The organism is Litoreibacter sp. (genome assembly GCF_039974535.1).
GTDB lineage: Bacteria > Pseudomonadota > Alphaproteobacteria > Rhodobacterales > Rhodobacteraceae > Litoreibacter.
Window position 1 is genome coordinate 1 of sequence record NZ_JBDWIU010000006.1, and the last position, 57,671, is coordinate 57,671.

Annotated in this window: 48 protein-coding genes (1 of these 48 running past the window's edge); 23 read left to right on the forward strand and 25 right to left on the reverse strand. The window is 56.4% G+C overall.

Going from position 1 to position 57,671, the window contains the following annotated elements; translation table 11 throughout:
- The 8 genes from ABJN86_RS03850 to ABJN86_RS03885 all read right to left on the reverse strand — a co-directional run.
- A partial coding sequence (locus ABJN86_RS03850; protein ID WP_348432022.1) for a 3-oxoacid CoA-transferase subunit B occupies positions 1-510 on the reverse strand: 510 nt, incomplete at its 3' end.
- A gap of 1 nt (position 511) precedes the next feature.
- The gene (locus tag ABJN86_RS03855) at positions 512-1,225 is read right to left on the reverse strand and encodes a CoA transferase subunit A (RefSeq protein ID WP_348367887.1); all 714 of its coding nucleotides are present in this window, start codon (positions 1,223-1,225) and stop codon (positions 512-514) included.
- Between the two features lie 213 nt (positions 1,226-1,438).
- Positions 1,439-2,395: an ADP-ribosylglycohydrolase family protein gene (locus ABJN86_RS03860; protein WP_348367886.1), complete on the reverse strand. Its 957-nt coding sequence runs from the start codon at positions 2,393-2,395 to the stop codon at positions 1,439-1,441.
- A gap of 32 nt (positions 2,396-2,427) precedes the next feature.
- On the reverse strand, positions 2,428-3,000 hold the full coding sequence (locus ABJN86_RS03865) for a TetR/AcrR family transcriptional regulator (RefSeq protein WP_348367885.1): 573 nt from the start codon (positions 2,998-3,000) through the stop codon (positions 2,428-2,430).
- Positions 3,001-3,014: 14 nt separating this feature from the next.
- On the reverse strand, positions 3,015-4,061 hold the full coding sequence (locus ABJN86_RS03870; RefSeq protein WP_348367884.1) for an NAD(P)/FAD-dependent oxidoreductase: 1,047 nt from the start codon (positions 4,059-4,061) through the stop codon (positions 3,015-3,017).
- A gap of 3 nt (positions 4,062-4,064) precedes the next feature.
- Positions 4,065-4,742, reverse strand: a complete 678-nt coding sequence (locus ABJN86_RS03875; RefSeq protein ID WP_348367883.1) for an SDR family NAD(P)-dependent oxidoreductase — start codon at positions 4,740-4,742, stop codon at positions 4,065-4,067.
- Between the two features lie 4 nt (positions 4,743-4,746).
- Positions 4,747-5,415 (reverse strand): cupin domain-containing protein, encoded by a 669-nt coding sequence (locus tag ABJN86_RS03880; RefSeq protein WP_348367882.1) that lies wholly within the window; start codon positions 5,413-5,415, stop codon positions 4,747-4,749.
- 93 nt (positions 5,416-5,508) lie between these two features.
- Positions 5,509-6,444 carry a pyridoxamine 5'-phosphate oxidase family protein gene (locus ABJN86_RS03885; protein ID WP_348367881.1) on the reverse strand — a complete coding sequence of 312 codons (936 nt, stop codon included), beginning with the start codon at positions 6,442-6,444 and terminating at the stop codon, positions 5,509-5,511.
- 153 nt (positions 6,445-6,597) lie between these two features.
- Between ABJN86_RS03885 and ABJN86_RS03890 the strand changes: the two genes are divergently transcribed.
- From ABJN86_RS03890 to ABJN86_RS03900, 3 genes are all read left to right on the forward strand, one after another.
- A complete protein-coding gene (locus ABJN86_RS03890; RefSeq protein WP_348367880.1) occupies positions 6,598-7,248 on the forward strand; it encodes a glutathione S-transferase in 651 nt (216 codons plus the stop codon).
- Positions 7,245-7,883 (forward strand): MSMEG_1061 family FMN-dependent PPOX-type flavoprotein, encoded by a 639-nt coding sequence (locus tag ABJN86_RS03895; protein WP_348367879.1) that lies wholly within the window; start codon positions 7,245-7,247, stop codon positions 7,881-7,883. Before ABJN86_RS03890 ends, ABJN86_RS03895 begins: the two co-directional genes overlap by 4 nt.
- 95 nt (positions 7,884-7,978) lie before the next feature.
- A complete protein-coding gene (locus ABJN86_RS03900) occupies positions 7,979-8,341 on the forward strand; it encodes a VOC family protein (protein ID WP_348367878.1) in 363 nt (120 codons plus the stop codon).
- Between the two features lie 15 nt (positions 8,342-8,356).
- On the opposite strand, the gene ABJN86_RS03905 is transcribed toward ABJN86_RS03900, so the two are convergent.
- The 5 genes from ABJN86_RS03905 to ABJN86_RS03925 all read right to left on the reverse strand — a co-directional run bounded on the left by ABJN86_RS03905 (position 8,357) and on the right by ABJN86_RS03925 (position 13,128).
- A complete protein-coding gene (locus ABJN86_RS03905) occupies positions 8,357-9,052 on the reverse strand; it encodes a hypothetical protein (RefSeq protein WP_348377805.1) in 696 nt (231 codons plus the stop codon).
- A gap of 152 nt (positions 9,053-9,204) precedes the next feature.
- The gene (locus ABJN86_RS03910; RefSeq protein ID WP_348367876.1) at positions 9,205-10,245 is read right to left on the reverse strand and encodes a nitronate monooxygenase; all 1,041 of its coding nucleotides are present in this window, start codon (positions 10,243-10,245) and stop codon (positions 9,205-9,207) included.
- Between the two features lie 10 nt (positions 10,246-10,255).
- The gene (locus tag ABJN86_RS03915) at positions 10,256-10,948 is read right to left on the reverse strand and encodes a glutathione S-transferase N-terminal domain-containing protein (protein ID WP_348367875.1); all 693 of its coding nucleotides are present in this window, start codon (positions 10,946-10,948) and stop codon (positions 10,256-10,258) included.
- Entirely contained in the window at positions 10,945-12,099 is a 1,155-nt protein-coding gene (locus ABJN86_RS03920) for a CoA transferase (protein ID WP_348367874.1), read from the reverse strand. The genes ABJN86_RS03915 and ABJN86_RS03920 overlap by 4 nt, the downstream gene beginning before the upstream one ends.
- Positions 12,100-12,192: 93 nt before the next feature.
- Positions 12,193-13,128, reverse strand: a complete 936-nt coding sequence (locus tag ABJN86_RS03925; RefSeq protein WP_348367873.1) for an MBL fold metallo-hydrolase — start codon at positions 13,126-13,128, stop codon at positions 12,193-12,195.
- Positions 13,129-13,229: 101 nt separating this feature from the next.
- On the opposite strand from ABJN86_RS03925, the gene ABJN86_RS03930 reads away from it, so the two are divergent.
- The 14 genes from ABJN86_RS03930 (at position 13,230) to ABJN86_RS03995 (ending at position 29,211) form a co-directional block, all read left to right on the forward strand.
- Positions 13,230-13,805, forward strand: coding sequence for a TetR/AcrR family transcriptional regulator (locus ABJN86_RS03930; RefSeq protein WP_348367872.1), 576 nt, complete (start codon positions 13,230-13,232; stop codon positions 13,803-13,805).
- 140 nt (positions 13,806-13,945) lie between these two features.
- Positions 13,946-15,106: an acetate/propionate family kinase gene (locus ABJN86_RS03935; RefSeq protein WP_348367871.1), complete on the forward strand. Its 1,161-nt coding sequence runs from the start codon at positions 13,946-13,948 to the stop codon at positions 15,104-15,106.
- 133 nt (positions 15,107-15,239) lie between these two features.
- Positions 15,240-15,833, forward strand: coding sequence for a hypothetical protein (locus ABJN86_RS03940; protein ID WP_348367870.1), 594 nt, complete (start codon positions 15,240-15,242; stop codon positions 15,831-15,833).
- Positions 15,834-15,927: 94 nt separating this feature from the next.
- Positions 15,928-17,256, forward strand: coding sequence for a type VI secretion system-associated FHA domain protein TagH (gene tagH, locus ABJN86_RS03945; protein ID WP_348367869.1), 1,329 nt, complete (start codon positions 15,928-15,930; stop codon positions 17,254-17,256).
- A 140-nt stretch (positions 17,257-17,396) separates the two neighbouring features.
- Positions 17,397-17,918, forward strand: coding sequence for an OmpA family protein (locus tag ABJN86_RS03950; RefSeq protein WP_348367868.1), 522 nt, complete (start codon positions 17,397-17,399; stop codon positions 17,916-17,918).
- Positions 17,919-18,005: 87 nt separating this feature from the next.
- Positions 18,006-19,355, forward strand: coding sequence for a type VI secretion system ImpA family N-terminal domain-containing protein (locus tag ABJN86_RS03955; protein WP_348367867.1), 1,350 nt, complete (start codon positions 18,006-18,008; stop codon positions 19,353-19,355).
- Between the two features lie 133 nt (positions 19,356-19,488).
- A complete protein-coding gene (gene tssB / locus ABJN86_RS03960; protein WP_348367866.1) occupies positions 19,489-20,010 on the forward strand; it encodes a type VI secretion system contractile sheath small subunit in 522 nt (173 codons plus the stop codon).
- Between the two features lie 63 nt (positions 20,011-20,073).
- Complete coding sequence (gene tssC, locus ABJN86_RS03965) at positions 20,074-21,564, forward strand: type VI secretion system contractile sheath large subunit (RefSeq protein WP_348367865.1); 1,491 nt, start codon at positions 20,074-20,076, stop codon at positions 21,562-21,564.
- A gap of 53 nt (positions 21,565-21,617) precedes the next feature.
- Positions 21,618-22,127: a type VI secretion system tube protein Hcp gene (locus ABJN86_RS03970; RefSeq protein WP_348367864.1), complete on the forward strand. Its 510-nt coding sequence runs from the start codon at positions 21,618-21,620 to the stop codon at positions 22,125-22,127.
- Between the two features lie 227 nt (positions 22,128-22,354).
- Entirely contained in the window at positions 22,355-22,870 is a 516-nt protein-coding gene (gene tssE / locus ABJN86_RS03975; protein WP_348367863.1) for a type VI secretion system baseplate subunit TssE, read from the forward strand.
- Positions 22,867-24,801 carry a type VI secretion system baseplate subunit TssF gene (gene tssF / locus ABJN86_RS03980; RefSeq protein ID WP_348367862.1) on the forward strand — a complete coding sequence of 645 codons (1,935 nt, stop codon included), beginning with the start codon at positions 22,867-22,869 and terminating at the stop codon, positions 24,799-24,801. Before tssE ends, tssF begins: the two co-directional genes overlap by 4 nt.
- Positions 24,798-25,898 (forward strand): type VI secretion system baseplate subunit TssG, encoded by a 1,101-nt coding sequence (gene tssG, locus ABJN86_RS03985; protein WP_348367861.1) that lies wholly within the window; start codon positions 24,798-24,800, stop codon positions 25,896-25,898. The genes tssF and tssG overlap by 4 nt, the downstream gene beginning before the upstream one ends.
- Positions 25,899-25,927: 29 nt before the next feature.
- On the forward strand, positions 25,928-28,654 hold the full coding sequence (tssH, locus tag ABJN86_RS03990; RefSeq protein ID WP_348367860.1) for a type VI secretion system ATPase TssH: 2,727 nt from the start codon (positions 25,928-25,930) through the stop codon (positions 28,652-28,654).
- Between the two features lie 86 nt (positions 28,655-28,740).
- Positions 28,741-29,211: a hypothetical protein gene (locus ABJN86_RS03995; RefSeq protein WP_348367859.1), complete on the forward strand. Its 471-nt coding sequence runs from the start codon at positions 28,741-28,743 to the stop codon at positions 29,209-29,211.
- 1 nt (position 29,212) lies between these two features.
- On the opposite strand, the gene ABJN86_RS04000 is transcribed toward ABJN86_RS03995, so the two are convergent.
- The 3 genes from ABJN86_RS04000 to ABJN86_RS04010 form a co-directional block, all read right to left on the reverse strand.
- Positions 29,213-31,582, reverse strand: a complete 2,370-nt coding sequence (locus tag ABJN86_RS04000; RefSeq protein WP_348367858.1) for a peptidoglycan DD-metalloendopeptidase family protein — start codon at positions 31,580-31,582, stop codon at positions 29,213-29,215.
- A 20-nt stretch (positions 31,583-31,602) separates the two neighbouring features.
- Positions 31,603-33,591, reverse strand: coding sequence for a caspase family protein (locus tag ABJN86_RS04005; protein WP_348367857.1), 1,989 nt, complete (start codon positions 33,589-33,591; stop codon positions 31,603-31,605).
- A 103-nt stretch (positions 33,592-33,694) separates the two neighbouring features.
- On the reverse strand, positions 33,695-34,141 hold the full coding sequence (locus tag ABJN86_RS04010; protein WP_348367856.1) for a DUF1036 domain-containing protein: 447 nt from the start codon (positions 34,139-34,141) through the stop codon (positions 33,695-33,697).
- Positions 34,142-34,283: 142 nt separating this feature from the next.
- On the opposite strand from ABJN86_RS04010, the gene ABJN86_RS04015 reads away from it, so the two are divergent.
- The 6 genes from ABJN86_RS04015 (at position 34,284) to ABJN86_RS04040 (ending at position 38,598) form a co-directional block, all read left to right on the forward strand.
- On the forward strand, positions 34,284-34,994 hold the full coding sequence (locus ABJN86_RS04015) for a hypothetical protein (RefSeq protein ID WP_348367855.1): 711 nt from the start codon (positions 34,284-34,286) through the stop codon (positions 34,992-34,994).
- Positions 34,995-35,134: 140 nt separating this feature from the next.
- Entirely contained in the window at positions 35,135-35,575 is a 441-nt protein-coding gene (locus tag ABJN86_RS04020; RefSeq protein ID WP_348367854.1) for a hypothetical protein, read from the forward strand.
- Positions 35,576-35,639: 64 nt separating this feature from the next.
- A complete protein-coding gene (locus ABJN86_RS04025) occupies positions 35,640-36,284 on the forward strand; it encodes a MotA/TolQ/ExbB proton channel family protein (protein ID WP_348367853.1) in 645 nt (214 codons plus the stop codon).
- 9 nt (positions 36,285-36,293) lie between these two features.
- The gene (locus ABJN86_RS04030) at positions 36,294-36,740 is read left to right on the forward strand and encodes a biopolymer transporter ExbD (RefSeq protein ID WP_348367852.1); all 447 of its coding nucleotides are present in this window, start codon (positions 36,294-36,296) and stop codon (positions 36,738-36,740) included.
- Positions 36,737-37,162, forward strand: a complete 426-nt coding sequence (locus tag ABJN86_RS04035; protein ID WP_348367851.1) for a biopolymer transporter ExbD — start codon at positions 36,737-36,739, stop codon at positions 37,160-37,162. The genes ABJN86_RS04030 and ABJN86_RS04035 overlap by 4 nt, the downstream gene beginning before the upstream one ends.
- Positions 37,159-38,598: a hypothetical protein gene (locus ABJN86_RS04040; RefSeq protein WP_348367850.1), complete on the forward strand. Its 1,440-nt coding sequence runs from the start codon at positions 37,159-37,161 to the stop codon at positions 38,596-38,598. Before ABJN86_RS04035 ends, ABJN86_RS04040 begins: the two co-directional genes overlap by 4 nt.
- Here the strand turns inward: ABJN86_RS04040 and ABJN86_RS04045 are convergent.
- From ABJN86_RS04045 to ABJN86_RS04085, 9 genes are all read right to left on the reverse strand, one after another.
- Positions 38,595-40,949: a protein kinase gene (locus tag ABJN86_RS04045; RefSeq protein ID WP_348367849.1), complete on the reverse strand. Its 2,355-nt coding sequence runs from the start codon at positions 40,947-40,949 to the stop codon at positions 38,595-38,597. The two genes, ABJN86_RS04040 and ABJN86_RS04045, sit on opposite strands and share 4 nt — an antisense overlap.
- Positions 40,950-40,955: 6 nt before the next feature.
- A complete protein-coding gene (locus ABJN86_RS04050; RefSeq protein WP_348367848.1) occupies positions 40,956-41,738 on the reverse strand; it encodes a protein phosphatase 2C domain-containing protein in 783 nt (260 codons plus the stop codon).
- 103 nt (positions 41,739-41,841) lie between these two features.
- Complete coding sequence (tagF, locus tag ABJN86_RS04055; RefSeq protein ID WP_348367847.1) at positions 41,842-42,804, reverse strand: type VI secretion system-associated protein TagF; 963 nt, start codon at positions 42,802-42,804, stop codon at positions 41,842-41,844.
- 8 nt (positions 42,805-42,812) lie between these two features.
- The gene (gene tssM, locus ABJN86_RS04060; RefSeq protein WP_348377807.1) at positions 42,813-46,526 is read right to left on the reverse strand and encodes a type VI secretion system membrane subunit TssM; all 3,714 of its coding nucleotides are present in this window, start codon (positions 46,524-46,526) and stop codon (positions 42,813-42,815) included.
- Complete coding sequence (tssL, locus tag ABJN86_RS04065; RefSeq protein ID WP_348367906.1) at positions 46,526-48,172, reverse strand: type VI secretion system protein TssL, long form; 1,647 nt, start codon at positions 48,170-48,172, stop codon at positions 46,526-46,528. The genes tssM and tssL overlap by 1 nt, the downstream gene beginning before the upstream one ends.
- The gene (tssK, locus tag ABJN86_RS04070; RefSeq protein WP_348367905.1) at positions 48,172-49,506 is read right to left on the reverse strand and encodes a type VI secretion system baseplate subunit TssK; all 1,335 of its coding nucleotides are present in this window, start codon (positions 49,504-49,506) and stop codon (positions 48,172-48,174) included. Before tssK ends, tssL begins: the two co-directional genes overlap by 1 nt.
- A 219-nt stretch (positions 49,507-49,725) precedes the next feature.
- Positions 49,726-50,358 (reverse strand): hypothetical protein, encoded by a 633-nt coding sequence (locus ABJN86_RS04075; RefSeq protein WP_348367904.1) that lies wholly within the window; start codon positions 50,356-50,358, stop codon positions 49,726-49,728.
- Positions 50,355-51,443 carry a DUF4123 domain-containing protein gene (locus ABJN86_RS04080; protein WP_348367903.1) on the reverse strand — a complete coding sequence of 363 codons (1,089 nt, stop codon included), beginning with the start codon at positions 51,441-51,443 and terminating at the stop codon, positions 50,355-50,357. The genes ABJN86_RS04075 and ABJN86_RS04080 overlap by 4 nt, the downstream gene beginning before the upstream one ends.
- 4 nt (positions 51,444-51,447) lie before the next feature.
- Positions 51,448-57,671 carry the 3' portion of an S-layer family protein gene (locus ABJN86_RS04085; protein WP_348367902.1) on the reverse strand. Its footprint extends 3,256 nt past the window's final position, so 6,224 of the gene's 9,480 nt are visible here — the last part of the coding sequence; the start codon falls outside the window, past its right edge; it ends in the stop codon at positions 51,448-51,450.

Here is a 57,671-nt window from a genome sequence, read left to right on the forward strand (position 1 = left end):
GATGCGGTCCACAACTTTCTGGCCCGTCAATGGCAGCGTGCAGGCCTTCAAAAGTTTGCTGTCACCGTGTTTGTTGGTGTGGTCCATGACCACAACAACACGGCCCACACCTGCGACCAGATCCATCGCGCCGCCCATGCCTTTAACCAGCTTGCCGGGGATCATCCAGTTGGCGAGGTCGCCGTTCTCGGCCACTTCCATAGCACCCAAAATTGCCATAGCGATCTTGCCACCGCGGATCATCCCAAAGCTTTGCGAGCTGTCGAAATATGCGGTTTGAGGCAGCTCGGTGATCGTCTGCTTGCCTGCGTTGATCAGGTCGGCGTCGATGTCTTCCTCAAGCGGGAAGGGGCCCATGCCGAGCATGCCGTTCTCGGACTGAAGCGTCACTTCCACACCCTTTGGGATGTAGTTTGAGACCAGCGTCGGGATGCCGATGCCGAGGTTTACATAGGTGCCGTCTTGCAGCTCTTGCGCGGCGCGTTCCGCCATTTGATTGCGATCCCACATGTTATGCGCTCCTCGTCGTGCGTTGCTCAATTCGCTTCTCGTGCTCGCCTTGGATGATGCGGTGCACATAGATGCCAGGCAGGTGGATGGTGTCGGGATCGAGCGAGCCGGTTGGCACGATTTCCTCAACCTCTACGACGCAAGTCTTGCCACACATCGCGGCAGGCGGGTTGAAGTTACGCGCGGTTTTGCGGAACACGAGGTTGCCAGTTTCATCGGCCTTCCACGCCTTCACGATGGCGAGGTCGGCGAAGATGCCTTGCTCCATGATGTAGGTTTCGTCCTGACCGTTGGGGCCAGTGGGGAAGTCTTTATGCTCTTTGCCTTCCGCGATCACGGTGCCCACGCCAGTTTTGGTATAGAAGCCCGGAATGCCGCAACCGCCGGAGCGCATGCGTTCCGCCAGCGTGCCTTGCGGATTGAATTCCAACTCCAACTCACCGGACAGGTACTGACGCATGAATTCAGCGTTCTCGCCCACATAGGAAGAGATCATTTTCTTCACCTGCTTGGTTTGCAGCAAGATGCCGATGCCAAAGTCGTCCACGCCCGCGTTGTTGGACGCGAAGGTCAAATCCTTGGTGCCCGCCTCTTTGATGGCCTGAAGGAGCAGTTCGGGAATGCCGCAAAGGCCAAAGCCACCAGCAGCAATGAACATGCCTTCATGCAGCAACCCATCAAGGGCTTCGGCTGCGGAGGGATATACTTTTTTCATTGAAGGTTCCTCTGAAACGGGCCGCGGTGCGGCTGTTGGAACCAGTTGTTGCGTGGTTTGAGATCGGTTGCAACTAGGATTGCGCCAAGAAAGGACGGGTATAAGAAAAATTTATTTCATGAGCCACGTCGCGGTTTGGCCCATAAGGATTGGATCTATTGTGTGAATTGTCCCGCGCAACCGACAAGGCTGAGGCGCGGGACCTGCTCGGTCTCATGCCTGAGCCGATGCCAGCGTTTGGCAGTCATTCCAGACCTGCTCGCCATCCTTGAGCTTCAATACCCATGACAAAGGCACGCCGGTTGGAGTGGCCACGCCGTGCACCCGCGCCATGATCGCACCAATCATGATAGAGCGGCCTGCGGTGTCGCCAGCGGCTAAGATATTGCGCTCAATCGCCTCTTGGTAAGACTTACTGCGTGCAAGGATGTGGAAGATCACCGGGCCAGCGGCAGACAGGTAACAGGCGCGGCCCATTAGGCCATTGATGCCCGCGAAGACGACTGAATCGTCCTCCGCCGTGTTCAGCGCATTTAGCAGCTCCGCTTTTGCCGTCTCGTCTGCGGCGTTCGCGGCGGCGTGCAATGCGTCATTCAGGTCCTCGCCGTTCATGATGCGTGTGCAGAGATCGGCAAAGACATTGGTGAAGGTGGTGGCTTCTGCGTTGATGTTGGTGACCTCCAATGAGGCCTTGATCATGTCCGCGAGATTGTCTTGGCCCTGATACCCAACAAGGATCGCGGGAAGGCGCGAAAGGGCAGGGGTTTGGTTGTCGTCGATCCCTGAAGGGTTTTGCTCTGCCGCTATGTTCGCCAATGCGCCCTGAGTTGGGCGGTCCATGAAGCCGTTGTAAGCGCCGCCCGCCCCGAAGAACTTAGCAAAGGCCGCTTGATATGCCGCCACATCAAAAGTGCCGCCATTGTCGTTCATGGAACGGATCGCGAGGTGCAACACTTCGCCTATTTGGGTGAACATCCCGTCTTGGCGATCTTTGTGGGCAAAGGTTTTCACCCCCTCGAAATTCCGTGCCTCAATCGGCGTGAAAGCGCATTGCCCGTTCTGGCGCGCGGTGACTTCAGCGACCCTATCCACGTCGTAAATCCAGTGCAGGCCAAGGCATGAGGCGTCCGCTACAAGGGCCCCGAGAAGAAGATCAGCGTTTTGGGTCATATCAGGTCTTTCATCTTGGTTGAGGCTAAGGATCAGGCCGAAATGCGAAGGTGCAACAGCGTTAATGCAGTGTCGAAAAGCTCAGGGCTTTCTTCCGAGCGTGCGGCCAGTTGAGCGCCTTCTAGCAAGGACATGGTCGAAATTGCCTCTAATTTAGGGTCTGTGACACCTGAAATAGAGCCGTCTTTGCGCCCGTTCTCGAATGCGCCGGTCATCCATTTGACCACCATGGCGCGGAACAGGCTGATCTGATCGACCACATCTTGCGGCAAGCTATCGCGACAAGCTGAGAAGGAGACGCAGAGGCACAGGCGCTTTCCGTCATCGCTGCCCATGCGGTATTGGTCGATCAAATGCGTTAGCTGAGCGCCGCCGGATGCGTTATTGGCCGTGATCTCGGAGCAGACGGTGTTGAAGGTCTCGTAGTAGCGCTGCATCAAGGCCACCGAAAGCTTTGCCTTGGAAGGAAAGTGATGATGGATGCTGGCCTTGCGAATGCCTACATCCTCGGCAAGGTCGGCGTAGCTGAACCCGTCAAAGCCAAGCGTACGCGCGGCGTGTTCAGCGGAGTTCAACAGAGCGGTCTTTGTGTCGGTTACGGGCATTGCGGTCACCTATTCTAGATTTCCAAAATCGTTAACGTGTTTTCTGCGGCTTCCAAGGCACCTTCGAGATAGCCGCCAAACTGGGGCGCTACCTCTGTGCCAGAGAAATGTAGTCTATTGTCCCATAACCCAGCTAAAACCTGCGGCAACCCATATGTTGGGTGCGCATACAGCGGGGCTTTGTCCGCTTCGGTCGCCGTGTAGGGATCAATGGCCCAGTCTTTAACATACAACTGGGTAGGGTTGGTAGCCTGCGGGCCAAACAAACGCGTCAGCTGCGCGGTTAGATGTTGGCGCAGCGCCTGCTCATCAGCGCGGGCGTCTGGTGGGACGCCGATGAAGCCGAACAAAGCGTAAGGTCCGCCATGCGCCGGCGAGGCGTCGTGGATTTCGACCATAGGGCCGAAGCGGCTTTGGGCATCGCCGGACAATCCATCATCGCGCCAGAAAGGGGTGTCATAGACAGCAACCGCTTTGGCTTGTCCCGCCATCCAAGTGGAGATGTTTTGCATGGCGCCCAACGCGTCATCGGTCAGTGCTGGCTCATAGGTGATGTTTGCTGCCACCCGTGGGGGGAGGGACAAAACGACCTGCTCAGCACTGATGGTGTCGCCGTTGCTGAGTGTGGCGGTAACACCTGCATCCGTTTGGGCCAACTTGGTGACAACCGCGTTCAAGCGCTTGCGATTCGAGGGTAGCTTATCGGCCAAGGCTTTGGTTAACGCGCCTAACCCCCCTTTGAGCCGCCACGATCCCTCCATGGAGGAGATACCCCGCCCTCGTTGGACCTGACCGTGCTCGTTTTCATAGGCCAAGTCACCGTCCGAGAATTGGTCGAATTTCTCCAGCTCAAGTTTATCGACCCATCGAGCGATGCGAGGTTGCGCGGGCCAAAACCACGCGGGCCCCATGTCGAAATCGCCACCATCGAAGTGCTCCGTCATGATGCGCCCGCCAAAGCGCGAACGAGCCTCGAGCAAGACGTAATCGTGGCCTTGCTCCTCTAGCTCATGCGCAAGGGCGAGACCGGACAGACCACCACCGATGATCAGCGTCTGCATTCGCTAGAACCCTTCGGAGGCGGGGCGGAGGTCCAGCTCATGAGTCCACGTGGATTGCGGCTGATGTGCAAGCTGCCAATAGGCCTCGGCGATGTCTTCGGGCTTCATCATTTTCGCCGGATCAAGGCTGTGCAAATCGCGCGAACGGTCAGTGTCGATGATACCGTCCAAAATGGCGTGGCAAACATGAACGCCTTGGGGCTGGTATTCCCGCGCCAAGGATTGGGTTAGGCCCCGTAGCGCGAATTTGGCGCTTGCGAAGGCCGCGAATTTGGCCCCGCCACGCAAGGACGCTGTCGCACCAGAGACGATAAACGACCCGCCGTTTGCTTTTGCCATTTGAGGCAGAGTGGCTTGCCCAAGCAAGAACGCGGTTTGCACCATTGAGGTCCATGTACGAGAGAAGTCGTCCAAGGATGTGTCCGCAAAAGGTGCGATGACCAACTCGGCAGTGTTGTGCACCACGATTTGCGGTACCCCGTGTGTGCCGATGATGTCCGCGATTTTGGCGGGGACTGCGGCCTCATCCGCGAGATCGAGGGTGTGGAATTCGCCCACAGGGTTAAGGGGCGCGGTGCGGCCCAGACCCACGGGGGTGAAGCCGCCCTGCTCAAACCGTGCCAAGAGGGACTGACCAAGGCCAGCCCCCGCGCCTGCTACAAGTGCCAAAGGTTTCGTCATATTTTTACACCGCCGGTGGTTTTGCGTGGATCAAGTGACCGGCTTTGATCCAGAGTTTCGCGCCACCCTCGCCTGCGGTGACATCCAATTTTTGACCCTCGGGCAAGCGCAGCCAAGCCCCTTTGCCAAGGGTCTCGCCGCCTTCAGTAACGGACCCAGCGATGACCAGCACCTCTATTCCGCCTGCGTCAGTCTTGGAGAGTTTCGCACCAGCATCGACGTGGCTGTATGTGACCACTTCATAAGCGTCTTTGTGCAATTGTGTCGTGGCAACGCCGTTGACGGGGGAGGCCAGCTCGTCCGCCATGGTTTTGCGGAATTGGGTGCGGTCGTCCAAGTCGAACTGCCACAGCTTCACGAAGATCGTGCAACCATCGTCCGACCCTGGTGTATGCGCCGTGGTGGGGGGATTGCGCACATATGTGCCTTCTGGGAAGTCGCCGTGCTCGTCTTGAAATACGCCATCCAACACGATGAACTCTTCACCACCGGTATGCGTGTGGGCCGAAAATTTGCTGTTAGGAGCGTAACGCACGATGGAGGTCGCGCGAGCAACCTCGCCACCGATGCGGTCCAACATGCGGCGATCGACGCCGGGCATGGGCGAGCTGATCCACTCCAGCTGTTCTGAATGGACCACCACACGTTCTTTGAAGTCTGCGTTCAATTCCACGATCTTATCCTTTTGGAGGCGCATAGTAGGCACCCATCAGTTGTTGTTTTAATCCCTACCAATGGGTAGGGAAGCGGGTCAAGGGCTTCGAGTTTACGGTGTGATGTCGGGGTTGCGATCAGAGAACTCTCCGAACGTATAGCGGTAGGGCAAGGCTCCCTCTGCACGCACCACGGTTTGGACATTGATACGCAAGCCACGGCCCATCAATGGCAGCTCACCAGTGTTGATATCTTCGACCAACTCCGCCGTCCCTTTGATGTTCAACAACGTGCCGGTTTCGAAGTCTACAAACTGAAGGCCTACGCGGTTGTCGGTTAAAATGTTGCCGTAGGTGTTGTAAAAGCTGTTCCCCTTATAGTCGGGAAATTGGAGTGTGGTGTCGTCCAGCACACTGACAAAACCGGGCATGCCGCCGCGATGATTGATGTCGACGCCAGCCCGTGGATCATCGCCCAGTTGAGCAGCGCGCGAGGCAATCAGGAGCGTATCGGCTTTTGTGATCTGCTCAATGTCTTTGGGGCTTAGGCCCGTAGACGACTTGGGAGCTTTTGGAATGGTTTTGCCAGCGGGCGTCTTGTGCCTGATTTGGATATACTTCGGGCAGTTTCCGTAGCTTTGGTCCACATGGAATGACAGCTTGCCGTCCTCAGTAGCATTAACGGTAGCGTTCAGGCGGTTGCGGCGTTGCGTCTCGAATTCAATCCCCACGACGCTTGTTTTCGCGCCAACAGTCAGGTTTAGCGCCTCTGGCTCACCAGCCAAAGGATGTGACGAAATTTCCAATGTTTTGTCATCAGGGGAGGCCATAAAGCCCGCAGAGCCTGCTCGCATGATCGCCCAAGGGTGGCCGTCGGCATCAACTGCCCCAATGTGGACGCTGTGCAGCATTGCAAAGAATTCCCGATGTTGGTCAGGCATATGATCACGGACCATGCGTAGGCCAAGTTGATGCTGCCGTTCTTCGATGTCGAGTTTCTCGTGCAGGCTGCGTTCGCCCTCGTGAAAGACGCCGTTCGGTTGAAACATATTGTTTGACCTTTTTGGATATGAATAACTTGACTGCCTTCTAATAGGTAGGCAAGAAGAAATTAGTCAACCGCCATGCGAGTTAAAGTCTGCATCCTCGCGTTTTCTTGAAGTGGTTCGCCGGCTTGAAATGAAGATAGGAAGATACCCGACATGAAATTTTATGACAGCATTGGCCTACCAAACCCTGACCGCGTTCGTATTGCTTTGGCGGAGAAGGGCGTTTTGGACCGTGTCGAGGTCATCCAAGTGAACCTGTGGGACGGGGAGCATCGTACGGAGGCGTTCAAAGCCATAAACCCCAGCGTGACGGTGCCATTGATAGAGCTTGATAACGGCGTGGCTATATCCGAGACGACCGCAATCACCGAATACATTGATCATGCGTTTGAAGGTATCTCCCTCACCGGTAGCGGGCCGGAAGAACGCGCTGTTGTGCATATGATGCAACGACGCGGGGAGCAAAAGATCGTGGATGCGATTGGTGCCTACTTCCATCACGCGACCCCAGGGTTTGGCCCAGAGATCGAGCTAAACCAGAACAAAGCTTGGGGGCAGGCGCATCATCAAAAGACACTGGATGGCATGGCTTACTTCGATGCCGTTCTGCGTGAGCACCCGTATATTGCGGGCGCAAAGTATTCCATGGCGGACATCACCGTATTTACTGGTCTTAACTTTTCCGAGACGTATCCTAAGGTTATGATACCTGCAGAACTGACTGCACTGGTAGAATGGCGGGCGCGTATTGCCGAGCGCGATTCATGTGCATTTGTACCAGAGACATTGAAAGGACGCACATGAGCAACCCGATCCGAGAGGAATACCTGATCAAAGACATCCCCGAGTTTCGGGAGCGTTACGGGGATACCACCAGCACGATCTATGACAAGTCAGCCCCGTTCTTGAGCGAGCCTATGCAGAAGTTTGTGCGCTTGTCGCCGTTTTGTGTCGTGTCGTCGCAGGATGCTGACGGGAGGTCTGATATCACGCCGCGTGGCGACCCTGCGGGCTTTGTGGATATCATCACGCCTAAGGTGTTGCTGATCCCCGATCGGCCCGGGAACCAGCGGTTTGACACGTTTCGCAACATCTTAACGCACCCGCCTGTGTCGGTGCTTTTTATGATACCCGGCGTGTTTGACACGTTGAGGGTTAATGGGCGGGGAATGGCGACGCGCGATCCGGATTTGTTGGAGCGCTGTGCCATCAAGGGCCGCGTGCCGCCGGTGGGTTTGTTGATCGAAATAGATGAGGCATACGGGCATTGCTCCAAAGCTGTCCGCCGAGCGGGGATTTGGGATGCGGACACGCAAATTGACCGCAAAGAGGCCCCAAGCTTGATGGAACTTATGTCCGCCCACCAAGAATATGACCAAGAGATACTTGAGGACATGGGCGATCGGATCGAGCGTGATATTCGAAAGAACATGTACTAGCGCGATAACATTCGAGTGAGGCGGGTGGTTGACCTTGCGTTGTGGATAGCGCCCTTCTAGTAGGTAGGTGTATAACTTAACACAGAGGAAACATCATGATTGGCTATTCAACCATCGGCGTTAAAGACATCGAAAAAGCGAAGAAATTCTACACGGAATTGTTTGACGCGACTGTTCAGGTAGACATCGGGCGCTTGGCGATGATCGGCAAGTCAACGGATGCTCCGATGATTGCTGTTTGCGAGCCGTTCGACGGCAATGCACCAAGCTGCGGCAATGGTGCGATGGTTGCGTTTTCCGCGTCTTCTAAAGACGAGGTAAAGGCGCTGTACAACAAAGCGATTTCGCTTGGTGCGACCTCCGAGGGTGAGCCTGGCCAGCGTATCGATGATGTATTCTACGGTGCATATGCCCGTGACCCTGATGGGAACAAAATGGCGTTCTACATCTTTGGCTAATCAAGTGGTTGCTGACTAACTAGTAAGCGAGGCCCGTCTTGAGGAATCAGGGCGGGCCTTAGCTTTCTCGGAAACCATTTCTAAGCATCGTTTGGCCGCGACAATTGGGGAGCTACGGACCGGCACACCTAGATCCGCAAGCTTTGCTTCAGCCACACGCATTGACGCCTGAGCCAATACGATACTTTCTATGCCCGGCTCCGTTGCTATCTTTGCGCGAATAGCGTCAGCGATCGAAGACGCATATGCCTCCATATCTCCGGCCTCAAAGAACGCCCATGCGTCACTGCAAATCACGACGACTGGGGTGATAATTCGACCTGCGTCCTCAGCGCAATCGTTGAGGAGGTTCAAGGTCGCCTCGCGGGTGCTATCCAAGCAAAGCGCGACCAAGACTTTATCGCCGTCCTCGCATGCTTGCTCCATCAACGGGCGATCAATTCTGACAATGCCACCAGACGTCTTGGCCACGTCATCAGCGAGCGGCCCCAAGGTGGAGCATGTGCAAAGTACAACATCGGCGGCGTTGAGGTCTGAAAGACGTTCTTCCACGTCGGCGCGAACTGCTTCGATACCCTCTCGTCGCGCTCTTTCGAGCAAGCTGGCATCAACATGATGGTCCAGCTGCGCGCTGTTGCCTAGGTCGTTAAAGATCTGCTCAAATGTTGCGACATGAACATCTGCGGTATGAAGGAAAGCAATGCGCATCATTTATCTCCTCAATAGCCTGAGAACTGACTTTCGTTGCAAAGCGGAAAGAATGCAACACAGGCTAGAAGCGGCGCATATCATGCCGGAAGGGTTGCGCCGGTTTTACCGACTAAGGGTGATATAGACTTGGTCAAAGACATCGTGCAGCCGTATCAATCGGCCTCAAACGCTTGCGCAAGTTCTTTAACTATATCGCTGGCGGGTTTTGCGGTTCCGGTTTTCCAATTTTCTCCGGCCCAAAGGGAGACGAAGTCATCTGATCCCACAGTTGCTGCTCTAAGAGGGGCCAGCGCAGAAAGAGCGAAGGGGAAGGTTTGAACATTGGGGCTCATGGGGCCAAGGTCATTGATCAACTTGTTGAAGAAACCCCGCGCGGGTCGGCCCGTGAAGACATTGGTGAGTGTGGTCTCACGGTCGATGTCACCCTCAAGGAAGCTGCGGTGAAGTGGGGTGATCTTGGACTCTGGTGATTTCAAGAACCGTGTCCCGATTTGCACGCCCGAAGCTCCCGCAGTCATTGCGGCCTTAATGCCTGCTTGATCCGCTATGCCGCCCGCCGCGACAACGGGCACGTCTATAGCTGCTGATATCTGTGAAACGAGCTGCAACATTGGGAGACGGTTTGTGGTGTCCGTGGGCAAGAAAACACCTTGGTGTCCGCCTGCTTCTTGGCCTTGGGCAATCACGGCATCGCATCCGTTCTGCTGTAGAAAAATCGCCTCATCGACAGTTGTGGCAGTGGCAATGATCTTCGCACCAGTGGCACGTATGCGATCCATGAACACATGGGAGGGCAGCCCGAAATGGAAGCTGGCGACAGCGGGTTTAACGGAGCAAACAACATCGACCATGTCGGCATCTAGCGGGCGAGGGTACGTATTTGTCGGGTACTCAGGTGGCAGCGACAACTCATCATAGTATCCACTGAGCTCTTTTAACCAAAGTGCCTCGCGCTTGGGGTCGCGGTCGGTGGCTTTGTGGCAAAAGAAGTTCAGGCTTAAAGGCCCTGTCGTTGCATTTTTAAATTGTGTTGCGGAGCGGAGCGCGTCTTCCGGCGTAAGGGCGGCGCAGGGGATGGAGCCGATCCCACCGGCTTGTGCTACAGCGATTGCCAGCGCCTCATCCTGCGCGCCTGCCATGGGGGATTGGATCAAGGGAAACTGTGCGGCGATGTCTTGGAAAAACGTGTGCATATTAGCGGCCCTATGATTTCAGCGCGTCAGCCCCTTGGTTGAACAAAAGGCTGTTGTTTGCAGCCGTAGCTTTACCTGAGAATTGTTGATCCTTGAATAGATTGATCGCGGAGATCACGGCGGGGCGGGTTTTGATCCTGCCACGCCAGTCTTGAACATTGGGGAACTGAGCCAGATCGATACCCAGTTTTTTGGAGATAAATGCCCAAGGGAAAGCCATCATATCTGCGATGGAATAGTCGCTGAGGATGTAATCCTGAGTGGCGAGGCGTGTGTTCAGCACCGCGAGGTTTCGTTCGGTCTCGTTCTTGTAGCGGGTCAAGGAATAGGGCTGATCGCCATCGGCGTAATTCACAAAATGGCTGAGCTGACCCGCCATGGGGCCTTGGTTGCCAGCTTGCCAAAAGAGCCATTCATTGAGCGCCTTTCGCCCGAGCGGATCAGTGGGCGCAAAAGCCTGAAATTTATCCGCAAGGTATAGTAAAATTGCCCCGCTTTCAAACACGCTCAGGGGTCCATTTGCGGTGTCATGATCAACAATTGCGGGGATTTTTCCGTTGGGGTTGATGGCAAGGAATTCAGGTTTCAATTGGTCCCCATTGGGCAAATCTACGAGGTGGGTTTTGAAGGGTACGTCCAGCTCGAACAGCATGATTGCCACTTTCCACCCGTTTGGTGTGGGGGAGAAGTAGAAGTCGATCATGCGCCGCTCACTGGAAGGCCAAATTCCGCCAAGACCTCTTGAGTGTGTTCGCCAAGTGTTGGGGCGGGGCGCCTGATTGCGGCGGGGGTCTTTGAAAAGTTGGAGGGATGGCGCGCTTGTCGCAACATGCCTGCAACGGGGTGAAGTGTTTCCACGACAATTCCGTTTGCCGCGACCTGCGGGTGTTGGCGCATTTGGGTGCGTGACAGCACGGGTGCGTTGGGTACATTTTCCGCGTCGAGCAGTTTTATTAAGTCTGCCGCTGCAAAGCCCCTGACGGCGTCTTGAATGGCCTCAAGGCGGGCATCGCGATTGATCTCGCGCAGCTCCGGCGTGGCGAAACGTGGGTCTTCAAGAAGGTCGGGGCGAATGATCGCTTTTGTGAAGCCTTGCCATTGCTTGTCTTGCATTACGGCGATGCTGACGAAGCCGTCTTCGACTTCATAGATCAAGTCGATGTAGGATTGGGCTTCTTCACGCTCCATCTCGTCACCTACGAAGGTGTGGCCGTTCATGTCCGAGCTCCAGAGGAAGGCGATGATTACATCGAGCATCGAGATTTGGATGTGCTGCCCTTCGCCCGAGCGTTCTCGCGAAAAGAGGGCGGCGGTGATTGCTTGGCTGGTTTGGATGCCGGTCAGCTTGTCGGGCAGAATGGTGCGCACGAGGCGCGGGCGGTCCTCGTCTGATCCGGCTTGTACAGTTGTCAGCGCAGAAATCGCCTGAATTAGCGGATCGTACACGGGGTTTTGGGCGAGGGGGCCTGTGTGGCCAAAGCCTGCGATTGAAACATAAATAAGCTTGGGGTTTAGCGCCGACAGGGCGTTATATCCCAAGCCCAAACGTTCAGCGACGCCGGGTCGGAAGTTCTGGATAAAGACATCTGATTGCGCGGCCATAGTCTGCACGGCATTCAGGCCGTCATCGGTTTTTAGGTCGAGCGTAACAGATCGCTTATTGCGGTTGTTGTTCAGGAAAGAGGCGGACATGTCCGCGCGGCGCGTTGCAACATGGCGCGAAAAGTCGCCACCGCTTGGCTGCTCTACCTTAATGACATCTGCGCCTTGATCGCCAAGTGTCATCGTAGCCAAGGGGCCGGAAATTACCGTGGTTAGATCGATGACGCGAACACCAGTTAGGGGGCCAGTCATGTGTTTCTCCGGTGTGAGTTCGGGCGCTATCGTTTGTGACGTTAAGCTAGGTGTCACCGCGGGCACAAGACAATTGCCCGCGGTGGGTGTGCATTAGGTTTTTGGGAACAGGAACAGGTTCTGGATGTCGACCAAACCAGCTGCAAGGTAGGACGGGTAGCGGTCCAAAATTGCGGCTTTCAGCTCGTCACCTGTCGTGGCCTTAGCGTAGGCGGCTTGGGTGTGGTCGAGGTAAAGCAGCGCATCGTCGATCGCTTGGCGCGAACCGGCGGTTGGGCCGTGACCTGGCAGGACAAGATCAAAGGACGTGTCCTTTTGCATCTCTACAAGGCCCTTTTTCCAGCCGTCAAAGTTGCCGTGACCACAGAACAGGTGGCAATTGTTGTAAAGCATATCTTGCGCGATGAGGACTTTTTGATCGGGCAAGTAGATCGTCATCATGTTGTCGGATTCCGCGTCAGTGACGTGGCGGAATTCGAAAGTGACCCCGTCGATCACTTCGGTTGCACCATGCTCAATCACCTTGTTTGGAACGACCTTGGTTGGGGGCACGTGCTCGCCCAGCGACTCGATGCTGATTTCGATGAAGAACTCGCCCAGTTGGTCGATTTCGGCTTGGGTTTCAGCGAAGGAGTAGATCGGGACGTCGCGGAATTGGTAGGCACCAAACCAGTGGTCTGGGTGCAGGTGCGAGATGATCATACGGTCAACTGGCTTGCCGGTCTTTTCGGCGTAGTCGCGGATTTCTTGGCCGTAGATGACGGAGCGTTGACCGTCGACGAATACAAGGCGCTCTGGTGTCTCGATAACATGCGTTGTTACGCATCCAGTGAGGTCAGGGCTTTGGTAGCTGTGAATTTTCACGTCCCCAAAGTCGGCAACGGTTACGACGCCGTGCTCTAGCGGGGTCGTGCCTTGACCCAACGGCCCACCGCCAAGAACATTTGCGCTTACAATGCTAGGGGCGGCCAAAGCAGTTGCTGCACTACCTACAAGCAATGAGCGGCGATTCATGATGAGTTTTGACATGTGGTTCCTCTTATCTATCAAGTACTAGGTAGGGAAGGATTAGAGACTTGATTCCCGTCCGTCAATGGCCTATCTAGTACTTGGTAGATGAAGAGATTGTGATGCTTAAGACAAACCCCACCGGTAAAGCCGTAGACATTTTGAACGCGGCGAGAATGTTAATGATGGACCGCGGTTTTAACGGCTTCAGCTTTCGCGATGTCGCCGCCGAGGTGGGTATTAAGAGCGCAAGCATTCACTATCACTTCGCGACCAAAGCAGATTTGGCGGAGGCGACCGCCAGAACTTACCGTCAGGATTTTGAAGAAGCCGTGGCCCATATCGAGGCGACTTCGGCCCCAGAGCGTATGCGGGCTTATGGAGCGTTGTTCGTGACCACTTTGCGCGATCAAGACCGGTTGTGTTTGGGGGGCGTTCTGGCTGCGGACGTGGCATCACTTCCGGAACAAGTTCGCGCCGAGGTCAGGCAGTTCTTTGCTGAGCAAACCGACTGGGTTGAGAGCACCGTTCGCGAAGGACAGAAGAGTGGCGAGCTTCGGCAAGATCTAGACGCTGCAACTTACGCGAAAATGTTCGTCTCCAGCCTTGAAGGGGCGATGATGGTTTCGCGGGGATTGCAGCAACCGCAGGATCTAGAAAATGCGCTTGATGTGTTGGTCCAGTTGTCCCTAGCTTAAAGGGCGCTACACCCCTCGTAATTATGATTATGTTAATATTTGACCGTTGAGCCCTTGGGAATTTTTCCAGCGGCCATTGCGTTGCCTTTGCTGGACTGAAAGACTGTTCATGCATGAATTTACGCAAGGAATCCCCGACCATGGCCGACGTACAACTTGTGATGAATGCCGGCTCCTCCAGCCTGAAATTTTCAGCCTACGCTTCGCACGAAAACGACCCCATTCTTAAGGGCAAAGTTACGGGTATCGGGCGTGCTCCAGAATTCAGCGCGACCGGTGCACAGGCTGATGCCCTTGGAGAACTGACGCCAGAAACCCCGCACGGCGAAATCGTGCAACGAGTGCTTGGCTGGCTGACTGCCCATCCCGAGTTTGGCGATATTCGTGCAGTGGGACATCGGGTGGTTCATGGAGGACGTGACTTCTCTAAACCGGTTCTGATAACCGACAAGGTGCTGCAGCAATTGACGGAATTGGAGCCGCTTGCCCCCTCGCACCAACCTCATAATCTCGGCGCGATCCGCGCGGTTCAGGGCTGGAAGGCTGATTTGCCTCAAGTTGCGTGTTTTGACACCGGATTTCACGCCAGCCAGCCGAAGTTGAACAAAATGTTTGGCCTCCCGCGCGCGCTCACGGATCAAGGCGTGATCCGCTACGGATTTCACGGGCTATCTTACGAATACATCGCCCGCGTTTTACCGCGTCATTTTGGGGAAGTGGCTGATGGCCGTGTGGTGGTGGCGCATCTTGGAAATGGAGCCAGCATGTGCGCGATGAACGGTAGGCGCAGCGTGGCAACAACGATGGGGTTTTCCGCCCTTGACGGGCTGGTTATGGGGCGCCGCTGCGGGAGCATTGATCCGGGCGTGTTGATCTACTTGCAACAAGGGCTTGGGATGACGCCGCAGCAGGTGGAGAAGCTTCTATACAAAGAATCTGGCTTACAAGGGGTCTCGGGTGTGTCGAACGCTATGCAGGTTTTGCAAGAGAGCGGAACGCCGGAAGCCATGGAAGCAATTGAGCTGTTTTGCCTGCGTGCCGCGCAAGAGCTATCGCGAACGTTGCCATGTATCGGCGGATTAGACGCATTGGTTTTCACCGCAGGCATTGGGGAAAACTCCCCGAGGGTGAGGTCAGGCATCTGCGCGCATTTGAAGTGGCTTGGGCTTGAGATTGACGAAAATGCCAATGAAACTGGGGCGGATTTGATCCACGCCAAAGCAAGCGCGGTGCAAGTGGGTGTTATCGCTACGGATGAGGAAGGCGTAATCGTTGGCCACATGCGCGATCTGGTCGGGTAGCAATTCAGTCAGCAGGTGATTGACGGATTGTCGCAATTGGCTTTCAATAGGGCATCGCCATTTTTTTATTATTGAAGCGACGTCGAATGCATTTAAAGAACTACCTTCTATGTCTGCTTGCGAGGCGGGCGTAATGACAGAATCGACCCAAGAGACGAAGCAAGGGCTGCTGGATGGAGACCGTACGGTTCCGCCATCCTCTAACTTGCGAACGGTTCTGGCGCAGGACCTGTACGCTATGATGCCGGAGTTGAAGGAAGATATTCAGCTAAAGCCTCGGCCGGATGAAAGCGTGTCGTTCCTGCTGGCGCGCCTGCGATCTTCCACCACACCGGAAGAAGCGGTGACAATGGTTGCCTACGCCTTTCAGCCACGTATTTCCGTGTGGTGGGCGCATGAGTGCATGTCGAGTATGCGCGAGCATCTGACGCCGATCGACCATCAGATATTAGAGCTCATTGGTGGCTGGGCACATGATCCGTCTGATACAAACCGCCGCGAGATTTACGACATCGCCCTCGCTGCCCCATCCAAAACGCCGGGTGTTTGGCTGGGTTTGGCCACCGGTGTCTCCGGCGGCGGGCGGAGAGATGAGCCCATCGACTTGAGCACCGCGCGCGCGGTGAACGCTGGTGTGCTGTCTTGTTTGGCGCGAGGCGGATTACAGCAACGCTCAATCAACCTTGCGCGGTTCATAACTCTGGCGCAAACTCTGGTCGGGGATTAGAACCCCTTCGTGTACATCTAAGAGGCCGCGACTCTGTTCAACTAGAGTTTTGCGCGCCAGCCCACTCCAATACTTGTTCAAGGCCGTTGCCCCAATGAAGCTGACCCTGAAAATTGAAAATCACGACTTCTTGGAAGATGGGGGTCCGTTAGAGATCTCGGTCGAGGGGCGCGGTGCGTTAGTTGGCCGTGACGGGGCGATGGATTGGACCTTGCCCGACCCTGCCCGCTATATCTCCAGTCAGCATTTTGAGATTACATTTCAAAATGGCGCCTACTGGCTGAACGACACCTCGACCAATGGCACCTATTTGCAAGGCCATTCACACCGAGTCGAAAGCCCTTATCAACTCGCGCACATGGATCGGCTGCAAGTTGGCCACTATATTGTTGCGGTGATTTTGGAGGGGGCCGCTGCCGGATGGGCAGCGGGCGAGCCTGCTGCGGCTCCGGCTGCTGCGGGGGGTGACCCTTGGAATTTGGGCGGTGGCGGAGCCGTGGAGCCCGTTGATGTAACCCCTGCGGATGAAAATGCATGGCGTGGTGATTTTGGTGACAACTTCATTGTGAACCCGACGCCGCCACCGACACCAACCCCACCACCTGCGGCTGTGGCAGCGCCGGATGCGGGGGCATCGCCTTTTGCATCCGCGGCGCCGGTAGCCCCACAACCTCCTACTCCTGCGGCATCGTCACCTGCGGGTGCTCCGGCCTCCGAAGGGTTTGCGCCTGCCGCGTCTCCCGCACCGCCAGCGCAAGTACAGCAAGCCCCTACCCCGCCAGCAGCACCGACCCCTGCAACACCGGCCGCAATGGCCAGTGGTCCCAACGGCGACGCCATCTTGCGGGCTTTTTGCGAAGGCGCGGGTTTGCCGATGCAAAACCTGCCAGCCAAAGACCCCGTAGAGATGGCCCGTGAATTGGGACAATCCCTACGGGTGACCACGGAGGAGCTAAAGGCATTGCTAGGCGCACGTGCTGCGACAAAACAATTCGTCAAAAGCGGGTCGCGTACGATGATGGGGCAGACGGATAACAACCCGCTAAAGTTTATGCCCGATGCGATGCAGGCCATGGATGTCATGTTCATCAATCCACGCCCCGGCTACTTGGGCGGCACATCAACGCTGGTTGAGGCCTTTGGCGACATTAAGCGGCACCAAACGGCGGTGTATTCGGCAATTCAGCCCGCACTGGCACGGCTGCTTGAGGATCTCTCGCCGGAAGCTATTGAGAAGCGTTCGGGGGGCGGTGCCAGCAAGCTTTCTGTCGTCGGTAGCGGGAAGCGTGGTCGCAATTGGGACGTGTTCGTCGAGCGATGGGACGCCAAGACGCACCCATATGAAAACGGTATGCTCGATGTGTTCTTGGCCTATTTCGCCGAAGCCTATGATGCGTCGATCAAAGCGGGTAGCGGGCAATAGGTGGCTAGTGCCCAATTGTCTAAAAACTGTTCATAATCGTGAAATCGTAACTCGGAAACAGTGAGTTGCGCGGAGTTTCATTGACCCACGGGAAAGCGGCACGTATGCTTTCGGAAAGTATTTTATTGAAGGGTGTTATTATGAAACGTCTCCTGACAACCGCCGCTGTATTAGTGGCAATGTCTATGCCAGCTGCCGCTGACACAGAGTATACAACCGAGCAATTGGTTGATTTTTTCGTTGATTCCATCGACATGGGCGCTACGCGCGGCATTTGCATTGGTACCGCTCAAGAATGCGATACCGCTGCGACGCCATCTGTTCCGCAAGGTTTGGACATGAGAATCAACTTCGAGTTGGATTCGGCAAACCTGACAGCAGAAGCCCAAGAGAGCCTCGCGGTTTTCGCATTGATGATGAAGGACGAACGTCTGGAAATCGCCCGCTTTGTTGTTGAGGGTCACACCGATGCTCGCGGCACTGAGGGGTATAATGTTGATCTGTCCGAAGCCCGCGCCGCTGCGGTTTCCGAGTTCCTGACAGGCGAAGGCATCTCCGACGAGCGCCTGTCTGCCGTAGGCCTTGGCATGACCAAGCCTCGCGTTGCTGATGAGTTTGACCCAGAAAACCGCCGCGTAGAGCTGCGTATTGATCTTCGTTAATCCGGAACTCGGTTAACTATGATTTGACACAAACGGCCACTCGCCTTGTAGATGGGGCGAGTGGCCGTTTGCATTTCAGGACTTCGCATGAACTACGATAAGATAACTGACCCAATTTCACCTGATGCTCCATGCGGGGCTGATCTGTTGCTGGAAGATGATCCGGATTTTCTGGAGTATTTCTTCGAGGCGCCAGAACGGATGCCTGCCAAGTACTATGATTTGGTGCGCGAAGAGTTATTCGATTCCAAGTCCATTGATTTCAAAGGCGAAGAAAAACAAATTGATGCTTTGCTGAAGCGCACCCGTGATTTGCGCTTGTTGGGTATTCAGGCAAGATTTCAAATTCTAGCGGGCCGTTTGCATGGGTTCTGTGACGCATTCACCGCGATTGCGGATTTGTTGGAGGCACATCCAACAGATACCCACCCGCAAGTGAACGGCGACAATAACGAGCGCCGGAACGCCTTGGAAGAACTGAACACATTGGCGACGGTGACCATGCCGCTGCAATATGCGACCTTGGTTGAGGACCGTCGTAGCGGTGCCGTCAATCAACGGATGTATCTTCTAGCCACCGGTGAGGTGGAGCCGCGCGACGAGGAAGAAGCGGGCGACGTTGGCACTTTGCTGGGTGCGTTGAGCAATGAAGCGAACCAAAAAGACGTCGATAAAACTCACGGAAAGCTGGAGGCCGCAAAGGCCGCAGTCGGCCGAATTATCGCGGTTACCAAGGCGCAAGAAGACAGCCCCTTTACCCCTGACATTGAAAAACTGGATACCCGTTTAGGCGAATTACTTGGCCTGATAGTACAAGCGCGACCCGATTTAGGGGGCTCCAGCGCGGAGGGCGAAGCCGCCGATGATGCGGATCAAGCCGACACAGGATTAGAAGGCGATGCGGGTGAAGTAACCGTAGGCTCGGCTCCCGTACAGGCATCTACACTTGCAGGACCGGTGGTTATCCCGACGCATACCGCGGCTCGTTTGGCTCTAGAGGTCGTGGAGCAATACTTTGCAACCAAAGAACCTTCCGCCGCGGCCTTACTATTGGTGACGCAAGCCCGTCTGTTGATCGGGAAGCCTCTGGTGGAGGCCTTGGACACGCTGCTTCCGGATCATGCGGGCCAAGCAAAAATCGATTTCGGCGCGGAAACGGGCTTTGTGATCTCCATGGATCGCTTGCGGACATTGTCGGGCGAAATGCGCGCATCGGCTGGTCCGGATGCGAACGAGGCTGACGGTCAAGTGCCTGATGTTGTTAGCACACGCCCGGATGCCGCCTCTGTCATCAAAGCGGTGGAAGATTTCTACCGCAGAAGCGAGCCGGTGAGCCCGATTCCAATACTTTTGTTGAAAGCGCGGGGCTTTTTAGATAAAGATTTCCATGCAATAGTAAAAGAATTGATGCCCGGGTCTGAGGGTAACAGCGAATAGTGCCGACCTTGGGGTGTCCAAGGCGGGTTTATTGAGAATTGAATGTGAAGATAGAGTGAAAAATCATCTAAATGCGTTGACAGCAAATGATGATTAAGGCTTTCTTGCCACGTAGATTTTAGGGAGAGGGAATATGGCCTCAGATTCAGCGACCGGTTTTATTAAACGTAACCGACCACCACGGGTGAACATTTCTTACGCCGATCCCTATGAGTCCGACAAGATGGTGGAGCTGCCATTCGTCATGGGCGTTATGTCCGACCTCAGCGGTAACGCTTCCGAGGTTGAGAAGGCTCCAGTGGCTGAGCGGGAATTCACACGCGTTGATCAAGACAGCCTTGATGACTACATGGATTCGGTATCACCGGGTATCGCGATGCAAGTCGATAACGCGCTGGACCCAGAATCAGGCACGAAGATGAGCGTGAACCTCAACTTCAAGAAAATGGAAGACCTGAGCCCGGGTGAAGTTGCCCGTCAGGTTCCTGCCCTAGCGAAGTTGCTGGAAGCCCGTACCCAATTGGCAAACCTGCAACGCTACATGAACGGCAAGTCCGCTGCGCAAGATCAGATCAAAGCACTGCTGGAAGATCCGGAGCTGATGGCAGCTTTGGCTGAACGCACGCCACAAGCTGGCGACGACGCAGAAGATTAATTCAGGCACTACCTGCGCGCCGAGTATGCTGCGCGGAATAAAGAATAAGTAAGGGGAACGACAATGGCGACAGAAGCCCAACAGGATGGCGCCCAAGCTGGTGGTGCTCTTAGTGAGCTCGACGAGTTTTCGGATGTTCTGAAGCAGAACTTCAAGCCACGCTCTGACGTTGCTGCCAAGGAGGTTGAGAACGCAGTGACCACATTGGTCGCGACAGCTATGCAAGATCAAGACCTTGTATCTGATGACGTTATCGACACGATCGACCAAATGATTGCCGCCATTGACGAGAAGCTCAGCGCTCAGGTCAACGCGATTATTCACCACGAAGAATACCAGAAGATCGAAGCGTCTTGGCGCGGCTTGGCCTACACGGTTAACAATTCCGAGACTGACGCATCCCTGAAGATCAACGTGATGAATGTCTCCAAGGCCGAGCTGGAGCGCGAGCTGCGTTCCTTCCCAGGTGCCAAATGGGACCAATCCCCGATCTTCAAGCAGATCTACGAGCAAGAATTCGGCCAACTTGGTGGGCAACCTTACGGCTGCCTTGTGGGTGATTTCTACTTTGACCAATCGCCAGCAGATGTTCGCTTGCTGCGTGACATGGGCAAGATTGCCGCCTCTTCCATGGCGCCATTCATGTCGTCTGTTGCCCCAACCTTGATGGGCATGGACAGCTGGAACGAGTTGAACAACCCACGCGACCTGTCCACCGTGTTCGATACACCGGACTATGCCGCTTGGAACTCGCTGCGTGACAGTGAGAACTCCCGCTACATCGGTTTGACCATGCCGCGCGTCTTGTCGCGTGAGCCTTATGGCCAGAACTCCCTGCCAGTTGATGAATTCAACTTTGAGGAAGAAACCGACGGTCACGAGGGGACGCAATACGCTTGGATGAACGCAGCTCATGCTATGGCTGCAAACATCAACCGCGCCCATAAAGAGCACGGCTGGACAGTTCAAATCCGCGGCGTTCAGTCCGGCGGCGAAGTGATCAACCTGCCATCGCACACATTCGACACAGGCGACGGGTCCACAGACCTGAAATGCCCAACAGAGATTGCGATCAGCGACCGCCGCGAAGGCGAGCTGACCAAAGCTGGCCTGATCGGGCTGGTTCACCGCAAGAACACTGACAAAGCGGCCTTTATTGGCGCGCAGTCGATCTACAAACCGAAGGTTTACAAAGACGAAGAGGCAACTGCGTCTGACAACATGTCAGCCCGCCTGCCCTACATCTTCGCCGTGTCCCGCTTCAGCCACTACCTGAAGTGCATGGTGCGTGACCAAATCGGCATGTCCCGTTCCCGCGATCAAATCGAGCGCGAGTTGCAAAGCTGGATCATGAAATACGTACACCTGAACCCTGACGAGGCGAGCGAGGCTGAAAAGGCCCTTAAGCCGCTTGCAGGGGCGACGGTCAAAGTCATTGAGGACGAAGAAAACCCTGGCTACTACATGGGTAAATTCTTCCTTAAACCGCACTTCCAGATGGAAGGAATGGATATCGGGATGAGCCTCGTATCCAAACTACCCGGTGGGAAATAAACAATTTCATTAGCGAAATTTCTTACCGTTTTATTTAACCAAGGAGAAGACACATGGCTGTCGATATTTTTCTGAAACTGTCGAGCATCAAAGGCGAGTCCCAAGACGCGTCCCACAAACAAGAGATTGACGTATTGAACTGGGGTCTGGGAATGACCCAATCCGGCACCACCCACATGGGCGGCGGCGGCGGCGGCGGTAAAGTCGACGTTCAAGACATCAACATCATCAAATACGTTGACCAGTCGTCCAACGACCTGATCAAAAAATGTACAAACGGCAAGCACATCGACGCTGGCCTGCTGACAGTCCGTAAATCCGGTGGCGACGCTCCGGTTGAGTACTTCAAGCTGCACATGGAAATGATCATCGTATCTTCCTACACAACTGGTGGTTCCAAAGATGGCTTGGACCGCATCGAAGAGTCCCTGACTTTGAACTTCCGTCGCTTCAACATCGAGTACACGATGCAAGACGACAAAGGTGCAGATGCTGGTACAACCAACGCTGGTTGGGATATCGCAGAAAACAAAGAATGGAACGGCACAGTTTCCCCAGCTTAAGCTGGCGACGCCTTTCGTTCTTAGAAATTGGGGGTGCGCCGGCAACTCGGCGCCCCCTACCCCCGACTACCTTCCGGACCGCAACCGGAGACATGCTGTCTCGCATCCGCCGCGTTTCCCTCCGAGCGATGGTCTGACCCACACATCGCCAGAGTATACCCCGTCCGATGAAGACCTCACCACCCAGATCAGGCCGCAAGACAGGCCAACAAAATCAGGTTTCCCTGATGCACGTCTTCCGTGAAGCCGCGAACAAAAAGGACGCGACCAAAGATGGGGCGACCTACAAAGAGGGTGAGCGTGAGATCAATCAACGCACGGTGCAGCGGCGCCATGGGGCCGACCAAGGGTCGCTCCGCGCTCATTTGAATGAAGACCTATCCAATTTGATGCAAACCATCCGCCTTGATGCGGCCATGGACCTCGGCAATCATAAGTACGTTGGAAAGTCGGTGTTAAACTTCGGTATGGACGACATGGCCAACATGTCCTCAAACTCTGAAAACCGCGGGCATCTTGAACGTCGATTGCGACAGTCGCTGATTGACCACGAGCCACGTCTGATCCCAGAAAGCATCGAAGTTTCAATACGCGAACAAGACAAGGACCTGAGCCAAAAGATAGCTTTTGATGTCTCAGCGGACCTTGCCGCGAACCCTGTCGACGTGCCGCTAGATTTCGTTGCCGAAATTGACGTTGGCGGTGGTAAGGTTGACCTCTCAAAATTGAAGGTTAACCGATGAAAAAGGATTTCCTAGACGCCTATGAGCGCGAGTTGGCTTTGCTTTATGAGCGCAGCCAAGACTTCGCGACTGACTATCCAGGCATCGCCGAGCGCTTGGGCGGCTTGGTTCAGGATAACATGGATCCGGCAGTGGCAGGCCTGTTGGAAGGCAGCGCCTTCATGGCGGCCCGCGTTCAGTTGAAAATGAAACAAGAGTTCCGGACCTTTACCAACGAACTGTTGGAACAACTGCTGCCCGATATGCTGGCCCCGACGCCCGCCACAATGCTTGTCCAAGCGGAACCGCCATACGACAATCAAGAGCTCTTGGAAGGGATTTCCTTTAAGCCCGGCTCCTACTTGGACGCGCGATATGTCGACCGTGAAAAACGGATATCCGCCCGCTTCCGGCTGTCTGCTCCCTTGGAATTGTGGCCGCTAAAAATATCTGACGCGGCTTACTTGGACGGCCCCGCTCCTTTGCAAGCGCTCGGTTTTGACGTGGCACCCGGCACCGCTGGGGGTCTAAAGCTCAGCTTTATGCGACCGTCGATGGAGAACGCCGATAAAGCAGAAGGACCAATGTCGGAGTTGGAAGTCGACCGGCTACCCATACATCTAATTGGCGACATGAGTGAAACCGTCGCTCTATATGAGCAGCTGTTTTGCAACGTAAACCGTGTCACATTGCGCTACCTTGATGACAACGGCGACCCTGCATTTATCCGGCTTGAGCCAAACGTCATTGAACAAGTCGGCTTCGACGACGACGAGGCGCTGTTCCCTGAGGACATCCGTGTTTTCCGTGGCTATTCCACTCTGCGCGAGGCGTTTTTGTTCCCGCAAAAGTTCCTCGGCTTCCGCTTGGCGGGGATCAACAAAGCGCTCAAACGTATCCCAGCTAGCGAATTTGACCTCATCATTGAGCTGAACGCGGTTAAACCATCGCTGCCCTCGCGCGTAGGAAAGCAACATTTCGCGTTATTCGCCGTGCCCGCCATCAACTTGTTTGAGGAAAATTCATCGCAGGTGAAGGTCGACCCTCTGCGCCACGAATACATCGTCACACCTGACAGCAGCCCGTCGTCGCATTACGAAGTTCACCGGATCACCGAAGCCTTCGCCTACTATTCCGGCGTGCAAACCAAAGTCCCCGTTCATCCGCTTTACGGTGTGCCAGCTGAGCAGATCAATCCGCGCGAGGCGTTGTACTACACCTATAGCCGCAAAGACCGTCGCCTGACCCAAAACGAGCGCCGCTTTGGCGTGCAACACAACTACAAAGGAACTGAGACCTTCATCTCGATCTATGAGCCTGAAGGTTTGGACGATGATCAACGCGTCCGTCGTTTGCAGGTAAAAACGCTCTGCTCCAACAGGCATCTGCCAGAGTATTTACCCCTGAACCAAAAGGGCACGGACTTTAACCTAAACGATGATCTGACGGTTAATTTGAGCTGCATTGCTGGCCCCACCGCGCCGCGAGAGGCCGTCGCCGACCTAGAAAGTGATGCGCCACATAGAACACAATCGGGCGACGTGTATTGGCGGTTGATCAGTCATCTATCCTTGAACCAATTTGGCCTATCGGATCGCGGTAGCCGCGATCAGGCGGCAGGCCTGCGCGAAATGTTGTCGCTATTTGCAGACCTGACCAACAAGGTCACCGAAAAGCAGCTGCAAGCCATCAAAGGCATTGAAACCCGCCCTGTCGTGCGCTCGGTTAAACGCGATGGGGGCTATCACGCCGCGCGCGGCATCGAGGTGCGCATCACCTTTGACGAGCGCGGATTTGAAGGCTCGGGCATTATGTTCTTGGGGGCTGTCCTTGATCGTTTCTTGGCTGACTACTCGGCAATTAACAGCTTCACGCAGACGGTCATCGTCTCTCAACAGCGTGGCGAAGTGAAGGCTTGGCCACCACGTTCCGGCTCCGGCCCGTTGCTATGACAAAGATCCCAAAGAAGAAGAAACCAGCGTTGATTGGTCCGCCTGCACCACCGGCGTACTCGGCAAAGGACCTTCACGGGATATCTCGGCGTGCGGCCCTTAAAGCCACCCCGTGGCGGTTCGGGTTTTTGGCCACTCTGCGCGAAATGGAGCGTACGCATCCAGACAGGCCGCGTATCGGCCAAAACGCGACCATCAAAGAAGAGGTGGTGTCGCTTGGGCAAGATCCATTCATGGATTTTCCGGCCTCCAACATTACCGATTATGAGGAAAAGCCCGGCGGCAAACCCGCCCGCCTGAACAGCAAGTTTCTGGGCTTCTACGGCCCCCAAGGGGCGTTGCCGCTCAACACCACTGCGGAAGTCGCGGGCTGGCTAAATGCCCGTGATCCCAGCTTCGCCCGCTTCACCGACATTTTCGCAAACCGTTTTTTGCAACTCTTCTACCGCGCATGGGCCGACGCCCGCCCTATCGCGCAATTCGACCACCCGTCCGGCGACCGCTTCCAGTCCTATGTTGGCTCCTTAGCTGGCCTCGGAACCCCCGCCTTTAAAGATCGCGACCACATTCCCGATGTCGCAAAGCTTCCGCTCATCGCGCTATTTTCGGGGCGAATTAAGTCGGCTGTACGCCTGCGCCAAATGTTGGAACTGCTCCTCAAAGTGCATGTCGAAATTGAGGAGCATGTCCCAAGCTGGATGAGCTTTGAGCCACAAGATTTAAGCCGCGTCGGCATTGGCGGTAGCCACTTGGGGCAAAACGTCCATCTTGGCAGCCGCGTCCCAGCGGTGAATGAGAAGATTTGCATCCATGTGCGAACCGAAAGTCTAGCGGAGTACCGCAGCTACCTTCCGGGCGGGGAGGCCTTCACCCGATTAACAGATGTGGTGATCTGGTATTTGGGGGTAACGATTGAGGTCGACGTATCGCTGTCATTGCCCGCGGATGAGCTGCCCGCAGCACAGCTTGGCGAGCAAACCGCCCTTGGATGGACCGGTTGGGTTAAACCCGAAGAAACAAAAGAAAACGAACCGCGCCGTTATGTAAAAGCCGCGCAATTTTCAACAGAACGCGCTCCGGCTAAAGTCGCAGCCTAAAATATATAATTTAAAACGGGGACATGATTATGAGTGACATTTCAATGGAAACAGTAGCCGGCAAGCTCAACCGAGTTGGCTACGATGCATTTGTACAATCGCTGCGCCATGCAAAGGGCGAGGGAAACCGGCATGTTGAATTGGCCCATTGGCTGTTTCATGTCGTGTCGAACAAGAATTCAGACATCTCGAAGACGCTGAACCACTTTAAACTGGATCGCGGTCAGGTGCTCAAAGACCTAGGCGCGGTTATCGATGGCATGCGCAAAAACGCAACCGAGATGCCTTCGATTTCCGATCAGGTTACCGATCTTTTGGATCGCGGCTGGCATTACGCAACCCTGCTTTTCTCGGAGACACAAATTCGCACCGGCCACGCATTGGTGGCCTGCCTCAAGTCCAAAGATTTGAAGCGGGCACTTACGCAATGCTCCCCAGTCTTCCAGAATCTGAATGTTGAATCGCTGGTATCAGAGGCGCGTTCCGCATGGGCCGAATCCGACGAAGAAGACATGCGCCCAATGGATGGCTCCGGCCTTGTTGCCCCATCCGGTGGCGCTGCGGGTGCCGAAGGTGGCAGCGGGACCACAGCACTTGACCGCTTCTCCATCGATATGACTGCTGACGCCGCATCGGGCAAAATGGACCCTATCGTTGGTCGTGACGAGGAAATCCGCCAGATCGTTGACGTGCTGTTGCGCCGCCGCCAGAACAACCCGATCCTGACGGGTGAAGCGGGCGTTGGTAAAACGGCCGTTGTCGAAGGCTTCGCGCAACGTCTGGCTTCTGGTGACGTTCCACCGAAATTGCGCGGCACGAAGCTGCATTCCCTCGATATTGGTTTGATGCAGGCAGGTGCCTCGATGAAGGGTGAGTTCGAACAGCGCCTGCGTTCGGTCATTGACCAAGTCCAAGCCTCGCCTACGCCAATCATCCTGTTTATCGATGAGGCTCATACATTGATCGGTGCGGGCGGTGCAGCAGGCACAGGCGACGCGGCGAACTTATTGAAGCCAGCGTTGGCGCGCGGCACATTGCGCACCATCGGGGCTACGACCTTTGCAGAATACCGCACACACTTTGAAAAAGACCCAGCCCTGACCCGCCGCTTCCAACCGGTAAACGTCGAAGAACCAGGTGTGGAGCAATGCTGCTACATGATGCGCGGCATTATGGGACCAATGGAAGGCCACCACGGCGTGCGCATTTCGGATGAAGCCATCGTCGCCGCCGTTTCCCTATCGCACCGCTACATCCCGTCACGCCAGCTGCCTGATAAGGCCGTGTCCTTGCTGGATACCGCCTGTGCACGGGTCGCGATTTCGCAAGCTTCCACACCGGCACGTATTGCTGACCTAAAAGAAAGCATCGCGGCCTTCGTCTCCGAGATCAAAGCCAAAACTGCACAACGCGATTTGGGCGAAGAGAACGAAGACCGGATCAAAGAAGCCGAAGTCGAGATGTCCAAGGCGGAAGACGAACTGGCCGTTCTTGAGGAAAAATATTCAGCCGAGAAAGTCCTCGTTGATGAGATTTTGGAACTTCGCAAAAATCTAAAACCTGAGGGCGAGGAAGAAGAGGCAGTCGAAACCGAAGTCGAGACTGACGAAACCCCTGCCGAGCGCGAAGAAGTCGAAAGCGAAGCAGACGTCGCTACAGCCGACGATCCCGAAGCCGTTCGCCTCGCTTTGCACGAAAAGATCACCGAACTCGAGGCAGGCGATCCTGACGACCGCATGGTCTACGCGCACGTGGATGAGCAGGCTGTGGCTTCCGTGATCTCCGATTGGACTGGCATCCCCGCTGGCCGCATGGTCACCGACGAATTGCAGGCCATTCTAACCTTGGCGGATCGTTTGAAAGAGCGCGTCATCGGCCAAGACCACGGCTTAAAGATGATCGCCAAACGCATCGAAACCAGCCGCGCGAAGCTGGCCAACCCGAACAAACCTATCGGGGTGTTCATGCTGTGTGGCCCGTCGGGTGTCGGTAAAACCGAGACCGCTTTGGCACTGGCCGAAAGCCTCTATGGCGGTGAGCAAAACATCATCACCATCAACATGTCAGAGTTCCAAGAGGCCCACTCCGTATCGCTTCTGAAAGGGGCGCCTCCCGGCTATGTCGGCTACGGCGAAGGCGGTCGCTTGACCGAGGCCGTACGCCGTAAACCGTACTCGGTTGTGTTGCTGGACGAGGTGGAGAAAGCCCACTCCGACGTGCACGAGCTGTTCTTCCAAGTCTTCGACAAAGGCATCATGGAAGACGGCACAGGTCGCTCTATCGATTTCAAGAACACCTTGATTTTGCTGACCTCGAACGTGGGCACAGATGCGATCATGGACGTCGCGGACAGTGGCCAATCGAACCCTGACTTGGACGCTTTGGAAGAGGCAATGAAGCCTGCGCTTCAATCCGTGTTCCCACCCGCGCTGCTCGGCCGGATCGTGAACATCCCTTACTTCCCACTGTCTGGCGAAGTGCTGACCGGCATCACGAAGCTGAAGCTTGGCTCCATCGTGAAACGGATGAAAGCAAACCACAACGCGTCGATGACCTATGCAGACGAGGTCATCAATCACATCGTCGATCAATGCCGCGACCCCGATTCTGGTGGCCGTATGGTGGACAACATCATCACCAACTCGATCCTGCCGGAATTGTCGCGTCAGGTTCTGAACAAGATGGTGGCTGGCGACGAAATCAGCGCGGTTGAAGTGACGTTGAAAGACGGCCAATTCGAATACAACTTCACGTAGCGGCCACTTACGACCCCTATTAGAACACATGGGTGGGCCATTTCTGGCCCGCCCGTTGTTGAACATTTTTACAAGGTATTGCTGCTGTGCAAACAAAATCAAAGATCGAATGGAAGCTCATCAAAGACAGCTTCGACAAGTCCGAAGTGGGCGCTTTATGTGTTGTCGACGGGACGGCGGTCGCCGTGGCTTCCTTCATTGATGACAAAGACGGGAACAATGATGGCACCGTGACCAAGGGCGAAAAATTTGGTGCGTTCATCTGGCCTATCAGCTTGAAGGGCCGCGCCGCCGCTTACGTCGCGACCCAAGCCTATGCCGACCCCAGCCTGTTGGTCGCGCATCCCGAATTGTACAACCTTCGCGGAACATTGGTTGCACGGTTTGGCGCAAGCATGGCGATGGATGCAATTTATGCGGTCTATTTCAAGCGCCCTGTCGGCAGCATCGGGACTGGCATCGCGAAGAAGATAACCGCTGATAAGGTCAAGGCTTTTGCCATCCGCAAAGGGTTCGAGAAAGTCGTCAAAGACGCTTTCACCGCGGCAACTAAGTAGGCTATCCGGCCTGCTCCAACACAAACTTAATGGTCTTCTTATAGGCCACCACCTCCGCCGGAATACGAGCTACGGCGGGGGCGGGGCTCGGCGCATTTGTGATCGCGACCGGGCCGCCTTTACGGTTCATTTTACGCTCTGCCCAGTCCTTAACCCAACGGATATCGCGGCCCTTCAAGAATGGGTTCGCTTTGATGACCCCTGCTCCCATGACATCTAAAATCAACGCTTGATCTGGCGCGCTAAGGGCAACATGCGCGCCCTGTGCCCCAAGGAAGTGACATAGATACAGCCGCCCTGCGCTGATCCCATGCCCACGCGCGCGCAGGTAGGCTTCGCCCTCGCGCGCCAAATTGGTGACCATTTCTCGCGACAATGTAGGGTCAAATCGAAGCTTTAAAAGCTCCTCACGGCTCATGGTGGAGGCTAGATCCGGTCTGTAAGTTTTCATCATCCTGATCCACGTGCTGGAGATGAACTGACCCAGCCCGGTCGCAGAAGACCGCGAGTTTTTAGCCCGCGCATTGCCTGCGCTTTCAACACGGATGATCTGGTTTACAAGGCTTTCAACCGCGTTAGATGCCGACGCCGTAAGGATCGGAGCCGCCCCGACAGGTGGCGCTGTGAAGGGGTCTAGACTTTGGCCTCGTTCCCTCAGTTCAAAATGCAGATGTGGTCCTGTGGATCGGCCTGTGGTTCCAACAAACCCGATCACGTCCCCCGCTCGCACCACCGTGCCCACCTTCCCCAGCGGCGAGAATTTGGACATGTGCGCGTAGCGTGTTTCGCGCCCTCCTGCGTGCGCGATCTTGATGACATTCCCATAGCCACCCCCATCGCCCGCGAAGCTGACCCGACCATCAAACGCGGCCAAAATCGGTGTGCCGGACGGTGCGGCCCAATCCACGCCGTGGTGCACTTTCACCTTCTTCAAAATGGGGTGAAAACGAGGGCCAAAGGGGGATGTCAGAACACCAGACACAGGTGTGACCATTCCATTCGTCCCTCCAGACGGGGCGGCTGTGCCTTTTTCCTTGAAGCACTTGTATCCTTCGCCCGGCACTTGAGCCACATAGCAAATCTTATCCCCCGAGGGGCCTTCAATCGCCGCATAAAGAACCTGTCCGGGGCCAGCACCGTTCGGACCGGGTTCGCGCGCGTATAGCAACGTCATCTTGTCACCGGTGGTCGCGAACGCTTCCAGATCGTTGTCTTGGCTCAGTAAAACGATGCTTTCCCCCACCACGGATGTCGGCACCCCGTTGCGAATGCCTGCGGAGTAGAACGCATCCAACAAGCGGTATTTTCGTGCCGAGACAGTTGCGGTGTTTCCATCGTCTTCCGCATAGGAAAATAACTCGTCCTTCACCCAAGGATCGGCCGATTGAACCACGCTGCCATCATCTTCCAGCGCGACTGAACCGATATATGTATCGCGGGTGTAGACCGACAATTGCACGGGTCTTGCACCTTTACTATTGGGGACAGAACGGACCGCCAAAACATAGTCTGACGGTAGCTCCGTAAGCTCCGCAATGTGAACCGATCCCTTTTCTTGGAACGCCTTGGATGCGGTTGGGTCAAACCCGTTGTCGGCCAAAATATCCTCTAACGAGCGCTTGTCCTTCAAGCGTAGGAACAGATCATTAAAGCCAAGCTCGCGCTTATCTTCACGCTTAACGATGGTCAAACTGGTGGTGTTTTCGATCACCGTCGCGGTGTAGACATCGGCGCTGGTGTCCTCGTCGTCAACGCTATCGCCCCAGCTGTCACCCTCCAAACTATCGGTATCTGCGGGTGCGTCCTCTAGGTCGGGGACATTCAAACTTACCGGCGTCGCCACCGTTGGTGTTTGGGATTGAGTACGTTGCGCCTGAAAAAATGCAAATTCCTCACGGCTGGACGGCAGCGTCGTGATCAATGTCTCCTGCCGCGTTATCATGTCGTCTTGGACCAAAACCAAAGTATCGATGGCAAATTGACCAACACGAACCAAGGACAAGTCAGGGTGGCTGGGTAGCGGGCGCGACTTCGTGGTAAGGCTTGCATCGAAGCGCAGGACCATCGGGTCGCCCGCAACATCCACAAATGCCGAGGCATATGACAATGCATCCGACGTGGACGTCGCGGTGATGTCATCCTCTAAGTCGCTATCTAGCTCCGCCAAGACTTGCGTTGGGTCTTCGTTCACGGCGCTTGCAGTGTCAGTCGGTGTAGAGATGGTGATGAAACCGCTGGTCGCGATCCAAACCACCAACGCCACAGCCACAACCGCACCGCCGGCAATAAGCATGGCTGATCCGTGCTTCTGCTTGAACTTCCGGCGCGAGGACTTTTTCTTCGCCTGTTTGAAACGGGGGTCGATTTCCATAGGAAGAGCCTAAGCCACCCTTAGCGGAACACGCCAGTGCTCAACTTGGTAATACGCTTTTTCTTTGTACCGCTTTTCGCAGCCACCGGCTTGGTGATTTTGCGCACGGTCTTCTTCTTAGTTACCTTCTTAGTCGTCTTTTTAGCTGTCGTCGCTTTCTTGACCGCCTTCTTGGTCGAGACCTTTGGCTTGGCGCGCGCCACCTGAATTTGGCAGATAACTTTACCTTCAGATTTCAACTGGCGAAGCAGCGGCAGGCTTGGTTCCAAGGTTTCTGGAACAATCCGCTTGTTCAAGAAATAGCTTGTAAGAGCGCGGCGCGATCCGTTGCCCCAATCGCCATCGATGCGCATGCGGTAGCACCCCAGACGAGACAGCTCAGACTGAACATCTGATGCCATTTGCTCCGGATCGACTTCTGGCAAGATTGTCTCAGCCGCTTCCGGGTCGATGGCTGTCGTCAACTCTTCGAGCAACGAAGGATCAATGCTCGCGAGCAATGCGCGTGTCTCATCCGAGTCCGGCAGAACTTCTTGGCCGGTAATCGTCGGCAGCTCGAAAATCGAAGCTGGAATGCTACGGGTAGCAGAGGTCAACGCCGAGACGCGAATGGTTTCAGTCGCCCGTGATGCAATTGCCGTGCCTGCACGAACAAGAGCGGCCGCCTCAGCCGAAGAGCCGTTTGCAGACAATGCACCGCTGGCTTGCGCAATCGCTGCCGATCCGGTTGGGCCAGAGGCCTCAATATTTTCAACGTCGATCGCAGCATTCGCGGTCGCCGCAGGCGCGGCTCCTGGCAAGAAGGTCTCGATGGTTTGACGGTTCAGAGTATTGCTAGGAGCTTGCTCCAATGACGCCAACTCGATCACCACTGGCCCGACGTTCTCGGCAACTCCGCTCGACCCAACAGCTGTTTGCGTAGATTTAACCACGTCAGGAACAGTGAAAATCAATCCTGGCTCATCCACGACTGCCACGTCCTCAGGACGGATCGCTTCTGTGATTTCTACAGATGTAGCCGGAACTTCTATTGGCAGGCTCGCGGGGATTGGCGCCGCGATAATCAAAGAGTTCTCGTCCGCTACGGCCAACTCCAAGCTCGCGCCTTCAATCAGATCAGCTGGGGCATCTACCGCAATCCCGCTATCCGCGAGAAGCGTCAAAAAGCGCTCGCGACCTTTCGGGTCAAGCTGAGCAAGCATTTCATAATCCGCGGCAGTCAACGTAGGCGCATTCTCAAATTCCGGTTGGAAATAGAACTGCGACCGAAGCGAGGATTGATCCCACGGCGTTTGACGGCGCAAGGTACGTTCTTCTACTTCATTCCGCACGCGAATCATCATGTCAGAGATCGAAATCGACGGCGTCTCGATGTGATTAAGCAGCGCAGTCGTGAACGGGCTGTTTTCGCCTTGGCCGTCATACGTCACGGCACCCGGCTCTGTCGCAAATGCTACGAAGGTCCCAATACCGGTGTTCAGTCGCGCCAACCCCCCGCCGTTTGCGGTCATGTTCTGCGGCAAAGGGCTATCGCGGCAGGCATCAAGGAAAATCAGTGTTTGCCGGTTGCGCGCTTGCAGGCGTTTGATGATGCCATCAAGGCTCCATGTTTCGTCGAAAATCGCTTGGCGCGATTTCAACTGGGCGTTGACGGGCACAAGGTAGTTGGCCCCCTCCAGCTGAAAAGCATGGCCGGAATAGTAGAACAATGTCGTCTCGGCGTTCTCGGCTTTTTCAACGAACTCCTCGAGCTGAATCCAAAACTGTTCCGACGTTGCGTCCGTCAACAAAGTCACGTCGAAACCCAAATTCGTCAAAGAGTCACTGACCGCGTTTGCATCATTTTGAGGGTTTTTGAGGGCGCTGATTGATTCGTAGCTAGAGTTGCCGATGATCAAAGCAACCCGATCCTGCGCAAAAAGAGGGCTGACAAACACAAAGAACGCGATCGCCGTCATGGCAATCAAGCGTGCAAATAGAAGCTCAAACCCTTTAAAAATATGCGTCATTGACCTTTGGCCGTCCGCTAAACTGATATTATTTAGGAAGTGTAGCGCAAGTTGCCCTGTTCCTGCGAGTCACAACTTCGAAAACTTCCCAAAAATTTATGAGTTAATTAGGCGCGGCCAAAAACAACGACCACCGCTGCGTCTTTTCTGTATCCACCTCAATGAAACGCGCCTGAATATGGCCCCGCGACCAGCAACTCGAGATACCGCGAATAGTAAAACGTTTCCCCTCGATACACATTTTCGTCGTGCCATTGAGCATAGGTTTTCCGAAAACGTCCTGCGCGTAAACGTAGATGTAGCGACTTTCCAATTCCTCGCGAATGACATTCGCACATTGATTTGTCCCGATGGTCCACCAACCTTCAGTCTGGAAATCGCCGTCCACATCGTGCCCGATTGCGACATTCACCACATCAAAACTCTGGTTGCACACGGCAAACTCAGCACGCGCCTCACCAGTGCCTAGCGCAATTCCGGCGATTACTGCAGCCATAAAAGCAGCAACGCAGCGCAGTGCATAACGTGGTGATGTTGCGAGGTAATTCATGAAAACTAGGCTAGAGGGTTTTTGAGCAAGGCAAAAGAGCAACGGCCGCGAATACCGTTACTCTTGAAAAGCTAGCAAAAATGGATCATTTCTGTCATACTGTAGCTACGGCTAGGGTATATTTTATTGGAGAGTTTTTAACATGTCGATCAAGAAGCTCCTTGGCACGGGTGCATGCATGGTCATTATTGGCGCGTCTGCCGGTGCATCCTACAGCCTCATTCAAGGCCTAACCCAACAAGACCTAGCAACCGAAGTGGCATATGCTGCCCCCTCTCAGATCGAGGCAGAAGCACCCGACACTGCCCCTGAAAACTTCGTGGCAGCCAGCGTCACAACGTGGACACCGCTTGAGGAGTCTAACGTAGGTGTACCGGAGTTGAAAAACCCGTCTGCCCTTTTAGAGCCTAATCCAACCCAGTTGCGCTACAGCAGCACAAACACGGACGCAGCGCTTCACATCGCGCCCGCCCTCCCCCTGTTTGCCCATATCGACGAGACGGTGGTTGCGACCCCAAAAATTGAAGTCCCCGCAACACGGCCAGTCGCAAAAGCCGCAAAAATACACCGCACGCCTAAGCAAATTTCGCCAGTTGCCCGCGAAATCAAGGTCGCATCGGCCCCCAGAAGCATTGTGACCCCCGGCACATTACGCCGCTTTCGCGGGACCAATGAAGCCCAGACACAGAACCCAAACCACAATGATCGAAGCAGCGTTCTAGAGCAAATTTTCCCACAGAAAACCAAACTCAAACCACAGCAAAGCCGCCGTCCGACGACTTCTAGAACAGTCGACGCGGTGCGGCGCAATGTACGGTTCCGTCAAACGTGGTCGACAGGCGTCTATCGCTAAATCAACACGTTCTGGGTAAAAATGCCCACCATATCCTCCGATCTTCCGTTGACAGGGGGGCTTTCATAAGCCCTTCTAGGCACAACGGCTTTGTCGAACGCGACACTGCTTCTGTAAATCAATTTCTCGGGGGATACCGCGTGCTTAAGCTGACCAAATCCATTTTTAATGTAACAGCAACCATCGCAGCCGCTGCTACCTTAACTTTTGCCAATCCGGCGCTGGCCCAAAGCGGCAACTTTGCGTTGGAATTAAACACCGCGACCGATATTGGTGACGGATGCCAGCTGACCTACGTTGCGACCAACAACACCGGCATCGCGCTGGTAGAGACCGCGTATCAGGTCGCCCTGTTTGACGAGAACAGCCTTGTCACCGGCACCTTGGTTCTGGAATTCGGCGCACTGCCCGTTGGTAAAACCAAAGTTGTGCAGTTCAATCTTGCCGGAAAGAAATGCGCCTCCATCTCGCGCATCCTAATTAACGACGTCTCGGCCTGTAAGTCAGTGGACGGCACCCATGACTTCTGCATGTCTGGCCTGATTACCAACTCGCGCGGCGACATCCAGCTGGGCGTCTAAATCACTTTGAACTTTTAGGCCCCCAGCCAGCACACCTGTATTTTTCGGGGGCGGAGCATTACCCATGAACGCCCCCGACCTATCCACATTAAATCCGGTGACCATTGCGGTGTTTACCGCATTGGCGACACTGTCGATCGTCGCCACCACAGTCACCTTGTATAAAATCGGGCAATTCGTGTCTTTGGGCGTCGGCAAACGCAAACGCGCCGAGGTCATTGTGTCCAACTGGCTTTCTGGAAAATCGGACACAGCGCTTCGCGAAGCCTCCACGCGGGAAACAACCTTGCTGCGCGTGTTGCAAGCCACGTTCTCTGGCCTCCAAGCGCGCCCCGGAGACCAAGCTTATGCGGAAGAACTCGGACGGCAAACCGCCTTGATCGAGCTCGCCGCCATGTCGCGGCGCATGCGTATTTTGGAAGCGGTGGTTCAAGCCGCGCCAATGTTGGGGTTGCTGGGAACAGTCATTGGGATGATCGATGCCTTTAGCAATCTTGCACAAGCCGAAGGGGCCGTGGATCCCGCGCTATTAGCGGGCGGCATTTGGACGGCCCTGACCACAACCGCCGTGGGCCTCGTGATCGCTTTGCTCTTCTACTTCGTCTCTATCTGGCTGGAAGGCCGCATCGATGGCGAACGCCAATCCATGGAAACCCTGATGTCGGCTGCGATCTACGGGCGCGTGACCGGCACCTCTGGGCAGGGTTAGGCCAGCGCCATGAGCATGATCCGCAGCTTGCCCCAATCCAATCGGGCGCGGCGCTATGGCTTCTCATTCACCCCTTTGGCGGATGCTATGTTCCAACTGTTGGTTTTCTTCATGCTGACCTCATCGCTCGCCCCATATTCCTTGATGACGTTGACCCCGGGATCGGCCGGCAAGATTGATGCAGCAGGCCAAGCTCCGGAAACCCAACAAGACGCCACCAAGGAAGAAACAGTCGCCATCTGGTCCGTAGATCGCGGCAGCCTGCGTGCCTCAGGCGAAAAGATATCGCTATCCGACATTAACGATCTGATCGAGCCACTGCGCGAGGCCGCCTTTGACCGTGTCGTGGTCCTCACGGGTCGCTCCGCCACGGTGCAAGACATGGCAGTGGTTCTTGAGACGTTAACCTTGGTCAACGTGCCAACGGTTCAGGTCGTCGCGGGCAGCGCCCAATGACCCCAGCCAAGCGCAATACCTTGCCCAGAACGGGCCGAAAAACCTCGTTGGATTTCTCCCTGACGACGGTCAACATCGTGTTGCTGTTGATCTTCTTCTTCCTCATTTCCGGTTCGTTGGTCGAAACCGAAGAGTTGTCGGTAGACCTCGCCGAAACTTCCGAATTGCCCTTGGATCGCCTCCCCCGTCCATTGCTGCTGATGAATGTCGACGACAAGCTGCAACTCAATGGCGACCCGGTCACCCCTGACACGTTATCTGCAACCCTGTCCCCGCTGCTCAATGCCGCGCAACCCCGCCTTCACATCCTTGCGGATCGTGACGTCCCAGCAAGTGCTTTGGTCAGCCTCATTCAACGCCCAGACTTGCAAGGTCTTGAGATCAAGCTGGTCACGCTTCGGCAGCTCAAGCCACAACCATGACGACGCAATCGGTTGAAATATGGGAGACCCGAAAGACCGAGCCATTGATATGGATGACAACGGCCGCCATTGCTGTTGTCACCCATCTGGCCATTCTACAATTCGCTATTTCGACCTACCAATCCCAAGTCGAAGCCCCACTTGATGACACCCCTGTCGAGACAAAAATATTCGCCGCCGCCTTGCAGGTAGCTGGGACCGATGCCCCCGAACCTGAGCAGCTATCGGCACAACCTATCGCCCCCTCAGCGCCAAACGAGCAGCCAATAACGCTTCAGCCCAGTCAACCTGTGACACAAACCTTATCGGCAACTGTCGCAGAGGCGGAGGTCGCACAAGCCGTCGAAACACTGGCCCCCGTGACGGTCGAGCCAACATCGGTAGCGCCCGTTGATGCTGCACCCGAGGCAGTCGAACTTGCCCCATTGGCCGCACCTGAACCTGAGGTTGTGACCGCCACACAGGCTCCTGAAATACCACCGCCGCCGCAACCTGGCGTCGCTCCCGTTACTGCCGCCCCTGCACCTGTTGCACAAGCTGCACCCGTTGAGCCGACAACAGAAACACTGGAGGTTGCCACCCTCGACGCGCCCACTGTTGTGGGAACGCAACCTGCACCGGAACCGTTGCCAGAGCCAGAGTCGTCACCAGAGCCTGCAGCGGATCCCGTCCCAGTTTTGGAACCAGAACCAGCACCAAAGCCCGCCCCACTGCCAGACCTTGCCACGTCTCTACCACAGCCCTCAGGGCCCGCCGAAGACCAAGCCGGCATCGCCTCCGCCAACACACCGGAGCAAACAACCGAAGAGGCGCAAGAAACCTACCTGACCGTTTTGGACTTCCTACGCGGGTTCGACGGCGGGCCATGCTTTGCCGCCCTCCCCGTACTCGCGGAAGACGGCGCCTTCAGGTTTGAAACCTTCGCGCAGAACAATGGCGATCTGAACCGGTTCCGCGACGCATTGGAGGTTGAAACAGGCACCCTCCCCGGCACGGTCATGAAACCCGTCAGCGACGCCCAATGTCAGGCACTGCCTTTCGTCACCGCCGCCGCACGCTACCCCGAGTTTCAGCTCTACTTCGACGTCAACGCCCGCGACATCACCAGCGGGGAAGTTCTGTCAGGGCGCTTGGGGAATGCCACCAGTGGCTTCGTCTCGTTGTTGTTGATTGACGATGAAGGGGTTGTGCAAGACTTGGGCAGCTTCTTGAAATTTAGTGCTGGTTCGGCCCGCTTCGACATCCCAATGACACTCAAAGGTTCACCCGTCGAGACCCATCAATTGCTGATGGCTCTGTCGACGCGTTCTCGGCTCAACACATTGAAGTCGCTGTCAGGGCAACCCGCCAAGGATTTCTTCCAACGCCTAGCGGTGGAAATCCTGCTGCAGGGCGGTGGCGAGGACGTGGCCCTCGTCGCCTTCTCAGTACGCTAGTTATCCAGCCGGAAATATTGAACCGAGGCCGCCGCCGCTGACCTGCTGGTCTGAATTTCAGTCTCAATAATTGGCATCAACGCAGCAACATCGGCCCCGTTACGAGCGGCATTCGCCGTCACCAACTTCGAGCGCGTTGTCACCGCCACGATCATCTGCGGAACCCCGCCGTCCTCGCCTGCACTATTCATCCCGAAGCGGAACGATTGAGAGCCATCGGCATCCGTCTGCAAAAGCGACGTCAGGTTAAACGCACCACCTTTGCCGGACACCAAGAATAGGTAGACTGGGCGACCCAGCACGCCAGTCAGTTTCCCACTAAGCGTGTCGCCGGATCTTAGGACGTCGGTATCCAGCTCCAATACAGGGGCTGTTGCACCAGATCGGTCAAGCTTTGAGACAAAATCCAAGACTGGGCATTGGTTATCACGAACAATCCGAACACCAATATCCGGCTCTACACCATGCGCGGTCTCAAAGTCCTTCAACAAGACCTCAAACGGTTGCGCAGATGTGGCGAAGCCTTCGATGGACACCTTGTCCCCATCGGTTGAACGTATCGCTTGGTAAACACAATCTCCAACAATGTAGTCCTTCAACCACGCCAGTTGCGTGCCAATCGCCCCAAGGGTTGGGTCCGGCTGCGCAGGTGGTGTTGGCTCAGGGGGGGCTACAGGATCAGGCGTAGGTTCTGGTTCCACGGGTTCGGGGTCAGAAGCCGCCTCTTGTTCAGGTTCGGGATCAGGTGCTGGTTCAGGCTCCACGGGCTCGGGGTCGGGTGTGGGCACAGGGTCAGGAACAGGTTCTGGATCGGGCGTTGTCTCTACTGGAGGCGTGGCGACCGCAACTTCAACCGGCTCTGCATCATCCGTGCCAGCAAATGGTCCAAGCCCCAGCACCGCTGCGACACCCACGCCGCCAGCAACGACGGCCGCAAGGCCAATGCCGATTACCTTGCCGCTGCCACCCTTTTTGGCAGGTGCAGGCTCTGGCGGGGCCGTGTAGGCGGGCGCAGTGGTTACAGGTGCCGCCCCAAACGGGCTTTCGCCTGAAGGTGCACCGGGTGGCTGCGAAATAGAACCAGGCGCCGGTGGCATGCTGATCCCTGCGCCGGTTACTGAAACCCCTGTGCTATCGGCCGAATACGGAACTGCAGATGTTGCAGGTGCTCCGGTGTGCATCTGCGGAGGCGCAGAAATCATAGGGCTGATCACGGTACGGCCCGGGTCCGCCACGGGTGGGGCGCTAGCCACTGCGTCAGGGCGATATTTGGCTGGTACCAATGTGGGGTCGTCCACCATCCGCGCCACTTCGGCCATAGAGGCAGGGCGCTCCGCTGGGTTCGGTTCCAGCATGAACGACATCAGCGGCTGCAGTTCCGGATAGACGCCAGACAGATCGGGGATGCCCGCCCGCGATTGCACCGCGTCCACAATCGACGCGCCCATTGGCAGCGGTTTGCCCATGGCTGCACCTGCGGACATCAGGCCAAGCGAATAAATATCGCACCGCGCGTCAATCACGCCGTCGAAATGGCCCAGCTGTTCGGGCGACACAAAGTTGAACTTGCCCGCGAATTGCCCGTGCAAGGTGCCTTCGGTAATATTCGTTGACTTGGCGATCCCAAAGTCGATCAGCTTGGCGTGATTAAGCTTGCCGTCTTCCACGATGACATTGTCGGGGCTCAGGTCACGGTGGGTGATCTCAAGTTCATGCGCACGGTTCAAACCCGTCGCTAGTCGGCGGATCAGAAGTTTGGTGTCGTCCAGTGTCAACGCACCAGATTGCTCCATCATGTCCGCCAACGGGATGCCGTCCACGAATTCCATGATCAAGCAGAACCGGCCAAGGTCTTCGTCTTTCACGAAGTTCAGGTAGCGAACGATAGCTTCGTCATACAGCTTGCCCAAAATGCGGGCTTCGCGGCGGAACAGCTTGATGATCTTCTCGTCATGCGCCAGCGCGGGCAGTACGATCTTGATCGCCACTTGGTCGCCCGTGTGGTAGTTCACGCCTCGGTAGACCTCTCCCATACCACCGGCAGAGATGAGCTCTTCGATCTCGTAGTTGTTGTTGATACGCGTGCCCACAGGCACTGCAGTGGAGGGCGTACCACCACCGTCGCCGCTTTTGACGTCGGCTTCTTCTACCGGCTCCACAGGTTCCTCGACCGCATCCGGCTTGGGTTGGTCCTGAAGCGCGGAGGGTGAAAGCTCGGTCTTGTCGTTTCCCTTGGCCGCAGGCTTTTTGGCCGCGGGTTTCTTCGCGGGGGCCTTGCCTTTGTCACCGGCCTTTGGCGCGTCTGCGCCCTCAGGGGTGTCTGGCTCGTCAGGGATGTCGTCAATGCTCATCCGAGGTTAAAATCCTTGGGTCCAGTCAAGCGGCTCTTCAGCCTCCACGGGGTTTTGCGGGCGGGCGGAGCAGCGTACAACGATTACCGTTACGTTGTCTCTGGCGCCACGCGACAAAGTGGTCTCAATCAGCGCATCACATGCGGCTTGCGGATCGTGGCTTTTCAGCACAGTGGCCATCTCATGGTCCTCAACATGCTCGGTCAAGCCGTCCGAGCACAACAAGAAGACATCACCGGCCTCAAGGCTGCCAAATGTCTCGTCCGTGTTGGGGCTTTGCGACACGCCGATAGCGCGGGTGATGACGTTCTTACGTGGCCAATGCTCGGCCTGCTCTTCGGTGATCGCACCGGAGTTCAACAGCTCCTGAACCTCAGTGTGGTCGCGGGTGACCTGATTGAACTCCCCGTTTCGCAAAAGATAGATGCGGCTGTCGCCAGACCAGATGCAGGCAAACAAATCTTCATGCGCCAGCAACGCAACCAAAGTCGCGCCAATCGTAGCACCACCTAGCGCCTGTGATTGCTCGACAATCAGATCATGCGCTCGGGTCAGTCGCTCCATGAAGCGGGCTTGCAAATCAGGGGCCGATGCCGGACGCCCGATCGAGGAAATACGCTCAACAATCGTTTGCGAGGCGAAATCGCCTGCTTCATGTCCACCCATGCCGTCCGCAACAACCCAAACCCCGCTTTCAGGCTTGGTCAGATAGCTGTCTTCATTGTGGTCACGGACAACGCCGGTATCGCTACCAGCGCCTGTCTCGTAAATATATTGGCCCGTCCCCATAACGACTCCCGAGTATAATTCTTCTGCTCTAAAATCTGGTCTCAGTCCTTGCGCCCGTGCTGAGGCTTCCCCCAAGGATTGAACCCGCTTCTATTTGATCAGCCTAATCTTTTTCCGCCTCTTCTGCCAAGGCGTCGTCTTCTTTTACGTCTGTATCCGACTTGACCGCAAAAGGCGACTGTGGACCATCGCTTTCCTCCCATTCGGCCTCCGGCTCATAAAGAGCCTTGGGAACTGGGCGCGCACCCTCTCCCGACCACCACGGGTCGGACACAGGGATGATGGAAGGCTCGCCGTCGAATTCCTCCGTCGTGGTGAAGGTGTCCGGCTCCTGTTCCTCCGTGACCGGAGTTGGAGCGGTTTCAAGCTCCTCCTCCTCAATCACTGGAGGGGCCTCCTCAACCGGCTCATCTGCAGGATTTCCCGCTAGCAACCATTGAAAGACGGTCGCGTCCGGCCAGCCTTCCGTTGAATGAAACGTCGCGGTGCGCGAGGCGTCGCCTGCGCTCCACCAATAGCTGCGCCGCGCCGCCGCGCGCCTTTGGTCCGTTGTGGCCACATTGGCCATCATCTCTTCCACAGCGCCGGCCGAATGCACCGCCCAAAAACCTGCATCTCCGCCCTCAATTGGCGCGGGAAGGAATCCATCAGGCAGGCTCAACATTGTCGACAGATCAGCGGCAACCTCCGGCGTGTCATGCTCCAGCATCGCTTTTTGCAGCGCGTCATACCATCGTTGGTCCGGCACCACAGTCGGCGGCGGAAACTGCGCGCCCTCAATCAGGGCAATCAATGGAAACCGGCGGCCTACCTTATCGTGGCTAAACACCATGACACCCGCAACGGGCCCGCCAACCGCAGTGGGCAAGACCCCCTCCCCCAGCCAAAACCGCAGGGGCAACGCGATGTCATAAAACGGCTGCCAAACCTCTCCAAGGTTGTCACGCACGCGGGGCAACACGGCCCCCATCCACTCCTCAAGGGCCACTTGCATCGGTTTGGACATACCCGCGCCGATAAAGTCCCCGAAGGCTGGGTGCTTGCCGAAGATGCCCGTTTTGCTCATCCCTCAGATCACAGACCCTGAGGGCATTTGAATTCGGACAACTCGCGCAAGGTGAACGGATTATACAGCGCATTCACCCGAACCGAGTAGCTGACGTACCGCCCGCCAATCGTGTAGCGCACCTGCGTCGCGTCGCCCTGTTGGCGTGGCGATCCCGCCCGCACAAATTGCATAAACGCCCAAGGCCCTTGGTCAAACTGAATAGAGCTCTGGCGTCCGTTCAACCCCGGCAAGAATTGCAATGTTGTGGATGATCCGGCAGATGGCCATTTGATCGTCTGCGGCACATTGCCGACCTGACGGGTGGTGATCACCTGACCGTTCACTTCCAACACCGCTTGGCGCACTTGGTCATGCGCGGAGGCTTGGCTCACCGTTACCTCCAACTCGGGGTTCGATCCTCCGGTCGGGAAGAACGCGTCACGAATGCGTGCCGCCCGCTGGAATTGCTTCAACGCGCCCAGACTTAGTCGGTCGCCCAGTTGGCTTTCCGACGACCAAGTCCAGTTTTCACTCGATTGATCCGCATGCGGGCTAAGGTGCTGCAAGAAGAAGCGGTCCATCACCCCATCAGGGGCAAACACACGCGCAAATTGTGCCATGGGCACTTGGCGCGAAGTTGGCCCATTAAACGGGTAGCGTCCCGTGATGATGTCGTTGCAAACACGGGTGACTTGGTTTGTCAGGTCTTGGTTCAACTGCGCAATCGAGGTGTTGGCCGCATCGCCCTCAAAGTCCTGAACCGCCTCGTTGACCATCCGCGCCAGAGGTGTTGGCAGACGCGACGCGGTAGAGCGAAGAATGCCAATTTGCACAGGAAGCTGTGCCGCGGCCTGCGTGGCGTTAAAGCCTGCGGCGATCACAAGGTTCTGCTGTACCTGCCCGAGGTTGCCCAAAAGCGCATCAATCGGGCGGGCCGATCCAGCGGCACCACCATCCAGCAGGGCGTGCCACTCGGCAAACTGCGCTTCAATCGCCGCGCCCGGAATAAGCGCCTGCGTCGTCCCGCCACCGGCGGAACCCGCGCGGCGTTGCGATTTGCTGCCCGTACCCAAGGCCGCTGTCAGACCAATACGGGTCAGCCCGTTAGTTCGGTTGATCAAGCGGTTCTTCACTTGGTTTGCGGCCTGCAGGCCAGCCTCGGACTCCGCAAGATTTCCCACGGCACCGGCAACATCACCGCCACCAAGATCAAGCCCCTCGTTGGGATCAGCGGTCAGTCTCGTCTCACGCGTGACCGCATCAACCAATAACAACAGCGGAGAAGTCGTCGGCGAAGATGCCGCCGCCAGCGACGCATAGGCCGGCTTGTCCGCAGACATCGGCGCTAATTTCAACTGGTTCAACATGCCTTCCCATGCAGAGAGGTAATCCTCGCGGTATTTGGCCAGCAACGTGCGGCCCAAACCGCTGAGTTGCTCGTTCACTTTGGCTGTCTCTGCGTAGTCGCCCATCACCCATTGCTCGCGCTCCAGTTTGCCAGCAACTTCGCTCAACTGATCAAGGAAGAACTCTTGGAATCCGTTGTAGGTGTAGAGCGATTCAATCTCCATCTCCCCAAGGTCGGAACCATCAACGGTTTCAAACACCAGATAGGAATCTGGCCCCACGCGGTTCACAAGGTTGAAGCTTTCAATGCCAGAGAACTCGGAGGTCGCTTTGATCAACGCATAGGCCTGATCCGTCACCGACATCCGCGCCAAAATGCGCTCGCCCGCGTCGATCAGATCAGGATCCAGATCGACCCGCACGTTGCGGGTGCCGTCCAGTTCCAGCATGGCCAGCAGATGTGCCTCAAGGTCGTCACGTGTCGGGCCGTTGGTCGGTCCCGGATACAGGTTGCGGAAGTCCTCGCGGAACCAGCCGCGCACCAACTCATCCTCTGGCGCGGGGGCCACGCCACCCAATAGCTTGTAGACCTTCAGGCCCTCATAAATAGCCAGTGTCTCATTGGTTTGGACAAACTCAGACAGTTGCTCTTCTAGACGCAAAACAAGGCGCGGGCGGAACATGCGCTCCAAGCCATCGGCATATGACGCCTGAGAGGCCGTTTGCAATTGCTCGCGGCGCGACAGGCCAAAGCCCTCGAATATGCCAAGATCATCGCTGCCACCTTCGGCCACTGCATCCGGCTCCCCGTCGCCATCGGTATCGATCCGCTCCGGCACCTCTTGTGTCGAGGCATAGCCCGTCGGCATGTCGCGCAGCAGTTGCAGGTAGCCCGAAACCGTTTGGAAGTCGGTGTCATCCACCACAACTTCAGACAGTTCTTCACGCGCGGCCAACTCGTAATCCGCCATCGCCGCTTGCGCAGAACGCACCAAGGAGGCGTTCGCCCAGTAGGAATACCCCCAAGCGCCAAGCAGCCCTAGTGTGGCCAACCCAACGAAGGAAAAGCCCGCTACACGCAGACCATTGGCACGGTTCACCGCCTTGCGGTCGTAGGTCACCCAGCCCTGTTCAGGGAAGATCACATTCTTCAACAGATCATGCAGGAAGAAGCTTTTGCCCTTGCCGGACATGAAGCCACCCGCGGCCGCATCACCACCAAAGCTGCGGCCCATAGCCCCCAGAACTTGGTCAATCGGCGTGCCCTCTTGGGTACCTGATGAAAAGTAAAAACCGCGCAAAAGCGCGTTGGTTTTGTAGCGGGTAGGCTCGAACACTTGGCCAAGGAAGGACGCAATGTTGTCGCGCATCATCGCCATCTGCCCCGGCAGACCAAAGATCGCGATGCGGTTCACGCCGTCCGGCTCTTCCGACAAACGGTCCATGACCTCGTCAGACAGGCGGGCTACCAGCAGGTCGAACTCTTCGCCCACTTGGTCGTGGGTCTGCTCGCTGCGGCTTTTGGTTTGGAACGTCGTGCCCCAAACCTTCTTGCGGCGCGACGCGCTGAAGCTCGCGAAATACTCGCGGAAACCAGCAACCAAATCCGACTTGGTGAACAAGACATAGACTGGGAAGTCGATCTTCAACGTCTCGTGGATTTCGGCCAATCGCGCGCGCACCACTTCCGCATGACGCGCCAAGGAGGCCGCATCGCCGTTCATGATATCCTCAACCGAGAACGCTAGAATGACCCCATTGATCGGCTGCTTCGTGCGGCCGCGTTTCAGCAATTCTAGGAAGCTCTGCCACGAGGACTTGTCCGCCTCGGCGTCGCTGTCCTGAGAGGTGTAGCGCCCAGCGGTGTCGATCATCACCGCCTCTTCCGCAAACCACCAGTCGCAATAGCGGGTGCCGCCAAAGCCTTCCATGGCGGTGCCGGATTCCTCGGCCAGCGGGAACTTGATGCCAGAGTTCAAAAGCGCCGTCGTCTTGCCCGCACCAGGTGGGCCGATGATCACATACCACGGCAGGTCGTAAAGGTAGCTTTTGCCGCCCGATGCTTTCAGCGTGCTCAATGCCTCGGTCATGCGCTCACCTAAGACCGCGCCATCGCCGGTTGGCTCGTCAGGGATCAACGCCTCCTCCAGCTCCTGCGCGCCTTTGCGTGCGCGACGCCAGCGGATGAGCCAAACAATCCCGAAGATCAGCAGCACAGATGCAATAATTGCGATCCGTACCCAAATGGCTTCGAACGGTCGCGCCTCGCCAAAGCCCAACAAGGGGCCGCCGAACCAGACCACCAGCCCGAACAGGATGAAGGACAGGATCGTTAGCGGAATGCGCATCCAAGGTTTCTTGAAGAAGCGGCCGATAGCTACGAAGTAACGCATTACTGAAGCGTCTCCTCACGTTGAATCATAATCTCGACCCTGCGGTTTTGCGCGCGGCCATCTTTGGTACCATTGTCAGCAATCGGGTCTACTTCACCCTTGCCCTCGATCTGCAGTCGGCCAGGTGCAGCAAGGGCATCCCCCAAAACGCCACCCACAGATTTGGCTCGGGCTTCCGACAGTTCTTGATTGGTCTTGAACCGCCCCCTGCCCGACATCGGAATGTTATCCGTGTAGCCCACAACCCGCACAGGGCCCGGCTCGTCATTTAGTGCATTGCCGACTTCGGCGGCGATCAAGGAAAACTCCGGCTTCACATCCGCCGAGCCTGACCCGAACAACACAAGGTTGTTCACGCGGACGAAGATAAAGTCGCCCTTGGTGTCCACCGCGACCGAGCCATCGTTGATCTGGTCTTTCAACTTCTCGCGCAGGTCATCAAGTTGGGTGGTCGTCACTTCCGGTGGAATATAAGCCTCGAACGCTTGGGCACGTTGCAAGCCCACCAGTTCTTCTGGGTGGATGTCCAGCAACCGTGTCACCACCGACGAGCTGTCGTTCGAGATCAGCATATTCAGCGTCAAGTAAACGCCCAACAAAATAGCCGCCGCCGCAGAGGCCACGATCCACAATGGGTTCGCCCCAAAGCGTTTGCGCTTGCCCAATTCAACCGGCGTCCAATGCACCGACACATCCTCGTCGGGACGGGCATGAACACGGCGCAGGCTCTCGTAGATAGACGCACGAATACGCGCGACTTCCTGTGCGCCGCCCGCCGCCGTGCGGAACTTGCCCTCGAACCCAAGGCTAAGGCACATCAACATCAGTTCCAAAACATTAAACCGCTGCGCAGGCGCTTGCATGGCTTTGTCGACTTCCTCAAAGAAGCCCACGCCAGAGGTCCGCACGTTATAGAACCGCGCCACCATGGAATATTGGATCCACACGTCACGGTCCGTGCCGGGGATGTTTTGCACGATGTCGTCGGCGGTACCGCACAAGCAATACCGCGCCACATCGGCCTCATGGCTATCGACGCCCGCGGCAACACAATTGGCGTGGAACGCTTCCATTTCGCGCGTGACGTGCTCCATCAACGGGATCGCGTCCATCTCGACCATCTGCGTGCGCAGGCGGCCAAACAGGATCAACAGGTTCGCGGCGGCAGCCACGATCGGGTTGCTAGGTCCACCTTTGCCCAAACCAGTGGCGCGCAATGCCTCATGCAACGCGATCTTCGGACCAGTGTGAACAACTTGCTCGGGTTGCTGGCTTTGCATGGTTGGGAAAAAGCCGTCTTGGCTGGCCCCCCCAATTCCTGATCCGGGTGCAGGGGTGCTAGACGGTGTCGGCGCACCGCCCCCCATCCATGCATCCGCAGCACCTTGGCTGTTGCCAAATCCACCTTGTGGTTGTTGAGGGGGTGGCGGCGCGTAGGGTGCCGCAGGTGGCGGGGAGGAAGGCAACGCCCCACCAATCACTGTGCGTTGTCCCCCGCCCGCTGGCGGCTGAGGTGGTGGTGGCGCAGGCGGTTGTTGCAATCCCGCAGGAGGAGGCGTGGCAGGTCGCCCCGCTGACAAGTTGCGCAGTTCTTCGGCGGTGGGCAGCTTGCCCCCGATAACTGTTTTATCCTTGTCGTTCGCCATTAGGCTTTCTCCGCAATCGCCCAAAGCTCAAGCTTCAGGTCCGGCCAGTCCCCCGCGAAGTGCATCGCAAGTGCAGGCGCGGTCGAGAACTCGCGCCACATCGGCGTGTTCTTATCGAGGATGAAGTACACATTCGTCGACACTGCCCTGATCTGGCGCGGCGGCGTCGGGGTGTGACGCAGCTCAATGCCCGGCAGGTTGTTGTTGACGATTTCGTTCATGCGGGTGTTCGGGCCCACTTTGCACAGCTCTGGGAATTGCTGCTGAATTTGCGTCAACGATTTGGAGGATGTGACCTCGATCACAAAGGTCGCCTCGCGGAACAGGTTCCGGTCCATAACTTCCGCAATGTAGGAATTCTGGCGCACCATCTTAAGATCGAGCCGCGTCGCACGGCCCACATCACGCGACAGCAAGCGCTGAATGTCGCGCACCAACGGCGTGAAGGTTTCCTTCGGGTCGTCATGATCGTAGGCCGGATATTCCTGCGCCATGCGCTTGTCGTTATCGAAGGTCCACAGCTCGCCGACCAAACGCAGCAGCTCTACATACATCTTCTCTGGGTGCACATAGCGCGAGGCCCGAAGGTGGCGCAGCCCGCCAATCTCACGGTTCAGCAGCAGCAACATGAAATAGTCAGTAGCTTGCAAGCCGCCGCCCGCACTCGGGTCAGCCGCATAACGCGCCAGCCCTTCTTGCTTTGTCTCGACCCAACCGATGACGCGGTCCAGCCAGCCGGTGAAAACCGGATGTGCGCTGATCACCATGGCGGGTGGGGCAAAGGTGTCATCCATCGAGATCACGCCGTCGCGCACCTCTTGGATGCGCCCTATCTGCATGCACTGGTAGCCAGGCTTCGGGGTCTTACGAATGTCGATCTCTAGGCGCGGCTGCGCCAGTTCGATGTCCTGCTCCAACCGCATTGCCGAAGCACTATCGGCCACCATCTCATTGCCCAACACATAACGTGTGGCGGCGGTGGTTTCTGTGTCCGGCGCCAGTTCGCGCCCGTTCATCGCGGCGTCTGGCAAGGTCAGCCAAACCGCCATACCGTCGGCTTTCTCCGGCACGTCTTTTGGAATTGGCAAAGCGTTGATATTTGGCGCGTCAAACGGCATCCCGTCTGGCATGATGCCAACGGCAGACCGCAGGCCAATCTTGCCTTGCTGCGCCATGTCGCGATCTAGCTTTAGCTCCGCCATGCCCCAAGGATAGGGCGTGATCGTGCGCGTGCGGTTGTCGACTAATTTCTCAAGGTAGCGGTCCTGTTGTTGCAGGTGATGTGGTTGAAGGAACAGGCCCTCTTTCCAAGCAACTTTGCTATACCAAGACATATAATTCCCAACTTGCAGTCATCTCGCGCCAACAGGTGACACTATCTCAAAACCAAAAGCCCAGCTGACGCTGGGTAAAATCCGTGTGTGAACAATGCGGTGTAGGGAGGACACGGTCAAGGGGCCTGAGAACAAGATCACCTTTATTTCACGGCTACTTGGCTGGGGGTAGATGCAGGCCGTTTCGCATTTTGATGCCCCACAGAAAGCGATAGTCTTCTACTCTACCTGCCCCGTGCAGTTTGTCTCTAGATCTGGCACTGCCATCCATTGATCACGGCGCTCTATTAACCTGCCCAACCCCGGTATTTCATTAACCCTCAGCCCATAATTTTGGTCACGGGACGGCGTTCGTTTCCCACATAGGCGCATTATTTCACGGCCATTAAACTGGCCTGTTTTAGGGTCGGGGTCCGCATCGGTGAACAGCACGAATTCCCCGTTTCGACCATACACGAATGTCATGTAAGCAGTGGCACCAACAACATCTACAACCTTCAAATCCATCCATGGGACGCTTAGGTCCGCTTCAAAGGCGCGGCCCGTTTCAATCTCTGTCCACTCGGTATGTACATCAATGATGTGTGCATCATCAGACCCCCATTGCAATCTCGTCAATGTGGTATTGCCCCCACGCGGGTTCATCCAGCTCGATGATGCAAGCAGTGGAAAGCTGCCCATCTGCACGTCATTCACTTCAAGCCCATCGACCATGATGGGCGTGCTTTGATGAGACGCGTCACGAAAGGTCAATTCACTTGGGCGATCAGGTCCGAACAATCCCATCGCCATACCCTGTTCAGTCGCGCCAACCATTGCCGCGACCATGATCAAGGCCCGTAACGAATTCATACTTGGACGTCTCTAAACTGCTGATCTGACGCCAAAACTGTCGGGGGAAGCACACTCATTCGCTCTCGCAACGCTGCAACTTTTTTGGCTTCTTGGGCTGGTGACAGGCAGATTTTACGCAGTTCATCTTGCGGGTCTTTTTCCTCGAACCTGGGGCCATAGAACACTTCCCAGCAGGCCAGCAGATACAGGTGATCAAGTTGCTTGATCCCAGCGGGCATCATACGCCCAAACAAGCCTTGAACGCGTTGGAAGACCATATCCTTCGGGCGGTCCTCATCTAGGTGCGCGCCAAAGGTTTTCTCAATCCTGCGCGCGACCTCTTCGATGTCACGTTCCAATCGCGCCTGAGAAATGGCTCCTACTTCGCCCGCAGTCAGCGTGAGTGGTTTGCCATCCCTGCTGCACGGTTGCGTGTATTTCTTTGGTACGGCTTCAATCTCGGTTAAAAGCCATTGCAACGGCCTGTTTTCCAACAAAAACATCTGATCGATCCCCGCGCCTTCGCGGCAGAACCACTGCGTGACACGGTCTGCGTCGTTCTTGATGTAGTTGAGGTAGGCTGCCATGCAGGCAGGCTCCCAAAATCGAAAATAGTAGGATGAGCCGCTCTCGAGTTTCATCCGGTAAAAACCCCGCCAGTGGTTCCAAACAGCGTCAAAGTCAGGGCTGGCACGAAACAAAATTCCCGGCTCAAACCGCGCTATGTTCCACGGGGTGTCCTCACCCTCGAGATGGGTGAATAGAAGTCGGGTCAACGTATCGACCTCGGAGAGAACCACAAGCCAAGGGGCGACGTCTCCAAACCCCTCCTCCTCGTCACCTGTGAACAAGCGCCGGTGGGGAATGATAGCATCCTCCAACACAGCCTGCAGATCGTCTATCTTCGCGGCATCCAGAATAGCATAGAGAACCGTATCGGTTTCTCCTGGTGGAAAGATTAAATCCTGCAGCGCTTCTGGGACGGTCCGGCGCGGGTGAACCCCGCGCTGGATGTCTAGGAGTTGCACATTCTTGTGCAGCGTTTGTTCTAACCTTGGCCCAGAGCGTTTGGCAGGGCTACCTGAGGAGGACCCGTTTGCCATCTGCTTAGAACTGCAACCTGAGCTGCGCAGTCACCCCGACACTGCTCACACTGTTGGAGAACCGTCCGTCAGCACGCACAGACGCATTCAGCTGCTTGGCCGCGCCAAACTTGCCTTCGTCCAAGATCTTCACGTAGTTCAAGCCCACGCTAACCTCGCCATAAGCCCCTAGGTTCTCAGACGTCAGGTTTTGCGTAGCACCTGCCGCATCCGTGTATACCGAGCGGCGATCTTTACCGAAGTCATTATAGTAGGTCCCGGTTGCAAACACATTGGTTGCCGAAGTGCCATCTTCGCCAAAGAACGTCTTGGCGAATGTGCCCCCAACAAAGCCAATAGCCGTGGTGCTGTCTTGCGTTTGAAGCGTAGCGCCATCGTCGAAGGTCAGCGTCGCAGCCTCGGTTTGTGTGACCCCAAAGCCGCCGGTTGGTACAAATGTCCAGCCGTCCTGCGCCAGTGGGATCGCGTAGCTAAGCGCTCCGGAAACGGTGTAGGCGCTTGTATCTAGCGTTGCATTTGTCAGCCCTAGGCCAGCTCCGGCAATAATAGCCGTGTTGGTGAATTCATACTCGGTTTCCTCCGTGCGAACTTGAAGGTCAGCCGACAAGGCACCCTTCGCAGCCGCAAGGTACAGGCCCGCATATGTCTGACGGAAGTCGCCGTCAGTGATGGACGTCACCGTGTTGGTAACTTGGGTTGCGTTGTTTTGATTCACCGCGAAGACTGGCTGAGATGTAGAGCCTTCGTTGACACCTACGATGCCACCAAATGCCAAGTCCCAACCGCCGAACGCGCCGTTGAAGCAACCCCAATCACCGCCGATTTGCAGGCCGTAGTATGTCGCGTCCACAGTAGATTCGATGTTGGACACGGCGTTGGCCGTCGCACCCGTCACATCAGCGTTGCCGCCAACGACACGGCCCCAGCCACCCGCTCCACAGCTGTCTTCGTCCTCATAGGCAAGGCCTGAGACAAATGGGCTGGACGGACGGTTGATCACGGTCCCGATCAAGGACTGCGTCAGTACAACGTTACCTGCAATCGCGCCGATACCTGGGTTGGGTTGCGCCGCAAGCGTCAAATCGCCATCACCCCTTTGAACCAGCCCGTAGACAACCTGACCACCCGACGGTGGCAAACCAGAAGCCCCGAAGGTAAAGTTGTTACCTGCCGCGCCGAAGCTGTCATCAACGTCGAACACCAATACGGCCGGATCTGCAATCGACGGGACGCCAGCGTCCGTCACGTTGAAGTTAAGCACATAGCTGCCCGTAGTTGCGCCGCCAGTGACAACAACCGTGTCGCTATTCAAGCCACCTACCGCGGCACTGTTAAGGTTAGCGTCAAGGTTGAATACCCCGGTGCCGCTCATGCCGCCCGCGACGTTGATCTCGTCGGTCGTATCATTGTTGGTCAGCTCAATCGTGCCATTGTTGACCAACCCACCCGAGCTGACAGTGAAACCACCCGTGGAGGTGATGGTGCCAGTGTTTGTCAAACCGCCATCAAAGGTCCCAGCATTGGAAACGAGCGCAGCAGAGGCGTTGTTGAAGCCGCCATTTACGGTCCCTTCAATGTTGCCCGCTCCAGCATCAGCTGCGTTGGTTACGCCAGTGCTGGTCGTTAAGGTTTCCCCTACTCCCAGAGCGAGGGTACCACCGCCAGAGTTGCTCAAGCCGCCGCCGACTACGAGCGTAGATGCGACGTCGAATGCGCCCGTATTGGTAACATTGCCGCCCACATTGCCAGACACAGTCGCCGCGTTGCTGTTGCTCAAGTTACCCGAGATAACCCCGCTGCTCGTCAGTATCCCAGCGTTTGTTACGTTCCCAGCAACGGTCCCGGTGTTGGTCGTCGTGGACGTGGCGCCAGTCACCGCTAAGTCCCCTCCGATCGAGCCAGCATTTGTCAGGTCACCACCCGCTATAGCCACATCTCCAAACACTGTGCCAGTGTTGTTCGTATCGCCAGCTGACTGGCTAACACTTGAGACGGTTCCGGCTGTAATGTTCAAGTCACCAGCATTTGTGATCGCGCCCGTGGATCCAAGGTTGATGTTCACTTGGCCCGCTTGGTTGTCCACTGTGGTTAAGACACCTGATGAAGTTATCGTTCCGCCATTGTTCGTGGTTGCACCGGATACACTGCCTGTTGTTGTGACAGTGGCAACACCGCTCGCAGTGCTGTTGGCAAGGCTCGTCGCAGTGCCGGCAAGTTGCAATGTACCAGTATTGGAAATGCCACCAGCGGAGCCGCTGTTTACATTCAAGGTCCCAGCGTTGGTCACATCATTTAATGTCCCCGTGCTGTCTACCTGACCTGCGGATGCGATAGTCGTATCACCCGACACCGTGCCGTCAGTTCCAACGGTTGTGGTGCCAGCGGTCACGTTCAGGCTACCCGCAGTTGCAGTTACCCCGTCGTTGTTGCCCAAGGTGGTGGTCCCTGCCGACGCCAATGCGCCAACAACGCTACCGTCATTGATGTTCACCGTACCGTTCGTCCCGTTGGACACGCTCCCGATAGACGCCGTGGCGCCTGTTTGGGTGGCTGTGCCCTCGGTCACAGTCAGCGCGTTCGTAATCGTACCGGTGTTGGTTGTCGTCGCAGCAGCATTGGTATTTTGCGTAAGGCTATCAATCGTGCCTGCGTTGGTCACAGAGCCCGTGTTGGTTACGGCGCCCGCATTGCCCGCAAGAACATTCAGCGCACCAGCGTTAGAGGACACGGTGCCCAAGGTGCCGGAGCTGTTCACAGTACCCGCCGCCAAGGTTGTCGTATTGCCTGTCACCGTGCCGTCGGTTCCAACGGTTGTGGTGCCAGCGGTTACCCCAAGGCTCGCCACAACTGCCGTTGTCCCTGCACCATCCCCGATCACCGTAGTGCTATTTGTTGTGACAGCCCCAGTGCCCGCAGCAGCGGTCCCGTTCACGTTCAACGTGCCGCCGGTGTTATCCAACGCGCCAGCAGTGCCATTGTTAATTGTTGTCGTCCCGTTGGCCACAGTGTTCACCGCAGCCAAACTACCGGTAGAGGTCAATGATGCGGTGTCTGTGCCATTGCCCACTGTGCTCACGCCTGAAACCACACCGTTAGTTCCAACGACAGCCGAGCCATTGTTAACCACCAAAGTGGACCCAACAGTTGCCGTTGCGGCCATCGTGCCGATGTTGGCCGCGCCGCCACCGTCAACTTGGACAGTTGTTGCCGTGCCTCCATTAAGGTTCAACGTGCCATCGCTGTTTACAGTGGTCGCACCCGTCAAGGTACCGGTCGAGTTCACGATTGCAGCGTTGCCAGCCGAATTGCCAACCGTTGTTGTTCCGGTGATTACACCGTTGTTGCCAACATTGGTGGTGCCGCCTTCGGCCTCAAGCGTTGTTCCAACTATAAATGTTGTTGCAGTCGTGCCGATATTTAGAGCGCCAGTCGTGCCATCATTTTGTGTAACCGAAGACGTGGTGGACCCTCCATGCAAGTTGGCCGTACCGCTGTTAGAGACCAAGGATTGGATAGATGTCCCAGTTGCCGTGAAGGTCGAGTTTTGCTGGTTCGTAACAGCACCCATCGTGCCCGCGTTCGTCGCGAAGGTTGTTGCATCACCATTGTTGAAGAACGCGCCAATGTTACCATTCGCGGTGTTGTTAAACGAACCGCCTACACCATTCACAATAGTCGCCGGACCTGTGATCATGCCGTCATTGTTTATGGTCGCGCCAGACGTGTTGGTCAGCGTCGACACCTGCAATGTCGAGCCATTACCGATATCTGTCACCGTGCCAGTGCCCGTGTTTTCAAACACCAGTGCAGCGCCGCCAAATGTGTCGCCGTCGCCGATGATCAGAATGCCGCCGCCAGTTTCGGTGCCTGCGTTGTTCGTCCCGTTGTTGAAGGCCGTGCCGTTCAGCGCAATCGCAGAGCCCGTGCCCGCAGTCGAGATCGTACCCGTGTTGTTAATCGCAGCGCCCGCGCCCGTAACATTGAACGTACCGGCACCTTGGAAGGTCACCGTACCAGTGCCAGCAGGAACAGCATTCGCGCCGTTGTTGTTGTAGTCGCCTGTGGTCTCTAGCAAGGTGCCGCCATCAACAACAATTGTCGCGGCGTTGTTGTTGGTCGTGTTGCCCGTGCCGGTTAGCGTACCAGCAACGGTGATCGTGCCGGATTCGTTGGTGATGCTTCCCGCAGTCAGGGTCGCGCCAACGCCAATGTTGGTTGTCCCGTTGTTGGAAAACTCCCCAACGTCGTTGCCGTTAGTGGTCGGACCCATGATTGTAGGATCAATCGTTACAGAGGAATTGTCAGCCAGCACCAATGTGCCGTTGTTATCCACCGAACGCACGTTGGTCACGGCCACACCGTTCTCAACAGTCAAGCCATCACCGCCAGCGGTGACGCTCGAGTTGTTGGTGATGTCAAAGCCACCACCGCTGATGTTGGCCACAATATCTGTGTCACCCATCGGCGCTACGGTCAGGTTGCCACCCAAGTCAGTCCCAATATCCTGAATACCAGCGTTGGAGATGTTGCCATTCAAAACAATGCCTGTCCCAACGTTGGAATTTGCACCCAAAACGATGTTTCCAGCATTGATGGTCAAGCCGCCTGAGGTGGTTGCGTCGGTAAGGTTCGCATCATTGTTAAATGTGCCTGCAGAATTCGCGCCTGTGCCTGTGCCAGTCCCCTTCACGTCTACAACCAATGGAACCGCCACTGCAGAGGTCGTGATTGTCCCGCCATTTACGTTGGTCAGGTTGCCGTTAATCTCGGTGTTCACCCCGATCAGAAACGTCGCTGATGCCCCGTCTACCAAAACGCCGTTGCCAGTCATGGCTTCGGTACCGAATGAACCGCCGTTGGCCGCAACCGTACCGCCATTGACTGTGGTGGTGCCCGCAATGCTGCCGGTCGTGCTATTGCTGAAAATGCCAGTAGTCGACGTCAGAGCACCGAGACTGCCGGTGTTATCACCGCCTGCCGTCGTCAGGGTTCCATTGATGGTGCCGGAGTTTGACGTGGTGAGCGTGTTGGTCACATTGCCATGAACCGTCCCGGAGTTGGTTAGTGTGCCAGCAACACTGTGCTCTGCGGCAACACCCGACGTACCGATAGTCCCGCCAGTGTTAGTGACGGTGCCAGCCGTGCTGTTCAACTCACCGGAGATTGTACCGTTACCGTTGGTCACACCCGCTGCGGTCGTCACGTCGCCCGTGATCGAGCCGCCCGTGTTGTCCAAAGTGCTCGCTGCACCAGTGATTGTGAGGTCGCCATTGATCGTGCCGCCCGCAGCGTTCGTCACAGCACCCGCCGCGCTATGCTCGTTGCCAGTTGTCGTGCCGATTGTGCCGCCCTGGTTGTTCAGGAAGCCACCCGAAGCCACGTTACCCGTGATGATGTTGGAGTTCGTGGTATTGCCACCAGCCATCACGTTGCCCGTGATGATGCCCGTGTTCGTGACAATGCCGCCAGCCGTATGCGTAACGCCTTCTGTCACTGTCGCGGTGCCGATCGTGCCACCACCAGTGTTGTCGATGTTGCCCGCAATAACCGCCGTACCTCCAATAGAGCCCCCGCCGGATTGGTCAAGATTACCGCCCGCTGTCGTCGTCGCGTTGCCCGTGATCGTGCCGGCGTTGTTCGTCAGGTTTCCGGCCACATCTACGTTGCCGTTCACGGTGCCACTGCTGTTATCGACCGTGCTGCCGCCCGTCAGGTTGCCGTAAACCACGCCGCCCGTGGTATTGCTAAAGCTGCCCGCGACGTTGTGCTCTTCAACCACGCCGCCGTCTGTCCCGATGACCGAGTTCATACCGTCGTTGGTAACCGCACCAGCTGAGCTGATAAGCGTGCCGCCGATAGTACCGCCGTCGTTGGTCACACCCGCAGCGGTCGTCACGTCGCCCGTGATCGAGCCGCCCGTGTTGTCCAAAGTGCTCGCCGCACCTGTGATTGTCAGGTTGCCGTTGATCGTGCCAGATGTGGTGTTTGTCACAACACCCGTCGCGCTATGCGCGTTTGTGCTTGCCGCACCGCCAACGCCAGCCGTGCCGATTGTGCCGCCGTCATTCTCCACCGCGCCATTCGCAACCAGGTTGCCGGTGATTGTACCACCGCCCGAACCATCGTCGGAGTTGTCCACCGATCCCACAAGGGCGGTCGTCAGATTGCCTCGGATAGTCCCGTTGGAGTTATCCACCATGCCTGATGTGAAGTTGTCGTCGGTATCAT

Excerpts from the sequence above, each read along its gene's own strand:
- ABJN86_RS04050 (WP_348367848.1), bottom strand. The coding sequence starts at position 41,738 with ATGGGGACGGGCCAATATATTTACGAGACAGGCGCTGGTAGCGATACC.
- ABJN86_RS03910 (WP_348367876.1), bottom strand. The coding sequence starts at position 10,245 with ATGCACACGTTTTTCCAAGACATCGCCGCACAGTTTCCCTTGATCCAA.
- ABJN86_RS04040 (WP_348367850.1), top strand. The coding sequence starts at position 37,159 with ATGACGACGCAATCGGTTGAAATATGGGAGACCCGAAAGACCGAGCCA.
- tssB (WP_348367866.1), top strand. The coding sequence starts at position 19,489 with ATGGCCTCAGATTCAGCGACCGGTTTTATTAAACGTAACCGACCACCA.
- tssK (WP_348367905.1), bottom strand. The coding sequence starts at position 49,506 with ATGTCTTGGTATAGCAAAGTTGCTTGGAAAGAGGGCCTGTTCCTTCAA.
- tssM (WP_348377807.1), bottom strand. The coding sequence starts at position 46,526 with ATGCGTTACTTCGTAGCTATCGGCCGCTTCTTCAAGAAACCTTGGATG.
- ABJN86_RS04075 (WP_348367904.1), bottom strand. The coding sequence starts at position 50,358 with ATGAATTCGTTACGGGCCTTGATCATGGTCGCGGCAATGGTTGGCGCG.
- ABJN86_RS03915 (WP_348367875.1), bottom strand. The coding sequence starts at position 10,948 with ATGATCGACTTCTACTTCTCCCCCACACCAAACGGGTGGAAAGTGGCA.
- ABJN86_RS03865 (WP_348367885.1), bottom strand. The coding sequence starts at position 3,000 with ATGCCCGTAACCGACACAAAGACCGCTCTGTTGAACTCCGCTGAACAC.
- ABJN86_RS03905 (WP_348377805.1), bottom strand. The coding sequence starts at position 9,052 with ATGATGCGCATTGCTTTCCTTCATACCGCAGATGTTCATGTCGCAACA.
- ABJN86_RS04015 (WP_348367855.1), top strand. The coding sequence starts at position 34,284 with ATGTCGATCAAGAAGCTCCTTGGCACGGGTGCATGCATGGTCATTATT.
- ABJN86_RS03920 (WP_348367874.1), bottom strand. The coding sequence starts at position 12,099 with ATGACTGGCCCCCTAACTGGTGTTCGCGTCATCGATCTAACCACGGTA.
- tssF (WP_348367862.1), top strand. The coding sequence starts at position 22,867 with ATGAAAAAGGATTTCCTAGACGCCTATGAGCGCGAGTTGGCTTTGCTT.
- ABJN86_RS04035 (WP_348367851.1), top strand. The coding sequence starts at position 36,737 with ATGACCCCAGCCAAGCGCAATACCTTGCCCAGAACGGGCCGAAAAACC.
- ABJN86_RS03970 (WP_348367864.1), top strand. The coding sequence starts at position 21,618 with ATGGCTGTCGATATTTTTCTGAAACTGTCGAGCATCAAAGGCGAGTCC.
- tssC (WP_348367865.1), top strand. The coding sequence starts at position 20,074 with ATGGCGACAGAAGCCCAACAGGATGGCGCCCAAGCTGGTGGTGCTCTT.
- ABJN86_RS03860 (WP_348367886.1), bottom strand. The coding sequence starts at position 2,395 with ATGACCCAAAACGCTGATCTTCTTCTCGGGGCCCTTGTAGCGGACGCC.
- ABJN86_RS04025 (WP_348367853.1), top strand. The coding sequence starts at position 35,640 with ATGAACGCCCCCGACCTATCCACATTAAATCCGGTGACCATTGCGGTG.
- ABJN86_RS03955 (WP_348367867.1), top strand. The coding sequence starts at position 18,006 with ATGAACTACGATAAGATAACTGACCCAATTTCACCTGATGCTCCATGC.
- ABJN86_RS03870 (WP_348367884.1), bottom strand. The coding sequence starts at position 4,061 with ATGCAGACGCTGATCATCGGTGGTGGTCTGTCCGGTCTCGCCCTTGCG.
- ABJN86_RS04005 (WP_348367857.1), bottom strand. The coding sequence starts at position 33,591 with ATGACGCATATTTTTAAAGGGTTTGAGCTTCTATTTGCACGCTTGATT.
- ABJN86_RS03930 (WP_348367872.1), top strand. The coding sequence starts at position 13,230 with ATGCTTAAGACAAACCCCACCGGTAAAGCCGTAGACATTTTGAACGCG.
- tagH (WP_348367869.1), top strand. The coding sequence starts at position 15,928 with ATGAAGCTGACCCTGAAAATTGAAAATCACGACTTCTTGGAAGATGGG.
- ABJN86_RS03875 (WP_348367883.1), bottom strand. The coding sequence starts at position 4,742 with ATGACGAAACCTTTGGCACTTGTAGCAGGCGCGGGGGCTGGCCTTGGT.
- ABJN86_RS04000 (WP_348367858.1), bottom strand. The coding sequence starts at position 31,582 with ATGGAAATCGACCCCCGTTTCAAACAGGCGAAGAAAAAGTCCTCGCGC.
- ABJN86_RS03935 (WP_348367871.1), top strand. The coding sequence starts at position 13,946 with ATGGCCGACGTACAACTTGTGATGAATGCCGGCTCCTCCAGCCTGAAA.
- ABJN86_RS04030 (WP_348367852.1), top strand. The coding sequence starts at position 36,294 with ATGAGCATGATCCGCAGCTTGCCCCAATCCAATCGGGCGCGGCGCTAT.
- ABJN86_RS04010 (WP_348367856.1), bottom strand. The coding sequence starts at position 34,141 with ATGAATTACCTCGCAACATCACCACGTTATGCACTGCGCTGCGTTGCT.
- ABJN86_RS03890 (WP_348367880.1), top strand. The coding sequence starts at position 6,598 with ATGAAATTTTATGACAGCATTGGCCTACCAAACCCTGACCGCGTTCGT.
- tssH (WP_348367860.1), top strand. The coding sequence starts at position 25,928 with ATGAGTGACATTTCAATGGAAACAGTAGCCGGCAAGCTCAACCGAGTT.
- ABJN86_RS03855 (WP_348367887.1), bottom strand. The coding sequence starts at position 1,225 with ATGAAAAAAGTATATCCCTCCGCAGCCGAAGCCCTTGATGGGTTGCTG.
- ABJN86_RS03925 (WP_348367873.1), bottom strand. The coding sequence starts at position 13,128 with ATGTCAAAACTCATCATGAATCGCCGCTCATTGCTTGTAGGTAGTGCA.
- ABJN86_RS03940 (WP_348367870.1), top strand. The coding sequence starts at position 15,240 with ATGACAGAATCGACCCAAGAGACGAAGCAAGGGCTGCTGGATGGAGAC.
- tssG (WP_348367861.1), top strand. The coding sequence starts at position 24,798 with ATGACAAAGATCCCAAAGAAGAAGAAACCAGCGTTGATTGGTCCGCCT.
- ABJN86_RS03885 (WP_348367881.1), bottom strand. The coding sequence starts at position 6,444 with ATGTTTCAACCGAACGGCGTCTTTCACGAGGGCGAACGCAGCCTGCAC.
- tagF (WP_348367847.1), bottom strand. The coding sequence starts at position 42,804 with ATGAGCAAAACGGGCATCTTCGGCAAGCACCCAGCCTTCGGGGACTTT.
- ABJN86_RS03950 (WP_348367868.1), top strand. The coding sequence starts at position 17,397 with ATGAAACGTCTCCTGACAACCGCCGCTGTATTAGTGGCAATGTCTATG.
- ABJN86_RS03895 (WP_348367879.1), top strand. The coding sequence starts at position 7,245 with ATGAGCAACCCGATCCGAGAGGAATACCTGATCAAAGACATCCCCGAG.
- ABJN86_RS03900 (WP_348367878.1), top strand. The coding sequence starts at position 7,979 with ATGATTGGCTATTCAACCATCGGCGTTAAAGACATCGAAAAAGCGAAG.
- ABJN86_RS04080 (WP_348367903.1), bottom strand. The coding sequence starts at position 51,443 with ATGGCAAACGGGTCCTCCTCAGGTAGCCCTGCCAAACGCTCTGGGCCA.
- ABJN86_RS04045 (WP_348367849.1), bottom strand. The coding sequence starts at position 40,949 with ATGAGCATTGACGACATCCCTGACGAGCCAGACACCCCTGAGGGCGCA.
- tssE (WP_348367863.1), top strand. The coding sequence starts at position 22,355 with ATGCACGTCTTCCGTGAAGCCGCGAACAAAAAGGACGCGACCAAAGAT.
- tssL (WP_348367906.1), bottom strand. The coding sequence starts at position 48,172 with ATGGCGAACGACAAGGATAAAACAGTTATCGGGGGCAAGCTGCCCACC.